Source organism: Sphingomonas sp. SORGH_AS_0870 (assembly GCF_031453175.1).
GTDB lineage: Bacteria > Pseudomonadota > Alphaproteobacteria > Sphingomonadales > Sphingomonadaceae > Sphingomonas.
The window spans coordinates 3,475,047-3,531,799 of the sequence record NZ_JAVIYW010000002.1; the positions used below are offsets into that span (position 1 = coordinate 3,475,047).

Below are 56,753 nucleotides of genomic sequence, written 5' to 3' on the forward strand. Positions count from 1 at the left end.
CGACGCATTCGATGCCCAGCATCACGCCCAGCGGCCCGTCATAGGCCCCCGCATCGCGCACGCTGTCGAGATGGCTGCCGATCACCAGCGCGGGCGCGTCCGGGCGCGTGCCCTCATAGCGGCCGATCAGGTTGACGGCGGCGTCATGGCGGACCGACATGCCCGCCGCCTCCATCCATGCCCCGACGCGTTCGATCGTCGCGCGATAGGCAGGCGTCAGCCAGCCGCGAAACAGCCGGTCCGCCCGGTCGCTATAGGGTGCCCGCGACAGCTCGAGACAGCGTGCCACCGCGCGCGCGCCGGATGCGGTCGTCGTCACCATGTCGCCACCATGCCGTCGCTGCGCGGATCGGCCGCGCCCTCGATCATCCCGCCGGGATGGCGCAGGATCGCCCCGGCATGGCCCATCATCGACGACCGGCCGGGTACGCGTTCGACCGCATGGCCCGCCGCCGCCAGTCGGTCGTACAAGGCCGGGTCGAACCCCGCCTCGATCTTCAGCGTCGTGCTCTGGTCGCCCCAGGTCCGCCCGAGCAGCCAGCGCGGGGCGTCCACCGCCGCCTGCAGGGGCTGGCCGAACAGCGCATGGCGAGTGAAAATCGCCGCCTGGGTCTGCGGCTGTCCCTCGCCCCCCATCGTGCCGTACGCCATGACCCGGCCATCGTCGAACCGCGCCAGCGCCGGGTTCAGCGTGTGGAAGGGTCGCGCACCGGGTCGCAGCCGGTTGGGGCCGTCACCGTCGAGCGCGAAGGAGCATCCCCGGTTCTGCCACACGATGCCGGTCCGGGGCAGGACGATGCCCGATCCGAACTCGAAATAGGTGCTCTGGATACAGCTGACGACCTGGCCGCGCGCATCGGCCGCGCCGAACCAGGTGGTATCGCCCAGCGCCGGGGGATGCGGCCATGGCGCGGCGCGGTCGGGGTCGATCGCCCCCGCCATGCGGTCCAGCGCGGCGGCATCGCGCAGCAACGCCTGCGCATCCTGCGTCATCGTCGCCGGATCGCCGACATGCGCGTCGCGCCAGCGGAACGCCTGCTTCGTCGCCTCGACCAGCCGGTGGACATGGTCGAACCCATCGGCCTCACCTGCGCGCAGCCGGTCGAACAGCGCCAGGATCAGCAGCGACGCCACCCCCTGCGTCGGCGGCGGCAGGTTGAACAGGCGCGCCCCGGTGATCGCCACCTCCAGCGGCGCGACATTGCGCGCGTCGAAGGCGGCGAGGTCGGCCGCCGCAAGCGGACTGCCGAGCTGGGCGAGGTCGTCGGCAATTATCTGTGCCAGCGCGCCGCGATAGAAGCCGTCCAGCCCCTCCCCCGCCAATCGCTCCAGCGTCGCCGCCAGCGCGGTCTGGCGGAGCAGGTCCCCCTCGACCAGCGGACGGCCTTCGGGTTCGAAGATGGATGCATAGGCGCCGGGCAGGTCGCGTAGTGCGGGCGACGCGGCGGCTGCAACCTGCGCTCCGCCCGCCGTAACGACCACGCCGCTCCGCGCGTGATGGATGGCATCGCGCAGCAGCCGGTCGAGCGGCAGGGTCGCACCGCTCTGCGCCAGCGCCGCCTGCCACCCCGCGACGGTCCCTGCCACCGTGTTCGCCGCCAGGGCCCCGCGCCACGGAATGGTCGCATGGTCGCGGTACAGCGCGCGGTCCGCCGCCATCGCCGCCGCGCCGCAGCCGTCGATCGCCCAGGTCCGGCCGTCCGGCTCGGCCACCAGCCAGAAGCCGTCGCCGCCGATCCCGGTCATGTGTGGATAGACGACGGCGAGGCAGGCGGCCGTCGCCACCGCCGCCTCGACCGCGCTGCCGCCCTCGGCCAGCACGTCGCGCCCGGCCTGGGCCGCCAGATGGTGCGGGGCGCTGACCATGCCGCGCAGGGAACGAGGGGTCGCGCGCATCATGCCGCCTCCGCCAGACGAGGAACGGGCGGACAGGCCACCAGCCCCGCCGCGACCAGCGCCGCCGCCGTCTCGAACAACAGCGCCTCACGCCCCGGCGCGGCGATCAACTGCACGCCGATCGGCAGCACCCCCTCGGCCTGGGCCAGCGGCACCGAGAGGATCGGCACCCCCGCCAGGCTCAGCGGCTGGGTGTGCAGGCCCAGATCGGCGCGCGCGGACAGCGTCTGGCCGTCGATGACGATCGTCGTCGCATCGATCCGGGGCGCGGGCATCGGCGTCGCGGGGGCCAGCAGCAGGTCATGCCCGGCCAGCGCGTCGGCGACCTCGGTCACGAAGCGCGCCGCGACCGCCTCGGCATCGCGGACGGCGGCCACCGGCTGGAGCGCCCCCGCGATCAGCCGGTCGCGCGTCGCTGGATCGAACGCCATTGCGTCGCGGCGCAACGCGGGCAGGTGGCGATGGCCACCCTCGGCCCCGGTCAGCAGGAAACCGGCGGACCGCGCGGCGGCGGCATAGCGCAGCACGACCGGCGGCCCCGCCTCCAGATGCGCGGCGATCCGATCGATCCCGGCAAGCACGGCGGCATCGGCCCGCCCGGCGAACCATCCGCCCAGCGCCGCGACGCGAGGACGCCCGCCCGCGAACGGCGGCAACGCCTCGCCGAGCATCACCGCATGGGCGAGCGCCATATCCTCGGGCGACCGGGCGAAGCACCCGACCGTGTCGAGCCGCTCGACAAAGGGATAGACGCCCTCGACCGACAGCGCGCCGAAGCTCGGCCGCAACCCGAATATCCCGCACAGGCTGGCGGGCACGCGGATCGATCCGTTGGTATCCGATCCCAGCGCCAGCGGGACCAGCCCCGCACCGACCAGCGCCGCTGACCCGCCCGACGAACCGCCTGCCAGTCGATCGGGATCATGCGGGTTGCGAGTGGTGCCGTAATGGGCATTCTCGGTCGAGAAGCCATAAGCGAACTCGTCCATATTAGCCGTCGCGACCAGCACCGCCCCCGCCGCACAGAGCCGCGCGACGACCTCGGCATCACGCGCCGCCGCCGGTGCCAGCACGCGTTGCCGGGCACCGGCGGTGGTCGTCTCCCCGGCGACGTCGAACAGGTCCTTGACCGCGAAGGGCACCCCTGCGAGCGGACCGGGATCGCGTCCGGCGGCGACCGCCGCGTCGACCCGCGCCGCATCGGCCAGCGCCCTCTCCCGCAGCAATCGGGTGGCTGCGTTCAGGCCATCGTTCCGCGCGATCCGGTCGAGCGTGTCGATCGCGACCTGCCGGGCCGATAGCCTTCCCTCGCGAACCTGGGCGGCGATGGCGCAGGCGGTTTCGGGCACCGCGCTCATTCCGCGTCCTCCGCCAGAGCTTCGCGCACGACGGCATGATGCCGCGCCAGCAATTGCTGGTTGGTGACGACACCGTCCAGTGCCGCTGCCGGAAGGGCCAGCCCCAGGCGTTCGGCCTGAAGCATGGCTGCGTTGCGTTCGGCTTCCGTCGGCTGCGTCATGCTATCGTCTCCCTATCGCTCGGCGCGCGGTCAGAAGCTGTACCGCACGCGGCCGATGACGGTGCGCGGCGGAATCAGCTGATCGAAGGTGGCGTTGACGCCGAACACGTCGGTGAAGCGCGTGCTGATGCCGTCGGTGTCGAACAGGTTCTGCGCGCTCAGGCTGACATCCCAGCCGCCGCCGAACCGGACGCCGCCGGTCAAGTTGACCTGATTGTAACCGGGAATGCGGTCGATCGCGGGATTGTTGAACACGCGCGCCTGCATCGCGCCGCGCCGGATGAACAACCCGGACGCATAGCCGCGCAGCCCGTCGCCGAACTGATGGTCCCAGTTCACGCCCGCCGTGGCGCTGAATGCGGGCGTCTTGGCGAGTTGGTTGCCGTACAAATCGCCGATGACCGCCGCGCGGGCCAGCGTCACGGCGGGCGCGAAGATGCTGAGCCGCTGGTTGACGACCAGGTTGCGCTCCGCCGCCGTCGCATTCACGCTGTCCAGCGCGCGGGCATGGCCGCTGACCTTGCTGTCGAGCAGGGTCAGGCCGGTGTTGAACCGCAGGTCGCGGCTGGGCGCGAAGGTCACTTCGGCTTCCGCGCCGAGGATACGGCTGCGCGGGATATTGGCCACGCCGCTCGACCGGTTGCGCGGGTCGCTGGTCATATATTGCAGGTCGACATAGTCATAGCCGAACCCGGCCAGATTGGTGCGCAGCCGCCCGTCGAGGAAGTCGGCCTTCAACCCCAGCTCATAGGCGTCGATGCGTTCCGGGCGGAAGGTGCGGAACACCAGATCCTCAGCCACGTCGGCAATGCCATAGGTCAGGTTGTTGCCGCCCGGCTTGAACCCACGCGTATAGGAGGCATAGGCCATGCGATTGCGGCCCAGGTCGAACTCCACCGCCGCGCGCCCCGTCACCGCCGTCCCCTGCGACGTGATCAGCGCGGTCGGTCGGCCGGTCGACAGGGTGAAGAAGTTATAGTTGCGATTGGTCGCCCGGTCGTCGGTATAGCGCAGCCCGCCGGTCATCCGCAGCCGGTCGGTCGCATGCCATGTCGCCTGTCCGTAAAAGGAGAAGGAGCGGCGCTCGGGGAAGAAATCGCTCTGGAAGCCGATGTCCCCGGCGGGCGGCAGGCCGTTATTGGCGACCGCGTTGAACGGATCGAGCACCCCGTTGCGGTTGCGATCCACCCGCTCGAACGAATGCGCCTCGATCTTCTGCTGGAACCAGAAGGCGCCGAGCACCCAGTCGACGCTGCCGAACAAAGGCGTGCGCGACACGAGGTTCAGTTCGGAGGTATAGGAGCGATGCGCCTGGTCCTGCCGCTCGTAGAAGCTGCGCTCGACGGCCAGCGGCCCCACCAGCGCCACGTCGGAAAAGTCGTTGTCGCGATATTTGCGGACATCCTCGCGCTGGTGGCTGCCCAGATATTTGACGGTGAAGCCCGGCAGGTCCCAGGTCGCGACCAGGCTGTACAGTTGCGAGCGCAGGAACAGGTGCGACGGCGAGTCCTGCGCCAGTTGCCGGTGGCCGTCCGCGTCGCGGCGCGGGGTCGGATCGAGCAGACCGAAGCGCGCGGGTCCGTTGGTGTCGCTGCGGAATTGCTGCGCGGTCAGGTCGATATGGAAATTGTCGGCGGGTTTCCACAGCAGCTGGAACCGCCAGGCGGCGTCGTTGCGCTGGTCCAGCTTCTGCCCCAGCCGGATGTTCGTCGTGGTGCCGTCCTGCTTCAGCCAGCTCCCCGTCGCGCGCACCGCCATCGTCGATCCGATGGGCAGGTTCACCGCCGAGCGCAGGTTGCGATAGTCGAACGACCCATAGGCCGCATCGACATAGCCCTCGGTCCGGTCGAGCGCGGGCGCGACCGTGACCAGATTGATCGCGCCGCCGGTCGAGTTCTGGCCGAACAGCGTCCCCTGCGGCCCGCGCAGCACCTCGACCCGCCCCACATCCAGGAAGTTGCCGCCCAGCGCGAAGGGCGACACGATATAGACGCCGTCCTGGTGATAGGAGACGGACGGCGCGGCGACGTCATTCTGGTTCGCCTCCTGCCCGACGCCGCGAATGGAGAGCGTGGTGCGCTCCCCCTCGGCATTGCCGACGGTCAGGCCGGGGGCCAGCGCGCTCAGGTCCTGGAAGGTGTTGATGTTGTTCGCGACCAGCGCATCGCCGGTCAGCGCGGTGATCGCCTGCGGCACCTGCTGCAACCCCGCCTCGCGCTTTTCGGCGGTGACGACGATGTCGGGCAGATATTCCTCCTGCGCCGCATCCGCCGGCGTCGCCGGCGTGGCGACCTGCGCCGCGCACGGATCGGTCAGCAGCGTCGCGCAAGACAGCAGCAGCGACCATTTCGTCCAGTTCATCATTTGCCCCCGCACCTGATTTCGCATGGGCCGGGCGCCGTTCCTCAACCGTCCGCCGGATGATGTCGCGCGGCGCCGCCCGCTTTCGAGGGCTGTGTTAGCGCCGACAAATGGGGCGGCAGAAGCGCAATATTCCGCCTCGAGCGCGCGCATTTTTCGCTCACCCTTTGGGCTGGTCAGTCGAAGCTCTGCCGCTCGAACCTATCCAAATCGCGTTCGAGCCGTGCCTCCAGCCGCGCCTTGACATGGGTCGCGGTAAAGGCGCGGCACGCGGGGGTATCGAGGCGATCACAGGCCGCGACACGCGCCCCGCCCGCACGGTCGCGCCACAGGCTGTCCCCCGGCAGGAAGGAATAGTGCAGCGAGTCGCGCGCCATCTGCTTGAGGTCGGGGTAGCGCAGCTTCTGCTCGGTCACTCCGCGAAGATATTCGTTGGTCATGTCGCTGCGCGAGACGCCCTCGTCATCGGTCGACAGGACCACCGGCACGCCCGCCTGGCGATAGAGCGACAGCGGATGGTCGCGCCCCTTCACGCCCAGGATCACCGCGTTGCTGGTCAGGTTGATCTCCACCGCCACCCGGTCGCGCGCCATGCGGGCGAGCAAGGCGCGGGCATCGGTTTCATAGGAAATGTCGACACCATGGCCGATCCGGCGCGCGCCCGCGACCTCCACCGCGTCCCGGATATGAAAGGCCAGGTCGCGCGGGGGGACCAGCCCCAGTGTCAGTTCGCCCGCGTGCAGCGACAGCGGAACGGCGGGATAGCGCGCCTTCAGGAAGCGCAGCATCCGCATGTGCAGCGCATAGTCGCGCAGCGCGACCGGATCATGTTCGGGCGCGACGATATTGACCGCCACGAAGCGCGGGTCGCCCTGCGCCAGCGCAAATCCCAGCGCGAGTTCGGCGAAGACCTGCACCGGCGGCCGGGTGCGGATGGCGGCATATTGATACCGGATTTCCGTGGCGCAGGCGGGCTTCGGGTTGGCCGTGGCGCAACCGTCGATCGATGCCATCTCCGCCTCATAGGCGTCATATTCCGCCCGCGTCGCCTGCACCGCGCGGGGCAGTTCGGGCGCGATCCTGGCATAGAGCGCGGCCAGATCGCCCACATCGCCTTCCCCGACCTTGGCCAGCAAGGGCTGCGTCGCGGCCGAGCCGGTGCTCAACTCGGCATAGGACACGCCATCGGCGGCGGCCTGCTGGCGCGCCAGGGCGAGCACCTTGCCGCCATGCCGTGCAGCGATCGGCCAGAAGGCACCGAAGGTGGCAAAGAATCGATCATAGCCGGATATGCGCGGATCGCCGGTCCCGGCTTCGAAGCCACGCGTGGAGAAGGCGTCGACAAAGGCGGCATAGCGCGGATAGTTGCGGACCAGATCCGCCGCCGCGACCCGGCCGGGCGCGTCGCAGGGTGCGGGCGCCACCCCGACGGGATCGGTCGACAGGCACAGTCCCTCCGCCGCCGCCCATTGCAGCATATCCTCGGCATAGACCGCGCCGCCCGCGTGATTGTGCAGGTCGCCGCCCTTGGGCATGACTTGCAGGAACATGCGCAGCCGTGGCGGGCTGTCCGCGATACGGTCCAGATAGGCGGCGGTCCGTGCCTCGGGCGATGTCGGTGCGGCCGCCCCGCCGAGCATCGCCGCCGCCAGCACCAGCATCGCGCAGGTCCCACCGGCGCGCCCGCGCCTGCCCCTGCGACCGTCATTGCAACGGGCGTTCATTCGCTATCCCCCTTGATGATGCCCGCCTGTCTAGGGGGCGGATTCCGCTCCGCCCATCGCAATATCCGGCACGTCGCGTTGCCTTAAACCGCGCGCGGGGCGTACCAAGGGGTGCGCTCATTTTTGCAACGATCTATCCCGTTCATTGATGTAGATCGGTCGGGCGGTGAATGGCATGACGCCCGTGAGGCGGATTTCGGGGGACACAATGACAGATAGGGCAGCGACAGAAGGACCGGCATCGACCGCGCTGGAACGCCGTTTCCTGTTGCGCGAGCGCGGCACTTCGCTGCGGACGGAGGTGCTGGCGGGAACCACCACGTTTCTGACCATGGCCTATATCGTGCTGGTGAACCCCGCGATCCTGGGACAGGCGGGGATGCCGGTCGCGGCGGTCGCCGCCGCCACCTGCTTCGCCGCCGCCTTCGCCTCGATCCTGATGGGGATGGTCGCCAATGTGCCGCTGGCGCTGGCGCCGGGCATGGGCCTGAACGCCTATTTCAGTTTCACCGTCGTCCAGCAGATGGGCATCCCCTGGCCGGTCGCGCTGGGGTGCGTGCTGATCTCGGGCGTCTGCTTCCTGATCCTGACGCTGACCGGGGTGCGACAGCTGATCGTCTCGGTCATTCCGTCGCATCTGTTCGCGGCGGTGGCGGGCGGGATCGGGCTGTTCATCGGTTTCATCGGGCTGAGGAATGCCGGGATCGTCGTCGCCAGCCCCGCGACGCTGGTGACGCTGGGCCCGTTGACCCAGCCGGGCGCGGCGCTCGCGCTGCTGGGGCTGTTGCTGATCGCGATGCTGAGCATCTGGAACGTGCGCGGCGCGATGCTGATCGGGATCGTCGTCACCACCGCCGTCGCCTGGATGACGGGCCAGGTCACGGTGAAGCCCGAGCCCTATAGCCTGACCATGCTGACCGAGACCGCGTTCCGCATCGACCTGCCCGGCGTGTTCGGGGCGGGCGGGCGGCACGGGCTGGGCCTGTTCGAGATATTGTTCGTGTTCCTGTTCGTCGACCTGTTCGACAATATCGGCACGCTGGTCGCGGTGACCAAGCGCGCCGGGCTGATCGACGCGGCGGGTCGGATTCCCGGCCTGAACCGCATCCTCCTGACCGATGCGGTGGCGACCATGGTCGGCGCGGTGGCGGGCACCAGCACCGTCACCAGCTATGTCGAAAGCGCGGCGGGGGTGCAGGCGGGCGGGCGCACCGGGCTGACCGCCATCGTCACCGGCCTGTTGTTCCTGCTGATGATGTTCGTCGCGCCCTATGCGCAGCTGGTGCCGCTGGCCGCCACCGCGCCCGCGCTGATCGTCGTCGGCGGGCTGATGCTGCTGCCGCTGGCCGAGGTGAAGTGGGACGATCCGCTGGCGGCGATCCCGGCTTTCCTGACCGTCGCGATGATCCCGCTGACCTTCTCCATCGCCAATGGCCTGGCCTTCGGCATCACCGCGCATGCCATATTGAAGGCGGCGCGCGGACAGGCGACGCGGGCCGACTGGTTCCTGTTCCTGCTCGCCGCCCTGTTCGTCGCGCGCTTCGTCTGGATGGGAGCGGCGTGAGGCGATGACGATCCGCTTCCTTCTCGACGATGCGGTGGTGGAGGTCGCCGACGCGGAGCCGACCGCGACGCTGCTCGACCATCTCCGCTATCGCCTGCGCCGCACCGGCACCAAGGAGGGTTGCGCCGAGGGGGATTGCGGTGCCTGCACCGTCTTGGTCGGCGAGCCGGACGGAGAGGGCATGGCGTGGCGCGCGGTCAATGCCTGCATCCTGTTCCTGCCGATGATCGACGGCAAGGCGGTGCTGACCGTCGAAAGCCTGTCGCGCGGCGAGACGCTGACCCCGCTCCAGTCGTGCATGGCGCGCAACGGCAGTTCGCAATGCGGCTTCTGCACGCCAGGTTTCGTCATGTCGCTCTATGGCCGCGCGGTGGGCGCGGCGGGGCATGCGCTGCCGGTCGCCGATGTGATCGCAGGAAATCTGTGCCGGTGCACCGGCTATGGCCCGATCCTCGCCGCCGCCGAGGACGCGCCCCGGATCGACCGCGACGATGCACGACTGGCCGCTACGCTGCGCGACCTTCGGACGGCCCCAGAGCCGACAGAAGCAAACTGGTTCGCACCGCGATCGGCCGACGAGCTCGCCGCGCTGCTGCTCGACCATCCCGATGCGCGGCTGATCGCCGGGGCCACCGATGTCGGGTTGTGGGTGACGAAGGGACTGCGCGACATCGACACGCCGGTCTTCATCGGCGACGTGCCCGAACTGCGCACCATCATGGAGGGTGCCGCCGGGGTCACGCTGGGCGCGGCGGTGCGCTATGCCGAGGCGCATGACGCGCTCGGGCGGCTGCATCCCGATCTGGGCGAGTTGGTGCGACGGATCGGCGGGTTGCAGGTCCGCAATGCGGGTACGATCGGCGGCAACATCGCCAATGGCTCGCCGATCGGCGACGGACCGCCCGCGCTGATCGCGCTGGGCGCGTCGCTGACGCTGCGTCGCGGCGATCGGCGGCGGACGCTGGCGCTTGAGGATTATTTCCTCGGCTATGGCCGCCAGGACCGGGCGCCCGGCGAGTTTATCGAGCGCATCCATATCCCCCGCCCCGCCCCCGATGCGATCATCCATATCGCCAAGCTGTCTCGCCGCTTCGACAGCGACATATCCGCGGTGTGCGGCGCCTTCGCGCTGACGCTGCGCGACGGCGTCATCGCCGAGGCGCGGGTCGCGTTCGGCGGAATGGCGGCGACGCCGCGCCGTGCCCCGGCCTGCGAGGCGGCGCTGACCGGCGCATCCTTTTCGCAAGCGACGATCGCCCGCGCCGTCGCCGCGCTACGCGAGGATTTCGCGCCGCTGACCGATGTGCGCGGCAGCGCGGCCTATCGCCACGAAGCGGCGGGCAATCTGCTGTGGCGGCTGTGGCACCGCGAACAGGGCGAGCCGGTTTCGGTCCGGGAGACGGTCTGATGGCCGATCCCGTTACGACCCCCGCCGCCGAGCCGATCCTCAAGCCCTCGCTACCGCATGACAGCGCGGTCCTGCATGTCACCGGCGCGGCGCGCTATGTCGATGACGAGCCCGAGCCCACCGATCTGCTCCACCTCGCCTTCGGCCAGTCGAGCGAGACGCATGCCGAAATCGTCGCGCTCGACCTATCGGCGGTGCGCGCCGCACCGGGCGTCGTGGCGGTCTTCACCGCGGCCGACATTCCGGGGCATAATGACGTCAGCCCGGTCGCGCATGACGACCGGCTGCTCGCGGACGGGGAAGTCCTGTATCGCGGCCAGCCGGTCTTCCTCGTCGCGGCGACCAGTCGGGGTGCGGCGCGGCGGGCGGCGCGGCTGGGACGGATCGACTATGCCCCCCGCCCCGCGCTGCTGTCGATCGCGGACGCCCGCGCCGCCGCCTCGCTGATCGAGCCGACCCAGCGCATGGCGCGGGGCGATGCCGCCGCCGCGCTCGACACCGCCCCGCATCGCCGGTCCGGCGGGTTCGCGATGGGCGGGCAGGACCATTTCTATCTGGAGGGGCAGGTCGCGCTCGCGCGTCCCGGCGAGGACGGGCAGATCCATATCACCAGCTCGACCCAGCATCCCAGCGAGGTCCAGCATCTGGTCGCCGACCTGCTGGGCGTGACGTCGGCAGACGTCACGGTCGAGGTACGTCGCATGGGCGGCGCGTTCGGCGGCAAGGAGACGCAGGCGGCCCCCTTCGCCGCCGCCGCCGCTCTGGTCGCCGCCAAGACGGGTCGCCCCGCCAAATTCTGCTGCGACCGCGACGACGACATGGTGCTGACCGGCAAGCGTCACGATTTCGAGGTCGGCTATGACGTCGGTTTCGACGACGAGGGCCGGATCGTCGGACTGGTGCTGCGGCTGGCGTCGCGGTGCGGGGCGACGGTCGACCTGTCGCCCGCGATCAACGACCGCGCCATGTTCCATGCGGACAATTGCTACTGGCTGCCCGCGATCGAGATCGTCTCCGAACGGCTGAAGACCCATACCGTCTCCGCCACCGCCTTTCGCGGTTTCGGCGGGCCGCAGGGGATGCTGGCGATCGAGCGGGTGATCGATGCGGTCGCCGCCGCGCTCGGCCGCGATCCGCTCGAGGTGCGCATCGCCAATCTCTACGCGCCGGGGCGCGACGTGACGCCCTATGGCATGACGATCGCCGACAATATCGCGCCCGCGCTGATCGCCCGGTTGCGCGGCGACAGCGACTATGACGCGCGCCGCGCCGCTATCCGCGAATTTAACGCTGGCCACACGGTACTGAAGAAGGGCATCGCGCTGACCCCCGTGAAATTCGGGATCAGCTTCACCACCACCCATCTCAACCAGGCGGGCGCGCTGGTGCATGTCTATGCCGATGGCAGCATCCAGCTGAACCATGGCGGCACCGAAATGGGCCAGGGCCTGTACATCAAGGTCGCGCAGGTCGTGGCGGACGTCTTCGCCGTGCCGGTGACCAAGGTGCGCATCACCGCGACGCGCACCGACAAGGTGCCCAACACCTCCGCCACCGCCGCCTCGTCGGGGGCCGATTTGAACGGCATGGCGGCGTTCGAGGCGGCGCGCACCATCCGCGAGCGGCTGGCGGGCGTGGCGGCGTCAATCGGCGGCTGTGCGGTGGAGGCGGTGCGCTTCACCCCGGCCGGGGTGGTCGCGGGGGCGGAGACGATCCCCTTCGACACGCTGTGCCGCAAGGCGCATCTGGCGCGGGTGTCGCTGTCCTCGACCGGATTCTACGCGACGCCGGACATCGCCTATGACCGTGCGGCGCATCGCGGGCGCCCCTTTTACTATTTCGCCTATGGCGCGGCGTGCGCGGAGGTGGTGGTGGACACGCTGACCGGCGAACACCGCGTCCTGGCGGTCGATATCCTCCACGATGTCGGCCGGTCGCTCAATCCGGCGATCGACCTCGGCCAGATCGAGGGCGGGTTCCTCCAGGGCCAGGGCTGGCTGACGACCGAGGAACTGGTCTTCGCCGAGGATGGCCGGTTGCTGACCCATTCGCCCGCCACCTACAAGATCCCGACCGCCGCCGACCGCCCGCACCGGTTTCGGGTCGCGCTGTGGGACGGAGAGAATGTCGAGCCGACGATCAACCGCTCGAAGGCGGTCGGCGAGCCGCCGTTCATGCTGGCCCAGTGCGTGCTCTCTGCGCTGGGCGAGGCGGTGGCCGCCACCGCGCCCGAACGGCGCGGCTTTCCGCCGCTGAACGCGCCCGCCACGCCCGAGGCGATCCTGCGCGCGATCGCCGCCCACCGCGCATGAACGCCCTGTGGATGACCAAGCTGCGCGCCGCCACACCCGGCGAGAGCATCGCGCTGGTCACGGTGCTGGCGACCGAGGGGTCCGCACCGCGCGGAGCGGGCACGCGGATGGTGGTGACGGACGCCGCCGCTTTCGACACGATCGGCGGCGGCGCGCTGGAGCATCAGGCGATCGAACAGGCCCGCGCGATCCTGGCCCACCCACCCGGCACCTGGCGGATACAGGATTATCCGCTCGGGCCGCTGCTCGGCCAATGTTGCGGCGGGCGCGTCCGGCTGTTGATCGAGCGGATCGACCCCGATGCGCTGGGCTGGATCGAGACGGCGATCCTCGGCGCGACGCTGACCACCATGCTGCACCCGTCGGGCATCACGCGCACCGTCGACCCGACGGCGGCAATCGTCGCGCTGTCCGCACGCGGCGAACGCCCCGGCGCGGGCGCATGCTGGGCCGAGCGGCTCGGCCAGTGGCATCGGCCGCTCTATCTGTTCGGTGCGGGTCATGTCGGCCAGGCCATCGCGCGTCAGTCGGTCGGCCTGCCGCTGCGGCTCGCCTGGTTCGACAGCCGCACGGCGATGCAGGAGCTGAAGGGCGTGACGATCGTCGACGAGGATCGCCTGCCCGCCTGTCTGGCCGACGCCCCCGCCGAGGCGGCGGTGCTGATCCTGACCCATGACCATGGGCTCGATTACCGGCTGACCCGCGCCGCCTTGACGCGCCCGCCGCTGGCCTTTGTCGGGTTGATCGGATCGGCGACCAAGCGCGCCCGCTTCCTCGCCCGGCTGACCCGCGACGACGTGCCGGACGAAGCCCGCGCCCGGCTGACCTGCCCGATCGGGCTGGCGGCGATTACCGGCAAGGAACCCGACGTGATCGCGCTGTCGGTCCTGGCCCAACTTCTCGCGCTGGGCCGCGAGCCCGCCCCCCACCCTGTCATTGCCGAGTGACCATGACCCTACGCCTTTTCCGCGCCGAATTGCTGTCGATCGGTGCCGATCCCCGCGACGATCCGACCGCGATCCGGCATGAGCCTGACGGGCTGCTCGCGGTCGAGGACGGGCTGGTCGTGGCGCGCGGCGATTATGCGACGCTCGCGCCGCAGTTCGACGGCGTCGCCGTCGAGCAGCTGCCCGGCATCGTCGTCCCCGGCTTTGTCGACGCGCATGTCCATTATCCCCAGATGGACCGCATTGCCTCGCATGGCGAACAGCTGCTCGACTGGCTGGAACGCCATATCTTCCCGGCCGAAAAAGCCTTTGCCGATCCCGCCCATGCCGCCGCCGTCGCCGATGCCTTCCTGACCGAGCTGCTCCGCCACGGCACGACCAGCGCGCTGGTCTTCCCGACCGTCCACCCCGGATCGGTCGACGCGCTGTTCCAGGCCGCACTCGACCGGCGGATGCGGATCCTGTCGGGCAAGGTGCTGATGGACCTGGGGCCCGACGGCCTGCGCGACACGCCCGAGACCGCCCGTGCGGATAGCGAGGCGCTGATCAAGCGATGGCGCGGGCGCGGGCGGCTGGGCTATGCGGTGACGCCGCGTTTCGTGCTGACCTCGTCCGACGAACAACTCGTACAGGCCGCCGCGCTGCTGGACGCGAACCCCGATGTGCTGCTGCACACCCATCTGGCCGAGAACCGCCACGAATGCGCCGCCGTCACGGAGCGTTTCCCGCACGCGCACGACTATCTCGACGTCTATGACCGGTTCGGGCTGGTCGGCCCGCGATCGGTGTTCGCGCATGGCATCCACCTGACCGACCGGAGCTGCGCGCGGCTGGCCGAGGCCGGGGCGGGAATCGCGGTCTGCCCAACCTCCAATCTCTTCCTGGGGTCAGGCTTCTTCGATTTCGGGCAGGCGGACGCGGACCGGCTGCGGCTGGGCCTGGGCAGCGATATCGGCGCGGGCACGTCCTTCTCGATGCTCCACACCGCCGGGGTCGCCTATCAGGCGGCGCTCGCGCGCGAGTTGCGGCTCGATCCGTTCCGTGCGCTCTATCTCGCCACGGCGGGCAGCGCGGCGCTGCTCAACATCGGCGACCGGGTCGGGGCGCTGCTGCCCGGACAGGAGGCCGATTTCGTCGTGCTGGACGAAGCCGCCACGCCACTCCTCGCGCGGCGGACCGCAGGCGCGGACCTGGCCGCGCGGCTGTTCGCGATGCAGGTGCTGGGCGACGACCGCACCGTGCGGCGTACCTATGTGATGGGCGAATGCGCCTGGGATCGGGGGATCGGCTGATGCGCAAGCTGGGGTTGCAGCTTCTTGGATGTTTAATGGCGCTGCTCGCGGCGACAATGCCCGCGCAGGCGCAGGAGAACCGCCGCCTGGTCGTCATCGACGACGAAGGCTTCGGGCTGGGCCATGTCATGCTGCTCGACGCGTCCGATGTCGAGGTGCTGGGCATTACCACCGTGACCGGCAATGTCTGGGCCAACCGCGCCACCGCCCTGGCGCTCAAGGGCGTCGAGCGAATGGGCCGGAGCGTGCCCGTTGCACAAGGCGCGACCTATCCGCTGGTCAATTCGGAGGTGCTGACCGAACGCTGGGAGGCGCTGTACGGCAAGCTGACCTGGAAGGGCGCCTGGATGCGCCAATGGGTCGAGCCGACGAAACAGAGCACCCCGCCCTATCACCGCGCCGACGATCCGGTCGCGTTGCCCGGCGGCAATCCGACCACGCGCCCCTCGCCCGAGATCGCCGCCAATTTCCTGCTGCGCATGGTGCACGAGCATCCCGGACAGGTGACGATCATCGCGATGGGGCCGCTGACCAATCTGGCGCTGGCGCAGCGGCTCGACCCCGCCTTTGCCGGTCTGGCCAAGGAGCTGGTCTATATGGGCGGCAGCCTCAATCCCCGTCAGGTCAGGGACGGGGTGTCGGCCAGCCAGTTCGCGCGCGAATTCGTCCATTCGCCGCGCCGCGAGTTCAACGCGCGCTTCGATCCCGAGGCGGCGAGCATCGTGTCGCGCAGCCCGTGGCGGCACATCACCGTCGTCCCCGCCGACCCGTCCACCGCGACCGAGCTGACGCCCGCGCTGATCGCGCGGCTGCGCGCGGTGTCGCCGCCCGCCATGGCAGGCTGGATCGGGTCGCTCGAACCCGGCTTTCCGATGTGGGACGAGATCGCCGCCGCGGTCTGGCTCGAGCCCAAGATCGTCACCACGCGCGACACCGCCTTTGTCGATTACGATACGCAGTTCGGGCCCGGTTACGGCGATATGCTGTCGTGGAGCCCTGGCTATCAGCCGGGGATCGGCGAACAGCGCGCGGAGGTGATCCGCGCCGTCGATCCCGCCCGGCTGGAGGCGCTGATGCTGCGGCTGCTGGCCCGTCCGACCCAGCCTCAGGCCGCAGGGGGCTGATAGGCGAACTGGGTGAAGCCCGCCTCGATCTCGCGCAGCACCATCGCGGCGGCATAGGAGGGCGTGCGCGCGGTCGCGGTGCACAGGGCCAGCGTCATCGGGCGCAGCACCTTGTCCGCGATGCGCGTGAACGCCAGCGATCCGGTGCGCACCTCGGTCGATACGTCCAGCGAGGTCAGGATGCCGACGCTGTCGCCCTGCTCGATCAGCGACGCGATCATCTGGATATTGTCTGACGTCACGCGCCGGTTGAGCGTGACACCCGACGTCGCCTCCAGCACCGCGACCTGCTGGTGCACGGCCAGCGGCGCGGCCGGGAGGATCACCGATTCGCCGTCGCAATCGGAAAAGCGAATCTCCGGCTGCCCCGCCAGCCGATGCCCCGGCGGCGACACGATGCCCAGCACCACGTCGACAAAGGCGCGGACCGTGAGATCCTGATAGGATTGCGGGTCGAACAGGATGCCGAAATCGACGTCATTGGCGGCGATCGCGCGCCGCACCTGCTCGTTGCCCAGCACATGCACCCCCATGGTAATGCCGGGATGGCTTTGCTGGATCGCATGGATCGCGGCGGGCATATAGCCCTTGGCCAGCGCGTCGATGACCGCGATGTCGACATGGCCGCGCTTCAGCCCGCGCAGGTCCTCGATCTGGGCCAGCGTGTCCCCGAGCTGCTTCTGCCAGCGTCCGCCCGCCGCCATCATTACCTCGCCCGCCGCCGTCAGCCGCAGGCCGGTGGACAGCCGTTCGAACAGCTGCACCCCCAGCCGCGCCTCGGCATTCAGGATCTGTCGGTCGATCGCCGAGGCCGAGACGGCCAGCTCATCGGCGGCGCGCCGGATCGAGCCCAGCCGTCCGACCGCCATGAAATATCGGATGAAGCGCGATAGGGCGGGCATGCTCTAATTTATGCAACGGATCGTCGTCATCATTGCGTTTGAATGCAACGATCCCGGCCCGTAGGTCAACTGCTGGTTCGGTATCATGACGCGGCCACCGTGCGATTGCCGCGCAATACGGACCGGCGTGACGACGATGGCCCAGACGCCGCCGCGATCACGGGGGAGAGATCAGGGACAAACAGCGACGGACCGGCCCAGGGGAATGGGCCGGGCGTCACATGGGGGGCTGACACTGATGACGCTTGCTTGCTCGCTATCGACCATTTCGCGCGCGCCCGGGCGGGGACGCCGCACCGGGATCGCTTTGCTCCTGTCGCTGCTGTGCGGGACCGCGATGACCACGCCCGCCCTCGCCCAGCAGGCGACGACGGCCACCCCGCCCCAGCCCGCCGCGCAGGACGGCGCGGAGATCGTCGTCACCGGATCGCTCGACGCGCTGCCGGTCAAGGATGTCGGCTCGGTCTTCGGGTTCGACAAGACGCTGGTCGAAACGCCGCGCTCCGCCTCGACGATCAGCGACGAACAGATCGAGCGGTTCGGCATCACCGACATCTATGATCTGGTCGCGCAGTCGCCCGGCACCTTCACCAACTCCTTTTTCGGGGTGGGCGGCGCGCTCGACATTCGCGGCACGCCGGGCGAGACCTATTTTCGCGGCGTCCGTCGCCTCGACAATGCGGGCAATTATCCGACGCCGATCGCGGCGGCCGACCGGATCGACATCGTCCGCGGCCCCGCCTCGCCCATCTATGGCCCGTCCAAGACGGGCGGCTATCTGAACTTCGTGCCCAAATCGGCGCGGGTCGCGGGCGGCGCGCTGCTGAGCGGTCCGACCGGCGAGGTGAGCTATACGGGCGGCAGCTGGGACCGGAACAACCTGCGCGCCGAGGTGCGCGGGCCGCTGCACCTGGCGGGCGCCGATCTGGGCTATAGCCTCTATGCCGAGGTCGAGGATTCGGGCAGCTATTACCGCAACATGTCGACCCGGCAGACGATCCTGCAGGGCGCGTTCGACCATGAGCTGACCGACGGGATCAAGATCGAGTTCGGCGGCCAGTACCAGAATTTCAAGGGCCAGCAGAATGGCGGCTGGAATCGCCTGACGCAGAAGCTGGTCGACAACGGCACCTATATCACCGGCACCGCCAAGCCGCTCGACACCAATGGCGACGGCCAGATTTCGCAGGGCGAGATCAACGCATCCATCCCCGGCGGCCTGTCGATCTTCGGCAATTACACCTGTCCCAACAGCACGTTCAGCGCGTTCGCCACCGGCTTCACCAATGCCTGTTTCACCCAGACCTATCCGCAGCTGAACCTGGTCAACACCGGCACGACGACGCTCAGCCGCCGCAACGTGCTGACCGGGCCGAACGACAAGCTGGAGAACAAGCAGACCACGCTCTATTACGACATCACCTTCGATGGACCGAGCGACCTGACCATCAAGAACCAGTTGTTTTTCGACCATACCCAGAATATCAACAACAATGATTACGGCTTCTCGCAGCGCGTCAAATCCTATGTGATCGAGGACAAGATCGTCATCGCCAAGTCGATCAAGACGGACATCGGCAAATTGTCCGGTCAGTTCTCGCCGTCGGTCCGCTATGTCAATTTTGATTACGGTGATGATTTCGATTACGAGTATTTCCACCGAGTCGACCTGACGCAAAGCTATACGCCCGCGTCGAACCGGCTGCTCGCGAACGAGTGCAATTGCGGCTATACCGACCGGGTCTTCGGCCACACCACCGACTTTGGCCTGGCCGCGCTGGTCGATCTGGATTTCGACTTCGGGCTCGATCTGCTGCTGGGCGGGCGGTACGACAAGGTGGACGCCGCGTCGCGCTATGATCCGACCGTCATGGACCGGGTGCCGACCCGGACCTCGGCCAAGGGCAGCGACGATGGCTGGTCGTGGACCGCCAGCGCGTCGTACAAGCTGCCCTTCGGACTGATCCCCTATGCGACCGCGTCGCAGCAGGCGACCATCGTCGTCGGCCAGGGCGCCGAGGTGCTGCCCGAGGCGGTGGCATCGGGCTTCATGTCGACCTCCCGCCTGTACGAAGGCGGCATCAAGGGAAGCTGGCTGAACGAGCGGCTCTATGCGGCGCTCTCGGTCTACAAACAGAACCGGACCGACTTCAACATCCAGTCGATCACCGTCAACCAGGCGGTCGAGACCAAGGGGGTCGAGGCCGAAGCCCGCTGGGCGGTCGATCGGCATCTGCTCGTGACCGGCGCCTATACCCATACCGAGGTCGTCAACCTGACCGGCCTGCAAGCGGGTTCGCTCTTCAGCTTCTTCGGCATCGAGGATCTGGTCAACGTCACCAACCCGACGCTCTATCTGGGCGGCCAGCCGATCGGCCTGGTGCCGATCAACAACCGCAATCAGGCGCGGCGCGCGGGCATTCCCGCCAACCTCTATTCCGCCACCGCGACCTATGGCTTCGACAACGGCCTGTCGGTCAGCGGCAGTGTGGTGAAGGTCGACTCGGTCTTTTCGGGCCAGTCGCAGGCGGTGCGGCTGCCCGGCTATACGCTGGTCGATCTGTCGACCTCGTATCAGACCGGCCCCTGGCTGTTCCGCCTGGTCGTCAAAAACGCGACCAATGCGCGCTATTTCCGCGCCAACTTCACCGAATTGTTCGGCAGCACCATCGTCCTGCCCGAGCGTCCGCGCAGCTTCCTGGCCTCCGCCGTCTATAAATTCTGAATGAGCGGTCGGGGAGGCGAGCCGCCCGTTCGCGTCCCCGTCCCGCCGGAGTATCGATCATGAACCCTCTCGTCACCGGGCTGCTGCTCGCCGCCATGGCCCCCGCCCCGCAACCCGCCCCACAACCTGCCACGCCGCCGTCGCTTTGCACCATCGCCGCCCCCTGCCCCCGCCCCCTGCCGGTGCGGATGGTCGTCGTCACCATGTTCGAGATCGGCAAGGACGAAGGCGATGTCGCGGGCGAGTTCCAGCTGTGGAAGACGCGGCGCGATCTGCGCCAGCGCATCCCCTTCCCGCACGGCTATCACGACCTTTATTACAACCCAGACACGCAGATATTGGGGGTCGTCACCGGCGTCGGCTCGGTCCGATCCGCCGCCGCGATCACCGCGCTGGGCCTCGACACGCGGCTGGACCTGTCACGTGCCTATTGGCTGGTCGCCGGGATCGCGGGGATCGATCCCGAGGACGCCTCGATCGGCTCGGCGGCCTGGGCGCGCTACAGCGTCGACGGCGATCTGGCGCATGAGATCGACGCGCGCGAGATACCCGCCGACTGGAAGAGCGGCTATTTCCCGATCGACCGCAAGGGCCCCAACGACCCCGCCCCGCCCCGGCCCGATGGCGGAGAGGTGTTCGCGCTGAACCCCGGCCTGACCGAATGGGCCTATCGGCTGACGCGCGACGTGCCGCTGCCCGACAATCCGGGGATCGCGCGCGAACGCGCCCGCTATACCGACCATCCCAATGCGCGAAAGCCGCCCTTCGTCCTGATCGGCGACCAGTTTTCGGCGATGACCTTCTGGCACGGCGCGCTGCTCAATCGCTGGGCCAATGATCACACCCGTTACTTCACCCAGGGCAAGGGCAATTTCGTCACCAGCGCGATGGAGGAAACCGGCACGCTCCAGGCGATCGCCTATCTCTCGAAGATCGGCCGGGTCGACAAGGACCGCGTCCTCGTCCTGCGCACGGGCAGCAACTATACCATGCCGCCGCCGGGGGTGACCGCCGCCGACTATCTGCTGCGCGAGAATGAGGGCTATGCCGGGCTGAACGCGTCGGTCGAGAGCCTCTACCGGGTCGGCAATCGGGTGGTGGAGGAATTGCTGTCCCATTGGGATCGCTACGCCACGACCCCGCCGCGGTGATGCGCCGCCGCCCTCGCGCGGCGCGGTCAGGCCACCGCGTCGTCGCCGCTCGTCCGGTTGCCGAAAAAGGCGTTCAGCCCGACCGCGCTGATCGATGCCAGCACGATCCCCGAATGCAGCAGCGGGGCGAGCGCGGTCGGCATCGCCTGGAAGAAGCGGTCGGACAGGACCGGGATCAGCCCGACGGCGATCGACACCGCGATCGTCACCAGCCGCTCGAAGGTCAGCTCGACCGACCCCAGGATGCGGATGCCCGTCGCGGCGATCATCCCGAACATGACCAGCGCCGCCCCGCCGAGCACCGGCAAGGGCACCGCCGCGACCAGCGCCGCCAGCTTCGGACAGACGCCCAGCGTCAACAGGATCACCCCCGCCCCCGCGCATACGAAGCGCGAACGGACGCCGGTGATGCTCAGCAAGCCGATATTCTGCGCGAAGGAGGTATAGGGAAAGGTGTTGAAGATGCCGCCCAACAGCGTACCGGCCGCATCACCGCGCAGGCCCCGCACCATCTGGCGCCGGTCGATCGGCCGACCGACCATCTGCCCCGCCGCCATGAACATGCCGAAGGATTCGATCATCACCGTCATCATGACCAGGCACATCGCGATCGACGCGGGCAGGTCGAAGGTCGGCAAGCCGAACTGGAAGGGGCGTACCAGCGCGAACCACGGCGCCTCGCGGACCTGGGTCAGATCGACCTGGCCGGTCGCGCCCGCGATGATCGTACCGACCACCGTCCCCGCCAGCACCGCGCCGCTTCGCAACAGACCGCGACCGAAGCGCATCAGGCAGAGCACGATGGCCAGCGTCAGCAGCGCCAGCAGCAGATGCGCCGGTGCGCCATATCCGGGATCGGTCGGCTGCCCGCCCGCCGTCCAGTTGATGCCGACCCGCATCAGGCTGAGCCCGATCGACAGGATCACCGTTCCGGTCACGGCGGGCGGGAACAGCCGCGACACCCGGCCGACGAACGGCGCGATCAGGAAACCGAACAGCCCGGCGACGATCACCGCGCCGTAAATGCCTTGCAGGACCATGGCGGGCGGCGTGCCATCGGCCTTGCCGGTGGCGATCATCGCCAGCATCGGGCTGATCGAGGCGAAGGTCACGCCCATCACGATCGGCAGGCGGATCCCGACCAGCGGCAGGCCCAGCGTCTGGATCAGCGTCGCGAACCCGCAGGCGACCAGATCGGCGCTGATCAGCATGCCCAACTCCGCAGGGGGCAGGCCCAGCGCGCGGCCGACGACCAGCGGCACCGCCACCGCCCCGGCATACATGACCAGGACATGCTGACAGGCCAGCGGAACCAGCCGCCGCGCGGGCAGCACCGCGTCGACGCCGTCCCCGGCCCGGTCGATCGCGGGCGCGACGGACGGATCGGACATGTCCTGGCCTGCCAGGGGCAACTTCCGTGTCGCCGATTGCATGGGCTTGGATCTCCGTCTGTCCATGAGGTGATGACGGTCATCGTATCGACATCGAAGCGGCCGCCACCAGCGCCGATTCTGGAACGGAGCGATCGAGAAAAGGCATCGCTCCCGGCCCGCCATGCCGTTTCCTCGCGAACGGCATCGGAAATCGCGCGTCCGGGCTATCGCCTGTATGCACGATTGCGCATGATGACGCCCGCGCCCGCCAATCCCGGCCGATGGAGCCTGCCCGCATGACCGACGACGACTTCATCACCGCGCTGCCCAAGGCCGAACTGCATCTGCATATCGAGGGCAGCCTCGAACCCGAGCTGATGTTCGACCTCGCGCGCCGCAACCGGGTTTCCATCCCGTTCCGTTCGGTGGAGGAGGTTCGGGCGGCCTATGCCTTTTCCAATCTGCAGGATTTCCTCGACATCTATTATGCGGGCGCCGACGTGCTGCGGACGGCGGAGGATTTTCACGATCTGGCGGTCGCCTATTTCGACCGGGCGGCGGCCGATGGCGTGGTCCATGCCGAAATCTTCTTCGATCCGCAGACGCATACCGATCGCGGCATCCCGTTCGACGTGGTGATGGAGGGGCTGCTGGCCGGGATGGCCGCGGCGAAGCAGCGCCATGGCCTGACGTCCAAGCTGATCCTGTGCTTCCTGCGCCATCTGGACGAGGACGCCGCCTTCGCGACATTCGACCAGGCCGGAAAATGGCTCGACCGCATCGATGGCGTAGGGCTCGATTCGTCCGAGGTCGGCCATCCGCCATCCAAATTCGCCCGCGTGTTCGCCGCCGCCGGGGATGCGGGCCTCAAGCGCGTGGCGCATGCCGGGGAGGAGGGCCCGCCCGCCTATGTCCATGAGGCGCTCGATCTGCTCGGGATCGACCGGCTCGACCATGGCAATCGCGCGCTAGAGGACCCGCTATTGACCGCCCGCCTCGCGCGGGAGGCGATGACGCTGACCGTCTGCCCGCTGTCCAACCACAAGCTGTGCGTGGTCAGGGACATGGCGGACCATCCCATCGACCGGATGCTGCGCCTGGGCCTGCGGGCGACGATCAATTCGGACGATCCCGCCTATTTCGGCGGCTATGTCGGCGACAATTACAAGGCGGTCGCCCGAGCCCGGGCCCTGTCCCGCGCCGATCTGGTGACGCTGGCGCGCAACAGCTTCCTCGGATCGTTTCTGGACGATGCCGCGATCGCGGCGCATCTCGCGCGGCTCGACACTTTCGCGCAGCGTTCCGGATAAGCGGCGACGGTTGCCCTGGCGACGCCAGGGGGTAGAAGACGAGCGCCGGCTTCGGGCAGGAATAGACCCGGTCGGCCCAACAAGGATGATGGAAGTTTCGTGGTCACCAAAGTCTATCTGTCCGCCGATCGCCTGCTCGAGGACTCGTTCCGCCTGGCCAATCTGGTGTTCGACTCCGGATTTCGCCCGACCCATATCGTCGGCATCTGGCGCGGCGGCGCGCCGGTGGGCATCGCCGTCCAGGAACTGCTCGAATATCGCGGCGTCCAGAGCGATCACATCGCGATCCGCACCACCTCCTACACGGGAATCGACCAGCAGGACCCGCAGGTCCGCATCTATGGCCTCGGCTATCTGGTCGATGTGCTCAACCCCGAGGATCGGCTGCTCCTGATCGACGACGTGTTCGATTCGGGGCGCTCGATCCGCGCGGTCCTGAAGGAACTGAAGGAGCGGTGCCGGAACAACATCCCGGACGAGGTGAAGGTCGCGACCGTCTATTACAAACCCTCTCGCAACGTGACCGACCTGAAGCCCGATTTCTTCGTCCACCAGACCAATGACTGGCTGATCTTCCCGCACGAGATCAACGGGCTGACCGAGGCGGAGATTCGCGAGCACAAGCACGGCGCCGACATCATCCTGCGCTGACACGAGATTGCCCCTCCCCTCCGGGGAAGGGGCTCATGTTGGTTCAGCGCGATGTCTCCAGGGCCCGGCCGAAATGATAGACGCCGCCCGGCTCGACCGCGACGAAGCGATCGCGCGGGATACGCGCGGCGTCGAGGGCCGCCGCCAGTTCCTCGACCGGCGCATCGCGGGCTTCGTCGGTGAGCTGGAACGTGCCCCAATGGATGCCGAGCGCCCGCCCTGCGCCGACATCGGTGAAGATCCGCACCGCGTCGGCCGGGTCGACATGCTGCGCAGCCATGAACCATCGCGGCTCATAGGCGCCGATCGGGATGAGAGCGACGTCGGGCGCTCCCAGCCGCTCGCCCACCTGGCGGAAAATGGCCCCGTCGCCATAGCCGGTGTCGCCGACGAACCAGATCATGCCCGCGCGCGTCTCCAGATAATGGCCGCTCCACAATGTCATCCGCGTGTCGCTCGGCCAGCGATTTGACCAGTGGTTGGCGGGCGTCAGCGTCGTCGCAACGCCGTTGCCGAGGTCGATCCGATCCCACCAGTCGCCGGTCACGCACCGCGCGCCCGGCACCGCGGCGCGGACGACCGCATCATTGCCCAGCGGCATCGCCATCAGCGGATCGTGCACGGCGTGAAGGCGACGCAGCGTCGCGATGTCGAGATGGTCGTAATGGGCATGGCTCAGCAGCACGACATCGATCGGCGGGAGGGACTCGAACGGGATTCCCGGCGCGGTGACACGCTTGGGCCCCACGCGACGGAAGGGGCTGGCACGCTCGGACCAGACCGGATCGGTGAGGATGTTCACCCCCGCCGCCTGGACCAGCATCGCGGCATGGCCGACCATAGTGACGGACAGGCCATCGACGCGCGGCCGTGGCATCGCTGGCGTGACCGGCACCGTCACCGGCCATTTGGCGGCAGCGCCCGCCAGCTTCCAGCGCAGGATCGCGCGCAGTCCGCGATCGGTGCTCGCCTGGCCCGGATTGAAGAAGCGCGTGCCGTCGAAATGGTCGCTCGGCGGACCGTCATAATAGCGGTTGCGGGCCATGGTCAGGCGACGCGCATCAATTGCGAGGGATAGGCGGTCAGCATGGCCAGAGCCTCCTCGACCGGCGCGGTCAGCCAGCCTTCCTGATCTTCGGCCGACAGGATGACCGGCATCGCCTTGGGATGCTTGGGCGCGACCAGCGGATTGGGCTCGGTCGTGCAAAAGGCATAGACCCGGTCATGATCCCGGTCGACCTTCCACAGCCCGGCGAAGCACGGCACCGCCTGATCCTCGACGGTGAACCACCAATGGATGTCGCCTGGACCCTGGCGATCGGCGGCAGCCTTGGGCTCGGAGAAACGGGTGAAGGGCACCAGGCATCGGTGTTGGGCGTTCGTCAGCCAAGGCTTCCACATGCCGCTCTGCATGTTGCGGGCATTGGTCCACCAGTCGTAGAGGAAAGGCAATTCTCCCTCGCGCGCGGGCCGCTTGCGCGGCTTGCGGGTCGGGAAACCCCAGCGCATCGTGCTCAGCACCCGCTGGCCCTCTTCGAGACGGACGACATAAGCGGGCTTGCCGGGAGCGGCGTAATCCTTCTCCACCGCCAGCCCATTGGCCGCGTCCTCCGTCGCGCCCAGCGCGTCGAAATAGGTTCGGGGATCCACCTTGATGCTGTAAAGATTGCACATTCCGCTGTTCGATCACGGTCGGTGGCAGCAGACAAGCCTCTTCCGTGCCGACCACCCTGCGTCGCGTGCGAACGCGAGCCTTATGGCGACGCATAACGCGCTCCCCTGTCGCAAGACCGGATCGCGAGCCCCGGCTACGGACTGTTGGCTGGGACATTCTCCGTCAGGCCATCGGCCTGTTACTTCGCTGCCGGTATTCCCCGGCGAAACTCCCCTCAGGGCCATTCAGCGAAAGCGGCGATCCCGTTCGGGGATTGTGATTTGCTCTAATCATCGCCTGACTGCACCCCGGCCTCTGCCGGGGTGGGTCCCCTTAGGCAACGGGCCGCCTCTGGCGGAGGAACCCCGCCAAGGGCAGGACGACGGTGCAAATCGCCGGGATGATGGCGGACGCCGCCTATCCAGCAATATTAAGGCCAATCGACATTCAGTACTGCTTCTTCTTCCCTCTCCCCTGGACAGGGGAGAGGGTTAGCGAAGCTTGCCAGCCTGCTGGCTAGCGCAGCTTGGGTGAGGGGACGAGCGAGCCCAAAGGCTCGCGCGCTCCCAAAGCGAGCGCCCACCCCTCACCCAGCTCCGACTAAGCCTTTGCTTACGCAAAGACCAAGTCTCCGCAACCCTCTCCCCTCTGCAAGGGGCGAGGGAAGGAAAGGCATTGCTGAATGGCGATCGGCCTTCGACATCGCCGCGGGATATATCGGGGCGCGGGACAACAGAGCGCGCCAAACCCCACTATCGGAGATGCTGCCCCACTCCGTTCGGCCCGAGTGCGGTCAACGGCCGGGTTCAGGCATGGCCCTCGAACTTCCCGCGATCGTCTCACCCGGCGCGCGACACTAAGGCAGATTCGAACCCGACCTACCCCTTCTCGCTTCAGCGCGAAGCGAATGTCCGGTTCAGTTGGCGAAGGCCCGTCTCCGCGACGCGGTGCGAGGAAATCACCGCGCCCGAAGGCATGTCCATGGCAATCGGCTTTTCCTGCAAGACAGCCGCATAAAGCGATCGCGCCTCGGACGCGCGTCCGGTTTGGGCATAGACTGCGGCGAGGTTGAGCATCAGTTCCGGGCTGTCGGGGCTGGCCCGGCGCTCCTGGAGCAGGGTCCGCTCCGCTGCTACCAGCTTCCCGGCGGCGATCTCCTGATAGCCCGTCCTTTGCGGCCAGCGATCCTGGGCGATGGCTGGGGCTGCCATACCCGCCGCCGCGACGATCAGAGCCAAAGACATGCCACGCATTGCCCTTCTCCATGTTTCACTTTTATGACGGCATGTTGTCATTTTTGTGAAACCCCCGCAAGGGCCGAAGGCGTTGCCGATGGTCGGGCGACACCGGATTTCCGACGCGTCGGGGGAAATTCTTCCCGAAGACAACAGGTGATGGCCCCGTTCGCCTAAGGCCGATCATCGCAGGATAGCCAATAGTGATCATGGGGCCCCGTTGCCCCCGCCGGTCTCCGGCACCAGCGCGACGCCCTCCGTACTCGGCCGCGCTCACGCCCCGCCTCTCAACCCCTGCCCCCGGGCATAAAAAAGGCGGCCTCCGAAGAGGCCGCCCTGGTCCGTCACGAACGGGATCGCTTCGATCAGAAGTCGTTGCGATACTGCTCGTTGCCGATGAAGCCGAGCTTGCTGACCGCCGAACGCTTGATGACTGCCAGGATCTCGTCGACCTTGACATATTTGGCGTCGGGGGCCGGCTGGAAGTGCAGTTCCGGCTCGGGGTTCATGGCCGCCGTCTGGTCGAGATACTGACGCAGCGTCACCTCGTCGACCGGCGTGCCGTTCCAGGTCACCGTACCGGCGGCGTCGATGCCGACCTTGTTCTTCTCGCTGTTCACGACGGGCGTGTTGTTCTTCGAGTTGACCGGCAGGTCGACCTTCACCGCGTGAGTCTGGATCGGGATGGTGATGATGAACATGATGAGGAGCACGAGCATGACGTCGATCAACGGCGTCGTGTTCATGTCCATCATCGGCTCGCCATCATCGGATCCGGCGCTCATTGCCATGGCGTGCTAACTCCTATTCTGTCCGCCCGGCCGATCAGGCGCGGGGGTTGCCGCCGGGGGGCGGCTCGGAGATGAAGCCGACACGGGCGAAACCGGCCTGCTGCATCGTGTAGATGGTGCCGCCAATGCACCGATACGGCGTATTCACGTCGCCGCGAATATGCGCCTCGGGCAGCTGATCGGGCGTGATGTTCGGCCCAAGCCGCTCGATCTCGGCCTTCAGCTTCTGAACCGCCTTGTCACGCAGCTCGGTCGAGGTCACGGGGCTGAGGCCCCAATACACCTTGCACTGACCATTTTCGCTGGTCACCGAAAGCGAGACGTTTTCCGGCTTCGTCGTCGTCGGATCGAAGCGGACGCTCGGCAGCTTGAGCGGAACGGTCTGAATCACGACCGGAACCGCGATCAGGAAGATGATGAGGAGAACCAGCATGACGTCCACGAGGGGCGTCGTGTTGATCTCCGACATCGGTTTCTCGGCGGAGTCCCCGCCAACGCTCATCGCCATGAGAGAGCTATCCTATCCATGCATTCTTTCGCCGTCCCGGAGCCGGGTCGACGGGGGGTGGCGGGGCCGTGCCGCGAACGGCCGGTCCCCGCCCCCTTAGGCTCAGGCGCGCGTCTGAACGCCACCGGCCTGACCGGCCGTGGTCGTCGCCGGGGTCGCCTTGACGGCGGTCGGCTTGGCACCGGCAACGGCCGGACGAACCGCACCGTTCGAGGCCAGGAAGCCCAGCACGTCGTTCGAGAACGACGACAGGTCTTCCGCGATGCCCTTGTTACGACGCTGCAGCCAGTTGAAGGCGAGCACCGCCGGAACGGCGACGACGAGACCCAGCGCGGTCATGATGAGCGCTTCACCGACCGGACCGGCGACCGCGTCGATCGACGCCTGGCCCGACGAGCCGATCTTGATGAGCGCGCGGTAGATGCCGATAACCGTACCGAACAGACCGATGAACGGCGCGGTCGCACCGACGGTCGCCAGGAAGGCGAGACCGCCGCCCAGCTTCGAGTTGATCGCGGCTTCCGAACGCGCCAGCGAGCCGTGCAGCCAGTCATGCGCTTCGACCGGATCGGTCAGCTTCGAATGCTGGTCCTGAGCGGCCAGACCGTCGTCGACGATCTGCTTGTAGGCCGAGTTCTTCTCGAGCTTGGCCGAACCTTCGCGCAGCGAGTTCGACGACCAGAAGCCCTGACGAACGCGCTTCGCCTGGTTGATGATCTTCTGCTGCTCGAACAGCTTCGAGAACAGGATGTAGAACGACACGATCGACATCAGGCAGAGGATGGTGAACACCGACTGCGAGATGAGGCCGCCCTCTTTCAGAGCCTGGCCGAGGCCGTACGGATTTTCGGCACCGGCCGCAGCGCCGCCCGCGGCGAGGATGGTGGTGAGCATGATTGGTTAGGTCCTCTGACTAAAGCGTTGGGTGTGATCGGCTTTTAGCCGTTATTCCTGTGGCAGCTGCCAACGGATGTTAAGCGTGTACGACGATGCGACGGGGTTGCCGGCCGCGTCCTGGGCGGGCGTGAAACGCACGCGCGCCTTCGAGATGCGGCAGGTGGCATCGTCAAGGGCCCGGTTGCCGCTGCCCGACAGGATCGTGCAGTCGGTGACGCGCCCATCGGTGCCGATCGACAGCTTGGCCGACACGCGGCCTTCCGCGCCTTCGCGCTGGGCCGAGGGCGGATAGGCGTCGGGACCGAAATACTGGCCCGGGTTACCGCGCAGACCGGCAGCCTTCGAGACCGTCGGCGCAGGCGGCGGCGCGGGCGGAGCCGGCGGCGCAGGCGGGGCCGGCGGTGCGGTCGGCTGGCTGAGCGGGATGATGCTCGTCGTCGAGATCGTCGGCGCCGGCGAGGGCACGTTGACGATCGGCGGCGGCGTCACCACCGTGGTCGGCGGCGGAGGCAGGTTGGGCTGCTCCGGCGGCGGGGGCGGCGGTTCATCCGGCGGTGGCGGGGGCGGCGGCTCCTCCACGTTGAACGTGTCGAGCTTTTCGGTCGCCTTCTTCACGTACTGGTATGCCAGTCCCGTGACGAAGGCGTAGCCCAGGGCAGCATGGATGAGCACGACGATAACGATCGCGACCACCTTGCCCCCGGACATCTTCTGGTCAGTATAGGCCATTCAGCAACGAAACTCCTCAGTCTGCCAGTTTCGCCTCGCCGTAGCGTGGGGACGTGGGAAACTCCTGCCATGCGCTCACGCATGCGGCAGAGCCTCGGACCCTATCGTCACGGCTGGCGCGGTGCAATCAGTTTGTCGGACGTAATAAACGTACAAGCACGCCATGACAAAATTATTTCTGTACCGTTAATACACGAAGGAGTAGCGCGAAGCGATGAAACCCCTCTCCCACGCCCTCCATGCTACCACCATCGCGGCCGCGATGCTATCGTTTGCAGGCCCGGTCGGGGCGCAAGTGGCGACCGCGCCGTCGGTGCGCGCGGGCGATCCGATGGTAGCGCAAACAGGCCCCGGCTATGCCGACCTCGCCGACCTGGTCCTGTCGGCCCCGGTGATCGCCGACGTGACGATCCGCTCGGCGGCCGCGATCAAGGGGCCGGAGGCCGCCGGCGTCGCCCCCGGTCGGCAGCGTTTCTATGTCGAGGCCGATGTCGGCACGCTGATCCGCGGATCGGGCGGCCTGCCGGCGCGCGTCGGCTATCTCTACGATGCGGCGACGGACGCGCGGGGCCGCGCGCCGCGGCTGAAGAAGATGCGCGTGCTGATCTACGCACGGCGGGTGCCCAATGCCCCCGACCAGCTTCAACTGGTCGCGCCCGATGCGCAGCTGCCCTGGACGCCCGATACCGAGCAGCGCAGCCGGACCATCGCGCGCGATGCGCTGTCGCCGGACGCGCCGCCGGTCATCACCGGCGTCGGCAATGCCTTTTACGTGGCGGGCAGCCTGCCCGGCGAAGGCGAGACGCAGATATTCCTCACCACCGCCAATAATCGCCCGGTCTCATTGTCGGTCCTGCGGCGTCCGGGCGAGGAACGCCGCTATGCCGTGGCGCTGAGCGAGATCGTCGACGAATCGGCGGCCCCGCCCGCGCGCGATACGCTGCTCTGGTACCGGCTGGCCTGCGCGCTGCCCGAATCGCTGCCCGATCGCAGCACCGCCTCGCTCTCGCCGCAGGATGCCCAGGCGGCGCAGGAGGATTATCGCTTCGTCATCCAGAAGCTCGGCCCCTGCGTCCGCGAGCGTCAGCTGCCCAGCGTCAGCAACTGACCCGTGACGGCGTGCGCGGCGGCGAGATAGGCGACCGCCGCCGCGACCGCCTGATCGGACGCGGTATCGCGGCAAATCACGGCATTGATCCGCGCATCGGGAGCAGCCGCGACCGCGAGCGGCCCGATCGCCGCCTCCGCCATCGCCTGCGCCACGGGATCGCGACCGGGGCGCAGCACCAGGATCAGGTCGCAGCCGGGATTCGCCGCGACGAGCGCCGCGACATCGTCCCCCGGCGCCACGTCGATTCGCCGCGCGGTCATGCCCCGATCAGCGGCGGTGGCGGACCAGCGTGATGCCGATCGCCTCGCCATCCTCGGCGATGGCCAGCTTCACGATCTTCACCTTCACGCGCCGAACCCGCTTGTCCTGAAGGAACAGCGTGTCGCAGATATGGTCGGCAACCCCCTCGATCAGCGTGAAATGCACGCCTTCGGGCAACTGCGTCGCGGCATGTTTCAGGTCGAGATAATTCTTCGACTCGCCCAGCGGCGTGTCGGGCGCATAATGGGCGGGACAGTCGAGATCGACGGTCAGCGAGATGCGCAGCGGTTGCGGCAGATGCGTTTCCTCGGAGTAGATGCCGGTCAGCACCTGGACTTCGAGGTCGTGGACTTCGAGCTGGAGACGGTCTTCCATGCCAGGGCTCTAGCAGAGCCCACGCGCAAGGGAAGTGGCGGCGCGGAGCCGCAGGGCTTTGCATCCGCCGAGGAGCGGATTAAGGGCGCGCGCATTCTCCCCTCTCCTTCTGCCGCGATCGGACCCCACCCGTTGTGACCGAGACGACTGCCCTTGTTCCGCTCGACAGGGTCGATCCCGCCGCCGTGGAGGCGCTGCTCGACCGCGCCTTTCCGCCGGGGCGCCAGGCGCGGACCGCCTATAAGGTGCGCGGGACCGTCGCGGCGATCGCCTCGCTCTGCTTTGCCGCGCTGGACGAGGACGGCGCGCTGCTGGGTTCGATCCAGTGCTGGCCGGTCGCGCTCGCCGACGATGCGGGCGGGGTGCATCCCATGGTGATGGTCGGCCCGGTCGCGGTCGCCCCCGATCATCAGCGGGACGGACTGGGCCGCCGCCTGCTGACGCACATGCTCGCCACCGCCACCGAACAGGGGCTGGACCGCGCGATGATGCTGATCGGCGACCCGGAATATTATGGCCGCTTCTTTGGCTTCACCGCCGACCGGACGGCGGACTGGCGATTACCCGGCCCGGTCGAGCGGCACCGGCTGCTGGCGCGCGGCCCCGATGTGCCGGCCGGTCCCGGCATGCTGAGCGCCGCGGGCTGAGGCCGGGCTTTACCTGCGCCCCCTGCGTCCCTAACTCAGACCGATCATGCCCATGGCGCCGCCCCCCGACCTGTCCTCGCTCAGCCTCGCCGAGATCGTGCGCGCGATGGAGGCGCAGAAGCTGCCCCCCATCTCGCAATGGAATCCCACCCATTGCGGCGACAGCGCGATGCGGATCGCCCGCGATGGCACCTGGTATCATCAGGGCAGCCCGATTGGCCGCCCCGCCATGGTCCGGCTGTTCTCGACCATCCTGCGCCGCGAAGCCGATGGCCGCCACGTCCTGGTCACGCCGGTCGAAAAGCTCGACATCGCGGTTGAGGATGCGCCCTTCGTCGCGGTGACGCTCAAGGCGCAGGGCGAGGGCCGCGACACGCGGCTGACATTCCAGCTCAACACCGGAGACCTTGTCGCCGCGGGCCCCGCGCACGGGCTGCGCTTCGCCGAGGGCGAGGATGGCCCCCGCCCCTATCTGCATGTCCGCGACGGGCTGGAGGCGCTGATCGCGCGGCCGGTCTATTACGAACTGGCCGAACGGGCGCTGGCGGGGGGCGACAGGCCGCCGGGACTTTGGAGCGACGGCGCCTTCTTTCCCATCGTGCCCGCGACCGACGCATGACGCTGGCCGAAAGGCTGGCACAGGCGATGGCGCGGATACCCGTTGCCGACCTGTTGACCGGCGACGGGGACATCCTGCCCGAAACCGCCGCGACACCCACCGCCGCAGCGGTGCTGGTGCCCGTCACCGATCGCGCCGAGCCGGGCCTGGTCCTGACCCAGCGGACCGAGCATCTGCGCAACCATGCCGGGCAGATCGCCTTTCCGGGCGGCCGCGCCGATCCGGGTGACGTCGATCTGGTCGCCACCGCGCTGCGCGAGGCGGAGGAGGAAATCGGCCTGTCGCCCCACGCGGTGACGGTGGTCGGGCTCGCCGACCGCTATCGCACCGTCACCGGATTCGAGGTGACGCCGGTGCTGGGCGTCATCCCGCCCGACCTGACCCTGTATCCATCCGAGGCGGAGGTGGCGAACCTGTTCGAGGTGCCGCTCGCCTATGTCCTCGATCCCGCCCATCACCGCCGGGTCAGCGCACCCTGGCGCGGGCAAACCCGTCATTTTTACGAGATATTATGGAACGACCGGCGCATCTGGGGCGCGACAGCCGCGATGATCGTCAACCTGTCGCGGCGGCTGCAATGGGCGGCATGACGGCTGGGGCCGCCCCCTGGACCGACCGAGGCGACCTGATCGCGCTGGCCGAGCGGCTGGAGGCGCGGTTCGTCGGCGGCGCGGTGCGTGATTCGCTGCTGGGCCAGACGGTGGCGGACATCGACCTCGCCACGCCGCTGTCGCCCGAGACGGTCATCGCGCGCGTGCGCGAGGCGGGGTTCAAGCCGGTGCCGACCGGCATCGCGCATGGCACGATCACCGCCGTCCTGCCCGATGGTCCGGTCGAGGTCACGACGCTGCGCCGCGACGTGTCGACCGATGGCCGCCACGCCGTCGTCGCCTTCACCGACGACTGGCGCGAGGATGCGGCGCGGCGCGACTTCACGATGAACGCGCTCTATGCCGATCCGGTGACGGCCGAGCTGTTCGATTATTTCGGCGGGCTGGACGATCTGAAGGCGGGGCGGGTCCGCTTCATCGGCGATCCGTTGCAGCGCATCGCCGAGGATCATCTCCGCATCCTGCGCTTCTTCCGCTTTCACGCACGCTTCGGCCAGGCGATCGACCAGGCCGGGCTGGACGCCTGTACGCAGCGCGCCAACGACCTGATGGCGCTGTCGCGCGAGCGGATCGCGGCCGAATTGCTGAAGCTGCTGGTGGCGGTGCGCGCGGTGCCGGTGGTCGCGCTGATGGTCGAACAGGGCATCTTCCGCGCGGTCATCCCCGAGATCGATAGCGCCGGGGCCGACCGGCTGGCCCGCCTCGCCGAAGCGGAAGCGGCGGCAGGAATCGCCCCCGACCCGATCCGCCGCCTCGCCGCGCTGCTGCCCCCCGAAGCCGCCGAGCCGGTGGGCGCGCGGTTGAAGCTGTCCAACCTGGACCGCAAGCGCCTGATCGCCGCGACCGCCGGGCCGGGCGATGAGGGGCCCCATGCGCTGGCATACCGGGTGGGCACGACCGGCGCGGTCGACCGGCTATTGCTGGCGGGCGAATCGGTGGCGGCGATCCGTGATTGGACGCCCCCTGCCCTGCCGCTGACCGGCGGGGCGCTGGTCGAGCGCGGCGTGCGCAAGGGCCCCGATGTCGCGCGGCTGCTACGTCAGGTGGAAACCCGGTGGATCGCGGAGGGCTTTCCGGACGCGGACCGGGTCGCCGAGCTGGCCGACGCGGCGGTGGCTCAGGCCTGAGCCGCGATCATCGCCCAGGCCGCCTCGGGGTCGAGCGGCTTGGCATAGAGATAGCCCTGGCCATAGGTGCAGCCCAGCGCGGCCAGCGTCTGGCCGAGTTCGATCGTCTCGATCCCCTCGGCGGTGGTCTTCATGCCCAGCGCCTGCGCCAGCCCCATGATCGCGCGGACGATGGCGATCTTGTCGCGGTCGGCCAGCATGCCGTTCACGAAGCTGCGGTCGATCTTGAGAATGTCGATGGGCAGTTTCTGGAGATAGGCGAGATTGGAATAGCCGGTGCCGAAATCGTCCATCGCCACCGTCGTGCCGAGTTCCTTCAGCCCTTCCATGATCATGGTCACGCCGTCGGGATCGCCGACGATCGCGCTTTCGGTCAGCTCCAGCGTCAGCCGGTCGCCCGCGATGCCGGCCTTGCCCAGCGCGCCGTCGATCACGGCCGGGATGGCATCGCGCTGGAGCTGGATCGCCGAGACGTTGACCGACATCCGCATCCCGCACGAGCCGCCCGCGATGCGGTCCCATTCGGCCAGCTGCATCGTCGCCTGCTGCACCGCCCAGCGGCCGAGCGGCACGATCAGCCCCGATTCCTCGGCGACCGGGATGAAGTCGACCGGGGAATGGTCGCACCCCTCGGCATCGCGCCACCGCGCCAGCGCCTCGAACGAGACCATGCGGCCCGTTGAGAGATCGCAGATCGGCTGATAGGCGAGATGCAGTTCCTCACGCTCGATCGCGCGGCGCAGCGAGGTCTCCATCGCGAACTGGGCGCGCGCGATGGTGAAGGCCTGGGGGTGATAGACCTCGGTCCGGCCCGCCGCCTTGGCGCGTTTCACCGCGAACTGGGCGTGGCGGATCAGCTCCTCGGCATCGCCGTCGCCATCGTCGTCGGCGTTGAAGGCGATGCCCACCGACGCCTCGACATTCACCTCGTAATCGGTCAGCCGGAAGGGCGAGCGCAGCGCGCGGTCGATCCGGTCGGCCAGGACATGCGCCTCGTCCTCGCTCTCGTCGATCATCATCAGGATGCCGAATTCATTGCCGCCGATCCGCCCGATCGAGTCGCGCGACCGCAGCGCGCCCTTCAACCGGCGTGCGACGGTGATCAGCAGCTCGTCGCCGACCAGCGAGCCCATACAGGCGTTCAGCCGACCGAAGCGGTTGAGATCGATGACCAGCACCGCATGCGAATGGCCGGTCGCCATCATCGACTCGATCAGGTCACCGAATCCCTGACGATTGGGCAGGCCGGTCAGGCTGTCGGTCGTCATTTCGCGCCGCAGGCTGCGCTCGGTATGATGCTGGGCGGTCTGGTCGACCAGCATGAGGACATATTGGTCCGCGCGTTCCTCCGCCGAGCGGGCGAGCGTGACCTGAAAATACCGGCAGTCGATGGCCTCGCCGAGCGCCAGCGGGAATTCGATCGACTTGCCGCCCAGGCTCTGGAGATCGCCGATTCGCTTCGTCACCTCGGCCATGATCAGCGCATCGGACCGCGCCTCGGTCAGACCGGCACGGCGATAGGGGGCGTTGACCGTGACGATGCCGGGCCCATCCGCGCGCATCGCGATTTCCGCCGCCGGGATCGCCATGATCTCGACCGCGCACGACGTCAGAGTCGCGATTGGGCGCGGCAAGGGTCGCGGGATTGGATAAGCGGTCGAAGCCATCTACCGACCATTTATCGGCCGATCGTTAAAACCCCCTAAAATTTCAGCGAAATTGACGCCGTAAACGGTTCAGTCCGCCATAATCGGAAACACGCCGTCGATCGGGGACGGTCAATCGAAACGATTATCGCGGGGGAAGCCGGTCGGCGGCATCCGCCCTGCCGCCCCGCGCGCGGTCCGCCAAGCGGACAGATCGGCCTCGGTCCGCACGCGCCCCGTCTCGCCGCCCATCGGCCAGCTCAACCCGTCCTTGAAGACGAAGGTCGTCGCATCGGACAGGCCGCCGTCGCGATAGCGTTGCAGCTGGACCCCGGTGCCGCGCGATAGTTCGACGAACTCGGTCAGCGGGAAGACGAGCAATTTGCGGTTGTCGCCGATCGCCGCGACATAATCATCGTCCGCCCCCACGGGACGCACGACCTTCAGCGCCGCTCCGGCGCGCGGCGTCAGCACCGTCTTTCCTTTTCGCGTCTCGGCGATGGTGTCGGCGGTCGGCACGACGAAGCCGCGCCCGTCCGAGGCCGCGACCAGCAGCTTGGCCGCGCGCGCGGCGGGCAGGAAGCCGACGATGCCGATCGATCCGTCCAGGTCGATCATCGCGCGCACCGGCTCGCCAAAGCCGCGCCCGCCGGGCAGCTTGTCGGCGGCCAGGGTGAAGAACCGCCCATTCGCCGCCGCCAGCAACAGCTTGTCGGTGGTCTGCGCATGGAAGGCGAAAGCGGGGCCGTCGCCTTCCTTGAACTTGGCGGTATCCGCCGAGGCCAGGTCGACATGCCCCTTCATCGCGCGAATCCAGCCGCGCTGCGACAGGATGACGGTGATCGGCTCGCGCTCGATCATCGCCTCCAGCGGGATGTCGCGGGTCGGCGCGGCTTCCTCGATCAGCGTGCGGCGCGCGCCCAGCGCGGTCTCGGGACCATAGCGGTCGCGAATCCGGCCCAGATCCTTCTTCATCCGCGTCCGCTGGCGCTGTTCGGAGCCGAGCAGCAGGGTGAGCTGCTCGCGTTCCTTGTCGAGCTTGTCGCGCTCGCCGCGAATCTCGAACTCCTCCAGCCGCCGCAGCGAACGGAGGCGCATGTTGAGGATCGCCTCGGCCTGACGGTCGGTCAGGCGGAATTCGGCGATCATCACCGCCTTGGGCTCGTCCTCGGTGCGGATGATCTCGATCACCCGGTCGAGGTTGAGATAGGCGACCAGATAGCCGTCGAGCAGCTCGATCCGGTCCGCGATCTTGCCGAGCCGATGTTCGGAACGGCGCCGCAGCACCACGAACTGATGCTCGACCCAGGCCGCCAGCGCCTCGCGCAGGGACATGACGCGCGGGGTGCGGTCCTTGTCCAGCACGTTGAGGTTCAGGCTGATCCGCGTCTCCAGGTCGGAGAAGCGGAACAGCCCGTCCATCAGCACCTGCGGATCGACGGTGCGCGCGCGCGGCTCCAGCACGATACGGACCTGCGCATCCGATTCGTCGCGGACATCGGCCAGGATCGGCAGCTTCTTGTCGTTGATGAGCGTCGCAATCTGTTCGATCAGCTTGCCCTTGGCGACGCCGTAAGGGATTTCGCTGACGACGATCTGCCAGCCGCCGCCCTTCTCGCGCTCAATCTCCCAGCGCGCGCGGACGCGGAAGCCGCCCCGCCCGGTGGTGTAGCTTTCGCGCAATATGGCAGGCGCATCGACGACGATGCCGCCGGTCGGGAAGTCCGGCCCCTTGACCAGCGCCAGGATCGCATCGTCATCGGCATCGGGCCGATCGACCAGCAGGATCGCGGCATCCAGCAGCTCGGCGGCGTTGTGCGGCGGGATGCTGGTCGCCATGCCGACCGCGATCCCGCTCGCGCCATTGGCGAGCAGATTGGGGAACAGGCCGGGAAACAGCTCGGGCTCCTGCTCCTCGCCATTATAGGTCGGGCGATAGGCGACGGCATCCTCGTCCAGCCCATCCATCAGGTCGATCGCGACCTGGGTCAGCCGTGCCTCGGTATAACGATAGGCGGCGGCGTTATCGCCGTCGATATTGCCGAAATTGCCCTGCCCGTCGACCAACGGATAGCGAAGCGCGAAATCCTGGGCGAGACGGACCATCGCGTCATAGACCGACTGGTCGCCATGCGGATGATATTTACCGATCACGTCGCCGACGACGCGCGCGCATTTCTTGTAGCCCGCCGCCGGGTCGAGCTTGAGCAGCCGCATCGCCCAGAGCAACCGGCGATGCACCGGCTTCAGGCCATCGCGCACGTCGGGCAGCGAGCGCGCCGTGATCGTGGACAGCGCATAGACCAGATACCGTTCGGACAGCGCGCTGTCGAAGGGGGCATCCAGGATGCCGACGGGGGGATTGTCGCGGAGATCGATCGCCATGGGAGCGTCGCTTCTAGCAAGCGATGCGCGCAGGGGCAATCGGGCGGATCAAAAAGAGAACAAATCGCCAGAGACGGGATCGCCGGGCAAGGCGGGCACGTTGGGAGCGCCGCGCCCGCCTGCCTTGCGACCATCCGGATCAGGCGTGGTTCGCCTGCGCCTGGTTGACGTCCTGGGCGAAGTGGTTGCCCGCCGCGACCGTGCAGTTCTGGAACGCGACGGGGGTGAAGGTCTCGACCCCGGCGACTTCCTCATCGGTCACGGCCTTGCCCTTGGCATTATGGCCGGGCGCGAAGGCGATGGCCTCGGGGCGGAAGGTGGCGAGGACATCGGCGGTATCGCGACAGGCGACGGTCCGCTCCGTCCTGCCGTTCTTGACCACCGCGATGGCCTCCATGCCATTGGCCAGCGGAACACGCGCCTGTTCATAGACCAGCGGCGCCTGCGCCATGTGCATCGGCCGCGCCACGGCAACACCCGCCGTCAGCATCAGAGCCCCACCAACAACACCGATCATCAGCTTGTTCATGACTTCCTCCTTTGCAAGCATCGACAGAACCCATGACTTGGACGATCGGTTTCCTATACTTTCCATCTTACCGTTTTTTCATATACCGTGAAAATCATGTCCATCATGGCCGGGACATTACGCGACCTTCATCTTCCATACGCCTTTCGTTGCTTGCGCGTCGGAAGGAGCCTGTCCGCACCGCAAGGCCGCACGCCTCCATTGCGCCCGCCCGCACCTTCGATTATAGGCCGCGCCATCCCGCCTCGGGCCTCAGCATGTGGGGCACCGGGGCTGTACTCATTTCAGGGGACCGCCGCATGGCTCGCCGCCGCCAAATCTACGAAGGCAAGGCCAAGATCCTGTACGAGGGCCCCGAGCCCGGCACGCTGATCCAGTATTTCAAGGACGACGCCACCGCGTTCAATGCCCAGAAGAAGGGCACGATCAACGGCAAGGGCGTGCTCAACAACCGTATCTCCGAGCATGTCTTCACCATGCTCGACCATATCGGCGTGCCGACCCACTTCATCCGCCGCCTGAACATGCGCGAGCAGTTGATCCGCCAGGTCGAGATCGTGCCGATCGAGGTCGTGGTGCGCAACGTCGCGGCGGGCTCGCTGTCCAAGCGCCTGGGCATCGAAGAGGGCGTGAAGCTGCCCCGCACGATCATCGAATATTATTACAAGGACGATGCGCTGGGCGACCCGATGGTCACCGACGAGCATATCGCCTGCTTCGGCTGGGCCAGCCAGGAAGAAATGCACGACATCGCCGACCTGGCGATCCGCGTGAACGACTTCCTGTCGGGCATGTTTGCCGCGATCGGCATCCGCCTGGTCGACTTCAAGCTGGAATTCGGCCGCATCTGGGACAATGACTTCGGTCGGATCATCCTGGCCGACGAGATCAGCCCCGATGGCTGCCGCCTGTGGGACATGACCACCAACGAAAAGCTGGACAAGGATCGCTTCCGTCGCGACCTGGGCGGCGAGGTGGAAGCCTATCAGGAAGTGGCGCGCCGTCTGGGCCTGCTGCCCGAGGGGGGCGACACCGCCGTCCTCGACCTCGAAGAACACCGCAAGAGCCGGGGCAAGTAATGAAGCTGAAGATTTTCGTCACCCTGAAGCCCGGCGTGCTCGACCCGCAGGGCAAGGCGATCCACCACGCGCTGGAAAGCCTGGGCTTTGCGGGCGTGAACGACGTCCGCGCGGGCAAGCTGATCGAGCTGGAAGTCGCCGACGCGACCACCGACGCGCAGATCGACGAGATGTGCCGCCAGCTCCTCGCCAACACCGTGATCGAGAATTACCGGGTGGAGCGCGCCTGATGAAGACCGCCGTAATCGTCTTTCCGGGCTCGAACTGCGACCGCGACCTCGCCGTCGCGCTGGAGGCGGTGACGGGCGTGAAGCCGGCCATGGTCTGGCACGGCGACAGCGAACTGCCCGAGGGGCTGGGGCTGATCGGCGTGCCGGGCGGCTTCTCTTACGGCGATTACCTGCGCTGCGGCGCGATCGCGGCCCGCTCGCCGATCATGCGCGCGGTCGTGGATGCGGCCAATGGCGGTACGCCGGTGTTCGGCGTGTGCAACGGCTTCCAGGTGCTGGCCGAAACCGGGCTGCTGCCGGGCGCGCTGATGCGCAACCGCTCGCTCAACTTCGTCTGCCGCGACGTGGATCTGGAGGTGGCCAACACCGACAGCGCCTTCACCCGGCTGTACCAGCAGGGCGAGACGATCCGTATCCCGGTCGCGCATCATGACGGCAATTATTTCGCCGATGCCGACACCCTCGACCGCCTCGAAGGCGAAGGCCGCGTGGCCTTCCGCTATGCCGAGGACGTCAACGGCTCGGCACGGTCGATTGCGGGCGTGCTGAACGAGAAGCGCAACGTGCTGGGCATGATGCCCCACCCCGAGCGCCGCATCGAAGCCGCGCACGGCGGCGACCATGGCCGACGCCTGTTCGAGGGCCTGCTGGAGATGGTGGGGGCCTAAACGCCCCTCCCCCGTTCAGCCTGAGCGAAGTCGAAGGCCACGGGATGAAATCTGAAAAGGGGAAGCGGGGCGACTCGCTTCCCCCTTTTTGTTCGCGCGAAGCCGCGATGGCGCGAAGAAGGTTTTTGTTCGCGCGGAGGCGCGGAGGACGCAGAGGTGTCTGGTCTTGTGGAGGCCTTATCCCTTCCGCCTCATGCTTGCGGCAAAAGCATGCGGCTACCGCCACGTAGGGCAGCTCTGCGCCCTCTGCGCCTCTGCGCGAACCCATTCATGCCCCACTCCTTCGCGGCTTCGCGTGAACCCAATTCAAACCCGTGCCCGGAACGGCGTGAAGTCGGTCCCCTCGTCGAACACATCCACCCCCTCGGCGCGCTTCAGCCCGCCGACGATCAGATAGGTCACGGGGGTCAACAGCACCTCCCAGCCCACTTTCAGCGCCCATTGGGTGAACAGCACGACGACCACCAGATGCGTGGTCCACCCCTGCGCGCCCCAGAAGGCCAGCGGATAGAAGATCAGGCTGTCCACCCCCTGCCCCACCAACGTCGAGCCGATCGTCCGCGACCAGAGGTGCCGCCCGCCGGTCCACAGCTTCATCCGCGCCATGACATAGGCATTGACGAACTCGCCCGCCCAGAAGGCGCAGACGCTGGCGAGCACGATGCGCGGCACCTGGCCGAAGATCACCTCATAAGCGGCCTGGTTGGTCCAGCTGGGCGCCGGGGGCAGCGCGACCACGATCCAGCTCATGAACGCCATGAACAGCACCGCCGCCGTGCCCGCCCAGATCACCCGCCGCGCGCGGGCATAGCCGTAAACCTCGGTCAGCACGTCGCCGATGACATAGCTGAGCGGAAAGAACAGGATGCCCGCCCCGAACGGCCACTGCCCGACCAGCGGCAAGTCGATCACCGCGACCTTGCCCGCGCCGATGACGTTGGACAGCAGCAGGATGGTGACGAACGCCGCCATGACGAAGTCGAACCAGCGAAAGGCCGACCGCTCCAGATCGCGGCCCGCGACCATTCGTTCCCCGCTCATTACGATCCCCTCAAAGCCGTACGGACCGTTGTTTATCGCCATTCCCTTGGCGGTCAAACCACGCTAGGGACACCGCCATCCGCGCGTCCGTAGCTCAGTTGGATAGAGCAAGGAGCTTCTACCTCCTCGGTCGGGGGTTCGAATCCCTCCGGGCGCGCCACTCCCCCCTCCCCTCATCGCAGACAGCAAAACGCCCCGGCTTTCGCCGAGGCGCTGCATGACGTGTCGGTCGGTATGGCCGCGACCCTGTCCGGCAGGGTCGCGGGGCCGTGTCACTCCCACTCGATCGTGCCGGGGGGCTTGCTGGTATAGTCATAGACGACGCGGTTGATGCCCTTGACCTCGTTGATGATCCGGGTCGTCACGCGCGGCAGGAAGTCTCCGGGGAAGTCGAACGCCTGCGCGGTCATGCCGTCGACCGAAGTCACCGCCCGCAGCGCCAGCACCGAGTCGTAGGTCCGGCCGTCGCCCATCACGCCGACCGACCGCACCGGCAGCAGGACCGCAAAGGCCTGCCAGATGGCGTCGTACAGCCCGGCGTTGCGGATTTCCTCGAGATAGATCGCATCCGCCTTGCGCAGGATGTCGCAACGCTCGCGCGTCACCTCGCCGGGGATGCGGATGGCGAGGCCCGGTCCGGGGAACGGATGGCGGCCGACGAACACGTCGGGCAGCCCGAGTTCGCGACCCAGCACGCGGACCTCGTCCTTGAACAGTTCGCGAAGCGGCTCGACCAGCTTCATGTTCATGCGCTCGGGCAGGCCGCCGACATTGTGGTGGCTCTTGATCGTCACCGACGGGCCGCCGGTGAAGCTGACGCTCTCGATCACGTCGGGGTAGAGCGTGCCCTGCGCGAGGAACTCGGCGCCGCCGATCTTCTTGGCCTCCGCCTCGAACACGTCGATGAAGGTCTTGCCGATGAACTTGCGCTTGGCCTCGGGGTCGGTGACGCCCGCCAGGCCGTTCATGAACAGGTCCTGCGCATCCACATGGACGAGCGGGATGTTGTAATGGCCCCGGAACAGGCTGACGACCTGCTCGGCCTCGCCCTGGCGCAGGATGCCGCCGTCGACGAAGACGCAGGTCAGCTGGTCACCGATCGCCTCGTGGATCAGCAGCGCGGCGACCGACGAGTCGACCCCGCCCGACAGGCCGCAGATCACCCGGCCGCTGCCCACCTGCTCGCGGATCTCGGCGATCTTGGAGGCGCGGAACTCGGCCATCGTCCAGTCGCCCGAGAGACCGGCGACGTGACGGACGAAATTGCCGATCAGCTTGGCACCGTCGGGCGTGTGCACGACTTCGGGGTGGAACTGCATCGCGAAGATGCGGCGTTCGTCATTGGCGATGATCGCATAGGGCGCGCCGGGGCTGGTCGCGACGACTCGGAAGCCCGGCGCCAGCGCCGTGACCTTGTCGCCATGGCTCATCCACACCTGGTGCCGCTCGCCGGTGTTCCACACGCCGTCGAACAGCGCGCAATCGCCCTCGACAGTGATGAACGCCTCGCCGAACTCGCCGCTGTCGCCCTTCTCGACCTTGCCGCCCAGCTGCTGGGTCAGCGCCTGCTGGCCATAGCAGATGCCGAGCATCGGCAGGCCGCTGTCGAGGATCGCCTGCGGGATGCGCGGGGAGTTCTCGTCCACCACGGAGGCCGGGCCGCCGGACAGGATGACCGCGGCGGGCTTGATCCGCGCGAACGCCGCTTCGGCCGATTGGAAGGGAACGATCTCGCTATAGACCCCCGCCTCGCGCACGCGGCGCGCGATGAGCTGGGTGACCTGGCTGCCGAAATCGACGATGAGGATGCTGTCGGGGTGCTCCATGGCGGTCCGATAGCGATGTCTTTTGGAAAATGCTACCGGGTCGGGAGGGTTTGAATCCCGTCGATCGCGATCATCCGCACCGCCTGCGCATCGACGCGGCAGCGGAAGGCGCGGCTCTCGCCCGCCTCGCGGTAACTGGTGCGCAGCAGCACATCGCCCTGCACGTCATAGCCATTGCCCAGCGGATGGGCCGAGCGGACCTGGCCGACCTGCGCCAGCGCGAAGCTGCGCCGCCCCTCGCCTTCCGCCGCCTTGGCGCAGGCATGGACCGCCGCCTCGTCGTCGGTTTCCGCGCGATAGGGCGATGGCGCCTCGGCGGCACGAACCGGACGGGAGACATCGATCGCACCCGAATCGCTATGGGGCGTCAGATTCTTGCCCGCGGTCAGCGCCACCGCTGTCGTGAGCAGCGCGCCCGCGACGAAGCCCCCGGCGATGGCGTCCGCCTGCTTGCGCTGTTGCGGGGTCTGCCATTGCCGTTCGCGGTCGGTGGGAATGAACGGTGCGACCGGCACGACCTGCGTCGACGTGGTGGGCGGAGACGCCCCGTTCTGCGCCGCGAGCGGCAGGGGAAGCGCCAGACCCGCCAGAAACCACCCGACCGCCATGCGACGCATTTCCAGCCTCCCTCGATTCGCACCCGTAACGTTATACGTCCCGGCTTTCGCCAGGCTGAATATGCGTGAAATGGCGGATATGAAAAAGGGCCGCGCCATCGCTGGCACGGCCCTCTCTCGAAGGTGTCTCGAAAGACGCGCGGAAATTACGCGGCTTCGTCGAAATCTTCCTCGGTCATGACCGGACCCGAATCCTGGCCCTTCGCCGAGACGTCGCGGTCGACGAACTCGATGATCGCCATCGGCGAGGCGTCCGACGCGCGGATGCCGGCCTTGATGATGCGGGTATAGCCACCGTTGCGGTCCGCATAGCGCGACGCCAGAACGTCGAACAGCTTCACCAGCTGCGCGTCGTCGAGCAGGCGGGCATGGGCCAGACGACGGTTCGAGAGACCGCCCTTCTTGGCCAGCGTCACCAGCTTTTCGACATAGGGACGCAGTTCCTTCGCCTTGGCGACGGTGGTGGTGATCTGCTCGTGCTTGATGAGCGCGGCCGACATGTTGCGGAAGAGCGCGGTACGATGAGCCGAGGTACGCTGCAGCTTACGGCCGCCGACGCGATGACGCATGGGTAGTTCCTTCGTTCGTTAAGGGGCCGTGTCACGGTACCCCAGACCTGGTGACCGTTGAGGCCGTCACCTTCGCCTATTCCAATCCTCCCCAAGCTGGCTTGGAGAGGGTACCAGCGAAGCTGGTGGAGCGGCCCGACCGGATCACGGCGAAGCCGCGATCCTGACGTCGAACGGGTCGCCCGTGGGCGACCCGCCGGCCGGGCTTTCGCCGTCTCGCGGATAGCGATGCTATCCGCGTGCGGCTCAGCCCATGATCTCCTGTTCCAGCTTCTTGGCCATTTCCTCGATATTCTCGGGCGGCCAGCCGGGGATTTCCATGCCCAGGCGCAGACCCATGGACGACAGCACTTCCTTGATTTCGTTCAGCGACTTGCGGCCGAAATTCGGGGTGCGCAGCATCTCGGCCTCGGTCTTGCCGACCAGATCGCCGATATAGATGATGTTGTCGTTCTTGAGGCAGTTGGCCGAACGCACCGACAGTTCCAGCTCGTCGACCTTCTTGAGAAGGTAACGGTTGATCTGCTGCGCGTCGCTCTGCGGCTCGCCACCGGCGACCGGGAGCGCCGCCTGGCCCACGGGGGCCGCGCGGGTGAGCGCCGAGTCGTCGAAGTGCACGAACAGCGCCAGCTGGTCCTGAAGGATGCGCGCGGCATAGGCCACGGCGTCTTCCGGGGTCACGGTGCCGTCGGTCTCGACCGAGAGCGTCAGCTTGTCATAGTCCAGGTCCTGACCGACGCGGGTCGGGTCGACCTTGTACGACACCTGGCGAACCGGCGAGTAGAGCGCATCGACCGGGATCAGGCCGATCGGCGCATCGGCCGGACGGTTGGACGCGGCGGGGACATAGCCCTTCCCGATATCGGCGGTCAGCTCCATGTTGAGCGTCGCACCTTCGTCGAGATGGCAGATCACCAGGTCCTTGTTCATGACCTCGATGTCGCCCGACACGGCGATGTCGCCGGCCTTGACGGTGGCGGGGCCGGTCGCGGACAGCTGGAGCCGCTTGGGGCCTTCGCCCTGCATGCGGATCGCGAGCTGCTTCACGTTCAGGACGATGTCGGTGACGTCTTCACGCACACCGGCCAGCGACGAGAACTCGTGCAGCACGTTTTCGATCTTGATCGAGGTGACCGCCGCGCCCTGGAGCGACGACAGGAGCACGCGGCGCAGCGCGTTGCCCAGCGTCAGGCCGAAGCCACGCTCCAGCGGTTCGGCAACGAACGTCGCCTTCCGCTTGCCATCGCCACCCTTTTTCTCGAGCGCGTTGGGCTTCTTGAGTTCCTGCCAGTTCTTTGCGTTGACAGACACGTGGTTCCCCTGAGTTATGGGCCGGAACGGGGACGGTTCCAGCCGTGGAGAGAGGCATGGCCGACTCGTCAGCCGGCCATGGGAAGCATCAGACGCGGCGACGCTTGGAAGGCCGCACGCCGTTGTGCGGGATCGAGGTGACGTCGCGGATCGAGGTGATCTGGAAACCGACCGCCTGCAGCGCGCGCAGCGCCGACTCGCGGCCCGAACCCGGGCCCTTCACTTCGACTTCCAGGGTGCGCACGCCATGCTCGGCGGCCTTCTTGCCCGCGTCTTCCGCCGCGACCTGCGCCGCATACGGGGTCGACTTGCGCGAGCCCTTGAAGCCCATCATGCCCGCCGACGACCACGAAATGGCATTGCCCTGCGCGTCGGTGATGGTGATCATGGTGTTGTTGAAGCTGGCGTTCACGTGCGCGACGCCGGCGGTGATGTTCTTGCGCTCGCGACGGCGAATGCGCTGCGGTTCACGTGCCATTGAATTCTATCCTGACCTGTATCTCTGATGCGGAGAGCGGGAAGCAATCTGCCTCGCGCCGCCCTCCGGCGGAGAAGAAGTAAATTTCGCCCCCCGGGCGAAATTCTTACTTCTTCTTGCCCGCGATCGGCTTCGCCTTGCCCTTGCGGGTGCGCGCGTTGGTGTGCGTGCGCTGGCCGCGGACCGGCAGGCCCTTGCGGTGACGCAGGCCGCGATAGCAGGCCAGGTCCATCAGGCGCTTGATGTTCATCGCGGTCTCGCGACGCAGATCGCCTTCCACCGTGTGATCGGAGTCGATCGTCTCACGGATCTGGAGCACTTCCTGGTCCGAAAGGTCCTGGACGCGACGGTCGGCGGCGATGTTCAGCTTGGCGGTGATTTCCTTCGCCTTGGCCGGACCGATGCCATGGATATAGGTCAGCGCGATCAATACGCGCTTGTTGGTCGGGAGGTTGACACCCGCAATACGTGCCATGAAATTTATTCTCCTAGCTCCACGAAGCATGGCATGGCCGCACATGCTCCATCTCATCGCGATGGTTCCGCCACGCGGAAGCGCGACGCACGCAGATCGCGCGTCGTGAAACCGGGGGTGGTGGAAGGATGGTCAGTTAGGGCCCGCGAAACCCACTGTCAAGCGATCGGTTCCCGAATCCGTCGCAATTCCAACCATCGGCGAAAGGACACGACGGCCCAGACCAGCTCGACCACGCCGAACGGCCAGGCCCCCTGCAAAAAGCCATAGGCCGACCCCGCCAGGCATCCCAACACGAAGCCCAGCGTCCACCAATGCGCGCCCGATTCTTTCGCATAGCAGACCAGGGTGAAGGAGACGGCGGCAAGGCCGAACAAGGAAAGGGAGTCCATGCCGCGGGATGTAAAGCGCTGAGCCCAGCCGGCAAGTGCCTGCAACTCCTCCCCTGCAAGGGGAGGTGGCGCGCGCAGCGCGTCGGAGGGGTGTCACCCCTATCGAGGGCGCGATACCCCTCCGTCAGGCCTTCGGCCTGCCACCTCCCCTTGCAGGGGAGGAAAGCGTCGTTACGGAATCACCAGCCGCGCGATCAATCCCGGCGCATTGTCCGCCAGCTCGAACCGCCCGCCATGCAGCCGGGCGACCGCCTCGATCAGCGCCATGCCCAGCCCCGCCCCCGGCGTGGTGCGCGCGGTATCGAGTCGCCCGAATCGCTTGAGCGCCTGCGCCCGGTCCGCCGCGGCGATGCCCGGCCCGCGATCCTCGACCTGAAAGACGATCCCCTCCACCCCGCGCGACAGGCGCAGCGTGACCTGTGCCCCCGATGCGCCATGCTTCAGCGCATTGTCGATCAGGTTGGACAGGGCCTGGCTCATCAGCTCGCGGTGGAGCGGCAGCGGCGCGGGGCGATCCTCGACCTCGATCAGGAAACGCAGTCCGGCATCCTCGGCGACCGGCGCATAGAGCTCCCCGATCTCCTCGACCAGATCGGCGGGGGCGACCAGCGTGAACCGGTCGCGCGTCACCGATTCGGACCGGCTGATCTCGATCACCATGGTCAGCATGCGCATGATGAGATCGGTTTCGACCAGCAACCCGCCCAGCGCCGCCTCGCGCTGGTGCGGATCGGCGATCAGCACCGCCTGCTCGGTCTTGGTCCGCAGCCGGGCGAGCGGCGAGCGGAGATCATGCGCCAGGCTGTCGGTGACGACGCGCAGCTCGGCCATCAGCTGCTCGATCTTGCCCAGCATCGCGTTCAACCGCTCGGCCAACCGGTCGAAGGCGTCGCCCTCATCGCTGTCGGCGCGGACCAGCGACACGCGCCGGGTCAGGTCGCCCTCGCCCGCCGCGTCGATCACCGCGACGATGGTGTTGAGCCGCCCCGCGACATAATGCGCCAGCACCAGCCCGGTGCCGACCCCCAGCATCAGCGACAGGAAGACCGCCAGCGCCAGCGCCCGCTCGATCGCGATCTGCTGCGCCTCGATCAGGTCGAGCGGACGCCCGACCAGCAGCCAGTCGCCGCCGATCGGATGCAGCGTATAGCCCGCCTCGCGCGAGGCCCAGACGCCCTCGCCGCCCAGCATGGCGATGCGGAACGGCGTATCCGCCAGCGGCACCGCCAGATGGCGCGGCGCATAGCCCGCCATCCGGTGCCCCCGGCTGTCGTAGATGGCCAGGACCAGCGTGACGTCGCCCGGCTCGCGCGCATGGGTGATCGCATCGGCCAGCGCGGGCAACGCGCCCGTCCGCCACACGGCGCGCAGCGCATCCGCCTGCTCGACGATCTCGCGATGGAGCGCGGCGACCGCATCGGCGCTGGTCTGTTTCCAGATGAAACCGACCAGCACGAGATTGGACAACAGCGCCAGGACGACCGACAGCAGCGCGATCCGCGCCGATATCGTCAGGCGCAGCTTCACCCCTCCACGGCCAGCCGATAGCCCGCGCCGCGCACCGTATGCAGGATCGGGGTGCCGAAGCCTTCCTCCAGCTTGCGCCGCAGCCGCCCGATATGGACGTCGACCACGTTGGAGCCGGGGTCGAAATGATAGTTCCAAATCTTCTCCAGCATCATCGTGCGCGTGACGACCTGCCCGGCATGGCGGGCGAGGAATTCGAGGAGGTTGAACTCGCGCGCGCCGACCGGGATGATCTTGCCCGCGCGGGTGACGGTGCGCGCCAGCAGGTCGATCTCCAGGTCGCCGACGCTCAGCTTGGTCCGCGTCGGCTCGGACGCGGTACGGTCCGACCGGCGGACAAGCGCCTCGATCCGCGCCGACAGCTCGGCGAAGGAGAAGGGCTTGCACAGATAGTCATCGGCCCCGGCCTTCAGCCCGTCGACCCGGTCGTCGACCGTGGCGAGCGCCGACAGGATCAGCACCGGCGTGGAGATCCCCGCCGCGCGGATCGCGCTAACCATCGCCAGCCCGTCCAGGCGGGGCAGCATCCGGTCGGCGATGATCAGGTCGAATATGCCCTCGCTCGCCAGGAACAGGCCGTCGCGCCCGTCCCCGCATTGTTCGACGGCATAGCCCGCCTCGGCCAGTCCCTTGGCGACATAGGCGGCGGTGGAGGCATCGTCTTCGACGATCAGGATTTTGCGACTCATCGGCTCGTCTGCTCCGGCATCGGACGACTTTCTGTCAATCAGGATCGGTGCCGCGACAAGGACGACCGTCACCGGTCGATCGCGCCGCCCGGATAAGCGATGCCAGTGAAAGGCCGGCGGAAAGCGCGCTCTCCGCCGGCCCCGACGGCACCCCCGGGAGTGTCGGGCGCCGAGCTCTTCGAACTCTGTGACCGCAGGGCTACAGGCTGACGGGATACCCCGGGGTGACCATAACGTGAAAAATACGTCATCCTGCCCCCGGCCCGCCAGCGTCCCGCCCGGCGATGCCCACGGCTTCGGAGCAAATAAAGGCTCCGCTTCCCGATCTATTTTTAAGATTTTGACAAGACTTGCTTTTATGAATGTCTGTCATGAAGGTCGATCCCCTGCCCATGCCCTCCCGCGAAGAGCGCCGCATGGCCGCCGTCCAGGCTCATGCGCTGCTCGACAGCGAGCCGGAGGCCGAGTTCGATGCGCTGGTCTCGCTGGCCGCCGATATGCTCGGCTGTCCGGTCGCGGCGCTGACCCTGGCGGATCGCGACCGTTTCTGGGTCAAGTCGGCGGTCGGCCCGCTGCCCAGCGAGATGCCGCGCAAGGTCGCCTTTTGCGACCACACGATCGAGGCCCCCGACCTGATGATGGTGCCCGACCTGACGCGCGATCCGCGCTTCGCGGCCAATCCCTTCGTCACCGGCGAGGCGGCGACCCGTTTCTATGCGGGGATGCCGATCCGCGTTCCCGACCTGGACGGCACGCCCCAGGCGATCGGCTCGCTCTGCGTCATGGACGCCAGCCCTCGGTCGCTGAGTGCGGCGGGGGAGCGGACGCTGCGCCATCTCGCCAGGCTGGCCGAGGCATTGATCGCCGCGCGCGCCATCGCCCGCCGGGCCACCGCCATGGCCGAGCTGAGCGATCGCCAGGCCGAGGACCTGCGCGCCAAGGAACATACCGTGCGCCAGGTCGAGCGGCTGGCGTTGATCGGATCGTGGCGGATCGATCTGGCGGACGGACACGCCACCTGGTCCGAGGGGGTGTACCGCATCCACGAACTGCCGCCGGGCAAGACGTTCACGGTCGAACAGGGCCTGTCCTATTACCCGCCCCAGTCGCGCGACCAGCTGCGCTCGACCATCGAGCAGACCATTAAGACCGGCGAGTCGTTCGACATCGAACTGGATTTCATCACCGCGCTGGGGCGGCGTCGCCGGGTCCGCGTGATGGGCGAGCGCGAGATGCTCGACGGGCGGCCGAGCGGGGTGGTGGGCATGTTCCAGGACGTGACCGAGCGACATGTGCTGGAGACCCAGCTTCGCCGCAACGCCGATACCGACGCGCTGACCCTGCTGGCCAACCGCGCCGCGTTCGACCGCGCGCTGGAAACCGCGATCGCCGAGGCGTCGGCGAACGACACGCCGCTCGGGCTGGTGCTGATCGATCTCGACGGGTTCAAGCTGATCAACGACACGCTCGGCCACCCCGCCGGGGACGAGGTCCTGCGCGTCGTCGGCCAGCGGCTGCGCAGCGACTGGCTGGACGGCTGTTTCGTCGCGCGGCTGGGCGGTGACGAGTTCGGCGTGATCGTCCAGGACCCCGCGCTCCTCGCCGATCCCGAGCGGATCCGGACGCGGATCGAGGCGCTGCTGATCATCGCCGTCACCGCCGAGGGCCTGACCATGCATTGTTCGGGCACGGTCTGCCTGACGACGCTGCCGCCGGGATGCGCGACGACGCGCGATTTCATGCATCACGCCGACAGCCGCCTGTACGGCGCCAAGCGCGAGCGGGTCGGCGAACGGCGGCGCGGCGACAGGCGGCAGAACGACCGGCGACAGGGGGACCGGCGGCAGGACGATCGGCGACAGGCGGGCTGACGCGCTCGGCCCTTTCCTCGGGCCCGGCCAACCCCATATAGCGGGCCCATGTCCTCGCGCGCCCGCGTCCTCGTCCTGAATTCCGCCCTCGGCCCGCTCGATTACCGCGTTCCCCAGGGCATGGCGGTCGAGCCGGGATCGATCGTCGTCGCGCCGCTCGGCCCCCGCCAGTTGCTGGGCGTGGTGTGGGAGCCCGAGCGGATGCCCTCGGATGCCGAGGTCGGCGACAATCGCCTGCGCCCGCTGCTTGGCGTGGCCGATGCCCCGCCATTGCCGACCCCCTTGCGCCGGTTGATCGAATGGACGGCGGACTATTATCTCGCCCCGCCCGCCGCAGTCGTGCGGATGGCGCTGTCCTCCACTTCCGCGCTGGAGGGGGCCCGGACCGTCACCGAATATCGCGTCACCGGCCATGTCCCCGACCGCCTGACCCCGCAGCGCGCGCAGGCGCTGGAGCGGATCGGCGATCGACAGGGCCTGATCCGGGAACTGGCGACGATGGCGGACGTGTCCGACGCGGTGATCCGGGGCCTCGTCAAGAACGGCGCGATCGAGGGGGTGGAGGTCGATATCGACAGCCCCTTCCCCCTTCCCGATCCCGATCATCACCGCCCGACCCTGTCCGACGACCAGCGTGCGGCGGCGGACATATTGGTCGCGGGCGTGGCGGCGCGGAGCTTCCAGCCGGTGCTGCTCGACGGCGTCACCGGATCGGGCAAGACCGAGGTCTATTTCGAGGCGGTGGCGCAGGCGGTGGCCGAGGGGCGGCAGGTGTTGGTCCTGCTCCCCGAAATCGCGCTGACCGAGCCGTTCCTCAAGCGTTTCCACGACCGCTTCGGCTGCGAGCCGGTGGCCTGGCACTCCGGCCTGCGCTCCTCGCAGCGTCGGCGCGCCTGGCGGGCGATCGCCAGCGGCCAGGGGATGGTAACGGTGGGCGCGCGCTCGGCGCTGTTCCTGCCCTATGCCAATCTCGGCCTGATCGTCGTCGACGAGGCGCATGAGACCAGCTTCAAGCAGGAAGACGGCGTCCATTACCATGCGCGCGACGTGGCGGTGATGCGCGGCAAGTTCGAGCCCTGCCCGGTCATCCTCGCCTCCGCCACCCCCGCGATCGAGACACGGCAACAGGTGGCGCTGGGCCGCTATACCGAGGTCAAGCTGCCCGGCCGCTTCGGCCCGGCGCAGATGCCGACGATCGAGGCGATCGACCTGATCCAGAACCCGCCCGAACGCGGCCGCTGGATCGCGCCCAAGCTGGTCGCCGCGATGAAGCAGGTGCTGGAGAAGCGCGAACAGTCGCTGCTCTATCTCAACCGGCGCGGCTATGCCCCGCTGACCCTGTGCCGGACCTGCGGGCATCGGTTCCAGTGCCCCAACTGCACCGCCTGGATGGTTGAGCACCGGCTGGTGCGGCGGCTGGCCTGCCATCATTGCGGCCATGTCCTGCCCACCCCGCGCGCCTGCCCCGAATGCGATGGCGAGGATACGCTGGTCGCCTGCGGCCCCGGCGTCGAGCGAATCGCGGACGAGGCGACCGCGCTGTTCCCCGAGGCCAAGATCGCGGTCGTCACCTCCGACACCATCTGGTCCCCCGCCAAGGCGGCGGAGTTCGTCGGGCGGATGGAGGCGGGCGATATCGACATCGTCGTCGGCACGCAGTTGATTACCAAGGGCTATCACTTCCCCAATCTGACCCTGGTGGGCGTGATCGACGCCGATCTGGGGCTGGATGGCGGCGACCTGCGCGCGGCAGAACGCACCTTCCAGCAGATCCGCCAGGTATCGGGTCGCGCGGGACGCGGCGCCAAGCCGGGCCATGTCTTCATCCAGACGCACAGCCCCAAGGCCCAGGTGATGCAGGCGCTGGTGACGGGCGATGCCGAAGCCTTCTACGCGGCGGAGACCGAGGCCAGGCGCGATGCCGATGCTCCGCCCTTCGGCCGCTATGCCGCGATCATCATCTCGTCCGAGGACCAGGGTGCGGCCCAGTCGACCGCCGCCATGATCGCCCGCGCCGCCCCCAAGGTCGAGGGCATGCACGTCTTCGGCCCCGCCCCCGCCCCGCTGGCGATGCTGCGCGGGCGGCATCGGTTCCGCTTGCTGGTCCATGCCCGGCGGGCGCTGGCGGTGCAGGATGTGATCCGCGAATGGCTGGGCGGGGTGGAATGGTCCGCCAAAGTGCGCGTCGCGGTGGATGTGGACCCGTATAGCTTCTTGTGAGCGCTGTGGGGGTGGAGCAGGTCGTCCGCCCCGGGCACGCCCCTCCCGCAGGCGGGAGGGGATGGGGGAGGGAAAGCCGCGAGCGATGGTCTCTGCGAGATTCCATGCCCTCCCCAAACCCCTCCCGCCTGCGGGAGGGGCTTACCGACTGTGGAGGTGTTTTCCCTTGGCCTTCGACTTCGCTCAGGCTGAACGGCAGTTGGGGATAGCCCCCTTACCCCCGCTCCGTTCAGCCTGAGCGAAGTCGAAGGCCACGCCCCGAACAAACGAAAACGGCCGCAGCTTCCGCCACGACCGTTTCAAAACCCCGGTAAGGAAAAACCTTACCCCGCATGCTCCGCCAGCACGGTCAGGCCCTTGGGCCCCACCTCGGCGAAGCCGCCGCGGATCTGGATCGATTCCGGCTCGCCCTTATCGGTGCGGTACACCTGGATCGCGCCGTCGCGGATGGTCGACATGAAGGGCGCATGGCCCTCCAGCACGCCGAAATCGCCCTCGGTGCCGGGAACGACCACCATATGCACCTCCTCCGAGCGGAGGAGCTTTTCGGGCGTGACGAGTTCGAAGTGCAGCATGGTCTAGTATCTCGCATCGCTCTCCCCGCCGGGGAGAGGAAAGAGGGGGACGGACCGGGCCGTCCCCCCTGTCATCAGGCTTCCTGAGCCAGCTTCTCGGCCTTGGCGACGGCTTCGTCGATGCCGCCGACCATGTAGAAGGCCGCTTCCGGCAGATGGTCGTACTCGCCGTCGACCACCGCCTTGAACGAACGGATCGTGTCTTCGATCTGGACGAACTTGCCCGAGATGCCGGTGAAGACTTCCGCGACGTGGAAGGGCTGCGACAGGAAGCGCTGGATCTTGCGGGCGCGCTGGACGGTCAGCTTGTCCTCTTCGGACAGCTCGTCCATGCCCAGGATCGCGATGATGTCCTGCAGCGCCTTGTAGCGCTGGAGCAGCGACTGGACCGCACGGGCCGTCTCATAATGCTCCTGGCCGACGATGCGCGGCTCCAGCACGCGGCTGGTCGAGTCGAGCGGGTCGACGGCCGGGTAGATGCCCAGTTCCGAGATGGCGCGGTTGAGCACGGTCGTCGCGTCCAGGTGGGCGAACGAGGTGGCCGGCGCCGGGTCGGTCAAGTCGTCAGCGGGCACGTACACGGCCTGCACCGAGGTGATCGAGCCCTTGTTGGTCGAGGTGATGCGCTCCTGCAGCGCGCCCATGTCGGTCGAAAGGGTCGGCTGATAGCCCACGGCCGAGGGAATACGGCCGAGCAGCGCCGACACTTCCGCACCCGCCTGGGTGAAGCGGAAGATGTTGTCGACGAAGAACAGCACGTCCTGGCCTTCCTGGTCGCGGAAATATTCCGCGATGGCGAGACCCGACAGCGCGACGCGGGCACGGGCGCCCGGCGGCTCGTTCATCTGGCCATAAACCAGCGCGACCTTCGAGCCCTCGCTGATCGCATTGCCCTCGGCATCCTTGGCGATGACGCCCGCGTCGAGGAATTCGTGATACAGGTCGTTGCCCTCGCGGGTCCGCTCACCGACGCCCGCGAACACCGAGGTGCCGCCATGGCCCTTGGCGATGTTGTTGATCAGTTCCTGAATCAGAACCGTCTTGCCGACGCCCGCACCACCGAACAGGCCGATCTTGCCGCCCTTCGCATAAGGCGCGAGCAGGTCGATGACCTTGATGCCGGTGACCAGGATCGCGCTCTCGGTCGACTGCTCGACGAACTCGGGCGCCTTGGCGTGGATCGGGGCGCGCAGGTCGGTGGCGACGGGCCCGCGCTCGTCGATCGGCTCGCCGACGACGTTCAGGATGCGGCCGAGCGTCGCGGGGCCGACCGGAACCTGGATCTGGTTACCGGTGTCGGTCACGCTCTGCCCGCGGGTCAGGCCCTCGGTCGTGTCCATCGCGATCGTGCGGACGGTGTTCTCGCCCAGATGCTGCGCGACTTCGAGCACCAGACGGGTGCCGTTATTGTCCGTCTCCAGCGCCGACAGGATCGCGGGCAGGTGATCGGGGAAGTGAACGTCGACGACCGCGCCGATGACCTGGGCGATCGTGCCGACATTGTTGGTGGCCGTGGTCGGCCGGATGTCCTCAGCGGCGGTTGCCATCATTGCTTCCTTGGTTCGGTAGAGCCCGACATAGCTTCGGGGCGGGTAAAGGTCACGACCAGACGGCGGCCACCGTCGATCTTGTCACGGGTAACTCGGTAATCGGCGCCGGTCAGATGGCCGGTGGTGGCGCTTTCGGTCTGGATCGCGGCCGCAACCGCATCCTTGCCGTCCAGACCCAGCTGATCCATCGGCTTGGTCACCCAGCGGATGAACTGGGTCTTGGCGAACGGGCTGGAGTCGAGATTGACGAG

53 protein-coding genes and 1 tRNA gene (2 of these 54 cut by a window edge) are annotated in these 56,753 nt (G+C 67.8%); 21 read left to right on the top strand and 33 right to left on the bottom strand.

The genetic code is table 11. From position 1 onward, the window contains the following. The 6 genes from QE363_RS16110 to QE363_RS16135 all read right to left on the bottom strand — a co-directional run. Window positions 1-322, bottom strand: the beginning of a protein-coding gene (locus tag QE363_RS16110) for an allantoate amidohydrolase (RefSeq protein WP_309696880.1). Its footprint begins 935 nt before the window's first position; only the first 322 of its 1,257 coding nucleotides appear in the window; its start codon is at window positions 320-322; its stop codon lies off the left edge, out of view. Beyond that, on the bottom strand, window positions 316-1,899 hold the full coding sequence (locus tag QE363_RS16115; RefSeq protein WP_405053193.1) for a gamma-glutamyltransferase family protein: 1,584 nt from the start codon (window positions 1,897-1,899) through the stop codon (window positions 316-318). The genes QE363_RS16110 and QE363_RS16115 overlap by 7 nt, the downstream gene beginning before the upstream one ends. After that, window positions 1,896-3,254 carry an AtzE family amidohydrolase gene (locus QE363_RS16120; RefSeq protein WP_309696882.1) on the bottom strand — a complete coding sequence of 453 codons (1,359 nt, stop codon included), beginning with the start codon at window positions 3,252-3,254 and terminating at the stop codon, window positions 1,896-1,898. Before QE363_RS16120 ends, QE363_RS16115 begins: the two co-directional genes overlap by 4 nt. Continuing rightward, window positions 3,251-3,415: a hypothetical protein gene (locus QE363_RS16125; RefSeq protein WP_309696884.1), complete on the bottom strand. Its 165-nt coding sequence runs from the start codon at window positions 3,413-3,415 to the stop codon at window positions 3,251-3,253. Before QE363_RS16125 ends, QE363_RS16120 begins: the two co-directional genes overlap by 4 nt. A gap of 30 nt (window positions 3,416-3,445) precedes the next feature. Further along, window positions 3,446-5,779, bottom strand: coding sequence for a TonB-dependent receptor (locus QE363_RS16130; RefSeq protein WP_309696885.1), 2,334 nt, complete (start codon window positions 5,777-5,779; stop codon window positions 3,446-3,448). A gap of 173 nt (window positions 5,780-5,952) precedes the next feature. Then, window positions 5,953-7,500, bottom strand: a complete 1,548-nt coding sequence (locus QE363_RS16135; RefSeq protein ID WP_309696887.1) for an adenosine deaminase — start codon at window positions 7,498-7,500, stop codon at window positions 5,953-5,955. 208 nt (window positions 7,501-7,708) lie between these two features. Here QE363_RS16135 and QE363_RS16140 point away from each other — a divergent pair, with 208 nt between their 5' ends. The 6 genes from QE363_RS16140 to QE363_RS16165 are packed head-to-tail and all read left to right on the top strand — an operon-like array spanning window position 7,709 to window position 16,147. Further along, on the top strand, window positions 7,709-9,064 hold the full coding sequence (locus tag QE363_RS16140; protein ID WP_309696889.1) for an NCS2 family permease: 1,356 nt from the start codon (window positions 7,709-7,711) through the stop codon (window positions 9,062-9,064). 4 nt (window positions 9,065-9,068) lie between these two features. Continuing rightward, window positions 9,069-10,472, top strand: coding sequence for a xanthine dehydrogenase small subunit (gene xdhA, locus QE363_RS16145; RefSeq protein ID WP_309696891.1), 1,404 nt, complete (start codon window positions 9,069-9,071; stop codon window positions 10,470-10,472). Then, entirely contained in the window at window positions 10,472-12,784 is a 2,313-nt protein-coding gene (xdhB, locus tag QE363_RS16150; protein WP_309696893.1) for a xanthine dehydrogenase molybdopterin binding subunit, read from the top strand. The genes xdhA and xdhB overlap by 1 nt, the downstream gene beginning before the upstream one ends. A gap of 11 nt (window positions 12,785-12,795) precedes the next feature. Then, a complete protein-coding gene (gene xdhC, locus QE363_RS16155) occupies window positions 12,796-13,731 on the top strand; it encodes a xanthine dehydrogenase accessory protein XdhC (protein WP_309696895.1) in 936 nt (311 codons plus the stop codon). A 2-nt stretch (window positions 13,732-13,733) separates the two neighbouring features. Then, window positions 13,734-15,023 carry a guanine deaminase gene (gene guaD / locus QE363_RS16160; protein ID WP_309696897.1) on the top strand — a complete coding sequence of 430 codons (1,290 nt, stop codon included), beginning with the start codon at window positions 13,734-13,736 and terminating at the stop codon, window positions 15,021-15,023. Further along, window positions 14,996-16,147 (top strand): nucleoside hydrolase, encoded by a 1,152-nt coding sequence (locus tag QE363_RS16165; RefSeq protein WP_309696898.1) that lies wholly within the window; start codon window positions 14,996-14,998, stop codon window positions 16,145-16,147. Before guaD ends, QE363_RS16165 begins: the two co-directional genes overlap by 28 nt. Here the strand turns inward: QE363_RS16165 and QE363_RS16170 are convergent. Then, window positions 16,129-17,049 (bottom strand): LysR family transcriptional regulator, encoded by a 921-nt coding sequence (locus QE363_RS16170; RefSeq protein ID WP_309696900.1) that lies wholly within the window; start codon window positions 17,047-17,049, stop codon window positions 16,129-16,131. The genes QE363_RS16165 and QE363_RS16170 overlap by 19 nt on opposite strands. A 238-nt stretch (window positions 17,050-17,287) precedes the next feature. Between QE363_RS16170 and QE363_RS16175 the strand changes: the two genes are divergently transcribed. Further along, on the top strand, window positions 17,288-19,774 hold the full coding sequence (locus QE363_RS16175) for a TonB-dependent receptor domain-containing protein (RefSeq protein WP_309696902.1): 2,487 nt from the start codon (window positions 17,288-17,290) through the stop codon (window positions 19,772-19,774). A gap of 59 nt (window positions 19,775-19,833) precedes the next feature. Then, window positions 19,834-20,925 carry a purine nucleoside permease gene (locus tag QE363_RS16180; RefSeq protein ID WP_309696904.1) on the top strand — a complete coding sequence of 364 codons (1,092 nt, stop codon included), beginning with the start codon at window positions 19,834-19,836 and terminating at the stop codon, window positions 20,923-20,925. A gap of 26 nt (window positions 20,926-20,951) precedes the next feature. Here QE363_RS16180 and QE363_RS16185 read toward each other — a convergent pair whose 3' ends face one another. Further along, a complete protein-coding gene (locus tag QE363_RS16185; RefSeq protein WP_309696906.1) occupies window positions 20,952-22,316 on the bottom strand; it encodes a nucleobase:cation symporter-2 family protein in 1,365 nt (454 codons plus the stop codon). 278 nt (window positions 22,317-22,594) lie between these two features. On the opposite strand from QE363_RS16185, the gene QE363_RS16190 reads away from it, so the two are divergent. Further along, window positions 22,595-23,608, top strand: a complete 1,014-nt coding sequence (locus QE363_RS16190; RefSeq protein WP_309696908.1) for an adenosine deaminase — start codon at window positions 22,595-22,597, stop codon at window positions 23,606-23,608. A 99-nt stretch (window positions 23,609-23,707) separates the two neighbouring features. Further along, complete coding sequence (locus tag QE363_RS16195; protein WP_307100324.1) at window positions 23,708-24,259, top strand: phosphoribosyltransferase; 552 nt, start codon at window positions 23,708-23,710, stop codon at window positions 24,257-24,259. Between the two features lie 43 nt (window positions 24,260-24,302). Here QE363_RS16195 and QE363_RS16200 read toward each other — a convergent pair whose 3' ends face one another. From QE363_RS16200 to QE363_RS16230, 7 genes are all read right to left on the bottom strand, one after another. Next, window positions 24,303-25,304 (bottom strand): MBL fold metallo-hydrolase, encoded by a 1,002-nt coding sequence (locus QE363_RS16200; protein WP_309696911.1) that lies wholly within the window; start codon window positions 25,302-25,304, stop codon window positions 24,303-24,305. A gap of 2 nt (window positions 25,305-25,306) precedes the next feature. Next, complete coding sequence (locus tag QE363_RS16205) at window positions 25,307-25,933, bottom strand: SOS response-associated peptidase family protein (RefSeq protein WP_309696913.1); 627 nt, start codon at window positions 25,931-25,933, stop codon at window positions 25,307-25,309. Window positions 25,934-26,806: 873 nt separating this feature from the next. Beyond that, window positions 26,807-27,157 (bottom strand): tetratricopeptide repeat protein, encoded by a 351-nt coding sequence (locus tag QE363_RS16210; RefSeq protein WP_309696915.1) that lies wholly within the window; start codon window positions 27,155-27,157, stop codon window positions 26,807-26,809. Between the two features lie 356 nt (window positions 27,158-27,513). Then, entirely contained in the window at window positions 27,514-27,939 is a 426-nt protein-coding gene (locus tag QE363_RS16215) for a biopolymer transporter ExbD (RefSeq protein WP_307100333.1), read from the bottom strand. Between the two features lie 34 nt (window positions 27,940-27,973). Continuing rightward, window positions 27,974-28,447 carry a biopolymer transporter ExbD gene (locus QE363_RS16220; RefSeq protein ID WP_307100335.1) on the bottom strand — a complete coding sequence of 158 codons (474 nt, stop codon included), beginning with the start codon at window positions 28,445-28,447 and terminating at the stop codon, window positions 27,974-27,976. Between the two features lie 102 nt (window positions 28,448-28,549). Further along, window positions 28,550-29,341, bottom strand: coding sequence for a MotA/TolQ/ExbB proton channel family protein (locus tag QE363_RS16225; RefSeq protein WP_307100337.1), 792 nt, complete (start codon window positions 29,339-29,341; stop codon window positions 28,550-28,552). A gap of 51 nt (window positions 29,342-29,392) precedes the next feature. Next, window positions 29,393-30,073, bottom strand: coding sequence for an energy transducer TonB (locus tag QE363_RS16230; RefSeq protein ID WP_307100339.1), 681 nt, complete (start codon window positions 30,071-30,073; stop codon window positions 29,393-29,395). A 262-nt stretch (window positions 30,074-30,335) separates the two neighbouring features. On the opposite strand from QE363_RS16230, the gene QE363_RS16235 reads away from it, so the two are divergent. Next, entirely contained in the window at window positions 30,336-31,181 is an 846-nt protein-coding gene (locus QE363_RS16235; protein ID WP_309696920.1) for a hypothetical protein, read from the top strand. On the opposite strand, the gene QE363_RS16240 is transcribed toward QE363_RS16235, so the two are convergent. Both QE363_RS16240 and QE363_RS16245 read right to left on the bottom strand, forming a co-directional pair. Further along, window positions 31,157-31,444 (bottom strand): Rossmann fold domain-containing protein, encoded by a 288-nt coding sequence (locus tag QE363_RS16240; RefSeq protein WP_309696922.1) that lies wholly within the window; start codon window positions 31,442-31,444, stop codon window positions 31,157-31,159. The genes QE363_RS16235 and QE363_RS16240 overlap by 25 nt on opposite strands. Window positions 31,445-31,451: 7 nt before the next feature. Then, window positions 31,452-31,820: a dihydroneopterin aldolase gene (locus tag QE363_RS16245; RefSeq protein ID WP_307100345.1), complete on the bottom strand. Its 369-nt coding sequence runs from the start codon at window positions 31,818-31,820 to the stop codon at window positions 31,452-31,454. A 134-nt stretch (window positions 31,821-31,954) separates the two neighbouring features. Between QE363_RS16245 and QE363_RS16250 the strand changes: the two genes are divergently transcribed. From QE363_RS16250 to QE363_RS16265, 4 genes are read left to right on the top strand one after another with little or no spacing between them, the layout of a single operon-like run. Then, window positions 31,955-32,467 (top strand): N-acetyltransferase, encoded by a 513-nt coding sequence (locus QE363_RS16250; RefSeq protein WP_309696924.1) that lies wholly within the window; start codon window positions 31,955-31,957, stop codon window positions 32,465-32,467. 46 nt (window positions 32,468-32,513) lie between these two features. After that, the gene (locus tag QE363_RS16255; RefSeq protein WP_309696926.1) at window positions 32,514-33,086 is read left to right on the top strand and encodes a DUF1285 domain-containing protein; all 573 of its coding nucleotides are present in this window, start codon (window positions 32,514-32,516) and stop codon (window positions 33,084-33,086) included. Continuing rightward, a complete protein-coding gene (locus QE363_RS16260) occupies window positions 33,083-33,676 on the top strand; it encodes a CoA pyrophosphatase (RefSeq protein ID WP_307100350.1) in 594 nt (197 codons plus the stop codon). Before QE363_RS16255 ends, QE363_RS16260 begins: the two co-directional genes overlap by 4 nt. Next, window positions 33,664-34,824 (top strand): CCA tRNA nucleotidyltransferase, encoded by a 1,161-nt coding sequence (locus tag QE363_RS16265; RefSeq protein WP_309698229.1) that lies wholly within the window; start codon window positions 33,664-33,666, stop codon window positions 34,822-34,824. Before QE363_RS16260 ends, QE363_RS16265 begins: the two co-directional genes overlap by 13 nt. On the opposite strand, the gene QE363_RS16270 is transcribed toward QE363_RS16265, so the two are convergent. The 3 genes from QE363_RS16270 to QE363_RS16280 all read right to left on the bottom strand — a co-directional run bounded on the left by QE363_RS16270 (window position 34,815) and on the right by QE363_RS16280 (window position 39,384). Continuing rightward, entirely contained in the window at window positions 34,815-36,413 is a 1,599-nt protein-coding gene (locus QE363_RS16270; RefSeq protein WP_309698230.1) for a bifunctional diguanylate cyclase/phosphodiesterase, read from the bottom strand. The genes QE363_RS16265 and QE363_RS16270 overlap by 10 nt on opposite strands. Before the next feature lie 189 nt (window positions 36,414-36,602). Beyond that, complete coding sequence (parC, locus tag QE363_RS16275; protein ID WP_309696928.1) at window positions 36,603-38,855, bottom strand: DNA topoisomerase IV subunit A; 2,253 nt, start codon at window positions 38,853-38,855, stop codon at window positions 36,603-36,605. 139 nt (window positions 38,856-38,994) lie between these two features. Further along, window positions 38,995-39,384, bottom strand: coding sequence for a hypothetical protein (locus tag QE363_RS16280; protein ID WP_309696930.1), 390 nt, complete (start codon window positions 39,382-39,384; stop codon window positions 38,995-38,997). Window positions 39,385-39,683: 299 nt separating this feature from the next. Between QE363_RS16280 and purC the strand changes: the two genes are divergently transcribed. The 3 genes from purC to purQ are packed head-to-tail and all read left to right on the top strand — an operon-like array spanning window position 39,684 to window position 41,361. Beyond that, window positions 39,684-40,463: a phosphoribosylaminoimidazolesuccinocarboxamide synthase gene (gene purC / locus QE363_RS16285; RefSeq protein ID WP_007405170.1), complete on the top strand. Its 780-nt coding sequence runs from the start codon at window positions 39,684-39,686 to the stop codon at window positions 40,461-40,463. Continuing rightward, entirely contained in the window at window positions 40,463-40,693 is a 231-nt protein-coding gene (purS, locus tag QE363_RS16290) for a phosphoribosylformylglycinamidine synthase subunit PurS (protein WP_042486357.1), read from the top strand. Before purC ends, purS begins: the two co-directional genes overlap by 1 nt. Beyond that, complete coding sequence (gene purQ, locus QE363_RS16295; protein WP_309696935.1) at window positions 40,693-41,361, top strand: phosphoribosylformylglycinamidine synthase subunit PurQ; 669 nt, start codon at window positions 40,693-40,695, stop codon at window positions 41,359-41,361. Before purS ends, purQ begins: the two co-directional genes overlap by 1 nt. A gap of 306 nt (window positions 41,362-41,667) precedes the next feature. Here the strand turns inward: purQ and QE363_RS16300 are convergent, their stop codons facing one another. Beyond that, the gene (locus QE363_RS16300; RefSeq protein WP_309696937.1) at window positions 41,668-42,402 is read right to left on the bottom strand and encodes a queuosine precursor transporter; all 735 of its coding nucleotides are present in this window, start codon (window positions 42,400-42,402) and stop codon (window positions 41,668-41,670) included. 83 nt (window positions 42,403-42,485) lie between these two features. Between QE363_RS16300 and QE363_RS16305 the strand changes: the two genes are divergently transcribed. After that, window positions 42,486-42,562, top strand: a tRNA-Arg gene (locus tag QE363_RS16305). Between the two features lie 112 nt (window positions 42,563-42,674). Here QE363_RS16305 and guaA read toward each other — a convergent pair. The 9 genes from guaA to QE363_RS16350 form a co-directional block, all read right to left on the bottom strand. After that, window positions 42,675-44,228 carry a glutamine-hydrolyzing GMP synthase gene (guaA, locus tag QE363_RS16310; RefSeq protein ID WP_307100363.1) on the bottom strand — a complete coding sequence of 518 codons (1,554 nt, stop codon included), beginning with the start codon at window positions 44,226-44,228 and terminating at the stop codon, window positions 42,675-42,677. Window positions 44,229-44,260: 32 nt separating this feature from the next. After that, the gene (locus tag QE363_RS16315) at window positions 44,261-44,845 is read right to left on the bottom strand and encodes a hypothetical protein (protein ID WP_309696939.1); all 585 of its coding nucleotides are present in this window, start codon (window positions 44,843-44,845) and stop codon (window positions 44,261-44,263) included. Between the two features lie 146 nt (window positions 44,846-44,991). After that, window positions 44,992-45,414, bottom strand: coding sequence for a 50S ribosomal protein L17 (rplQ, locus tag QE363_RS16320; protein WP_307100367.1), 423 nt, complete (start codon window positions 45,412-45,414; stop codon window positions 44,992-44,994). 246 nt (window positions 45,415-45,660) lie between these two features. Continuing rightward, on the bottom strand, window positions 45,661-46,725 hold the full coding sequence (locus QE363_RS16325) for a DNA-directed RNA polymerase subunit alpha (protein ID WP_307100369.1): 1,065 nt from the start codon (window positions 46,723-46,725) through the stop codon (window positions 45,661-45,663). A gap of 88 nt (window positions 46,726-46,813) precedes the next feature. Then, window positions 46,814-47,203, bottom strand: a complete 390-nt coding sequence (rpsK, locus tag QE363_RS16330; protein ID WP_007405180.1) for a 30S ribosomal protein S11 — start codon at window positions 47,201-47,203, stop codon at window positions 46,814-46,816. Between the two features lie 106 nt (window positions 47,204-47,309). Further along, on the bottom strand, window positions 47,310-47,678 hold the full coding sequence (gene rpsM / locus QE363_RS16335; RefSeq protein WP_307100371.1) for a 30S ribosomal protein S13: 369 nt from the start codon (window positions 47,676-47,678) through the stop codon (window positions 47,310-47,312). 158 nt (window positions 47,679-47,836) lie between these two features. Beyond that, window positions 47,837-48,115 carry a hypothetical protein gene (locus tag QE363_RS16340; RefSeq protein ID WP_309696948.1) on the bottom strand — a complete coding sequence of 93 codons (279 nt, stop codon included), beginning with the start codon at window positions 48,113-48,115 and terminating at the stop codon, window positions 47,837-47,839. A gap of 126 nt (window positions 48,116-48,241) precedes the next feature. Further along, a complete protein-coding gene (locus QE363_RS16345; RefSeq protein WP_309696950.1) occupies window positions 48,242-49,597 on the bottom strand; it encodes a HAMP domain-containing sensor histidine kinase in 1,356 nt (451 codons plus the stop codon). Beyond that, window positions 49,594-50,286: a response regulator transcription factor gene (locus QE363_RS16350; protein ID WP_307100376.1), complete on the bottom strand. Its 693-nt coding sequence runs from the start codon at window positions 50,284-50,286 to the stop codon at window positions 49,594-49,596. Before QE363_RS16350 ends, QE363_RS16345 begins: the two co-directional genes overlap by 4 nt. A 371-nt stretch (window positions 50,287-50,657) precedes the next feature. Here QE363_RS16350 and QE363_RS16355 point away from each other — a divergent pair, with 371 nt between their 5' ends. Beyond that, window positions 50,658-52,157: a sensor domain-containing diguanylate cyclase gene (locus tag QE363_RS16355; protein WP_309696953.1), complete on the top strand. Its 1,500-nt coding sequence runs from the start codon at window positions 50,658-50,660 to the stop codon at window positions 52,155-52,157. A gap of 48 nt (window positions 52,158-52,205) precedes the next feature. Then, window positions 52,206-54,377: a primosomal protein N' gene (locus QE363_RS16360; RefSeq protein ID WP_309696955.1), complete on the top strand. Its 2,172-nt coding sequence runs from the start codon at window positions 52,206-52,208 to the stop codon at window positions 54,375-54,377. A gap of 323 nt (window positions 54,378-54,700) precedes the next feature. Here QE363_RS16360 and QE363_RS16365 read toward each other — a convergent pair whose 3' ends face one another. The 3 genes from QE363_RS16365 to QE363_RS16375 all read right to left on the bottom strand — a co-directional run. Continuing rightward, entirely contained in the window at window positions 54,701-54,952 is a 252-nt protein-coding gene (locus QE363_RS16365; RefSeq protein WP_007405041.1) for an ATP synthase F1 subunit epsilon, read from the bottom strand. 74 nt (window positions 54,953-55,026) lie between these two features. Next, a complete protein-coding gene (atpD, locus tag QE363_RS16370; protein WP_307100383.1) occupies window positions 55,027-56,499 on the bottom strand; it encodes a F0F1 ATP synthase subunit beta in 1,473 nt (490 codons plus the stop codon). Next, window positions 56,499-56,753 carry the 3' end of a hypothetical protein gene (locus QE363_RS16375; RefSeq protein ID WP_309696960.1) on the bottom strand. 327 nt of this gene lie beyond the right edge of the window, so the window shows 255 of its 582 coding nt (coding positions 328-582); its start codon lies off the right edge, out of view — the gene reads right to left on this strand; its stop codon occupies window positions 56,499-56,501. The genes atpD and QE363_RS16375 overlap by 1 nt, the downstream gene beginning before the upstream one ends.

Coding starts and splice junctions, on each gene's coding strand:
- QE363_RS16115 (WP_405053193.1), bottom strand. CDS start 1,899: ATGATGCGCGCGACCCCTCGTTCCCTGCGCGGCATGGTCAGCGCCCCG.
- QE363_RS16120 (WP_309696882.1), bottom strand. CDS start 3,254: ATGAGCGCGGTGCCCGAAACCGCCTGCGCCATCGCCGCCCAGGTTCGC.
- QE363_RS16125 (WP_309696884.1), bottom strand. CDS start 3,415: ATGACGCAGCCGACGGAAGCCGAACGCAACGCAGCCATGCTTCAGGCC.
- QE363_RS16130 (WP_309696885.1), bottom strand. CDS start 5,779: ATGATGAACTGGACGAAATGGTCGCTGCTGCTGTCTTGCGCGACGCTG.
- QE363_RS16135 (WP_309696887.1), bottom strand. CDS start 7,500: ATGAACGCCCGTTGCAATGACGGTCGCAGGGGCAGGCGCGGGCGCGCC.
- QE363_RS16140 (WP_309696889.1), top strand. CDS start 7,709: ATGACAGATAGGGCAGCGACAGAAGGACCGGCATCGACCGCGCTGGAA.
- xdhA (WP_309696891.1), top strand. CDS start 9,069: ATGACGATCCGCTTCCTTCTCGACGATGCGGTGGTGGAGGTCGCCGAC.
- xdhB (WP_309696893.1), top strand. CDS start 10,472: ATGGCCGATCCCGTTACGACCCCCGCCGCCGAGCCGATCCTCAAGCCC.
- xdhC (WP_309696895.1), top strand. CDS start 12,796: ATGACCAAGCTGCGCGCCGCCACACCCGGCGAGAGCATCGCGCTGGTC.
- guaD (WP_309696897.1), top strand. CDS start 13,734: ATGACCCTACGCCTTTTCCGCGCCGAATTGCTGTCGATCGGTGCCGAT.
- QE363_RS16165 (WP_309696898.1), top strand. CDS start 14,996: ATGCGCCTGGGATCGGGGGATCGGCTGATGCGCAAGCTGGGGTTGCAG.
- QE363_RS16170 (WP_309696900.1), bottom strand. CDS start 17,049: ATGCCCGCCCTATCGCGCTTCATCCGATATTTCATGGCGGTCGGACGG.
- QE363_RS16175 (WP_309696902.1), top strand. CDS start 17,288: ATGACGCTTGCTTGCTCGCTATCGACCATTTCGCGCGCGCCCGGGCGG.
- QE363_RS16180 (WP_309696904.1), top strand. CDS start 19,834: ATGAACCCTCTCGTCACCGGGCTGCTGCTCGCCGCCATGGCCCCCGCC.
- QE363_RS16185 (WP_309696906.1), bottom strand. CDS start 22,316: ATGTCCGATCCGTCCGTCGCGCCCGCGATCGACCGGGCCGGGGACGGC.
- QE363_RS16190 (WP_309696908.1), top strand. CDS start 22,595: ATGACCGACGACGACTTCATCACCGCGCTGCCCAAGGCCGAACTGCAT.
- QE363_RS16200 (WP_309696911.1), bottom strand. CDS start 25,304: ATGGCCCGCAACCGCTATTATGACGGTCCGCCGAGCGACCATTTCGAC.
- QE363_RS16205 (WP_309696913.1), bottom strand. CDS start 25,933: ATGTGCAATCTTTACAGCATCAAGGTGGATCCCCGAACCTATTTCGAC.
- QE363_RS16210 (WP_309696915.1), bottom strand. CDS start 27,157: ATGTCTTTGGCTCTGATCGTCGCGGCGGCGGGTATGGCAGCCCCAGCC.
- QE363_RS16215 (WP_307100333.1), bottom strand. CDS start 27,939: ATGGCAATGAGCGCCGGATCCGATGATGGCGAGCCGATGATGGACATG.
- QE363_RS16220 (WP_307100335.1), bottom strand. CDS start 28,447: ATGGCGATGAGCGTTGGCGGGGACTCCGCCGAGAAACCGATGTCGGAG.
- QE363_RS16225 (WP_307100337.1), bottom strand. CDS start 29,341: ATGCTCACCACCATCCTCGCCGCGGGCGGCGCTGCGGCCGGTGCCGAA.
- QE363_RS16230 (WP_307100339.1), bottom strand. CDS start 30,073: ATGGCCTATACTGACCAGAAGATGTCCGGGGGCAAGGTGGTCGCGATC.
- QE363_RS16235 (WP_309696920.1), top strand. CDS start 30,336: ATGCTATCGTTTGCAGGCCCGGTCGGGGCGCAAGTGGCGACCGCGCCG.
- QE363_RS16240 (WP_309696922.1), bottom strand. CDS start 31,444: ATGACCGCGCGGCGAATCGACGTGGCGCCGGGGGACGATGTCGCGGCG.
- QE363_RS16245 (WP_307100345.1), bottom strand. CDS start 31,820: ATGGAAGACCGTCTCCAGCTCGAAGTCCACGACCTCGAAGTCCAGGTG.
- QE363_RS16255 (WP_309696926.1), top strand. CDS start 32,514: ATGCCCATGGCGCCGCCCCCCGACCTGTCCTCGCTCAGCCTCGCCGAG.
- QE363_RS16260 (WP_307100350.1), top strand. CDS start 33,083: ATGACGCTGGCCGAAAGGCTGGCACAGGCGATGGCGCGGATACCCGTT.
- QE363_RS16265 (WP_309698229.1), top strand. CDS start 33,664: ATGGGCGGCATGACGGCTGGGGCCGCCCCCTGGACCGACCGAGGCGAC.
- QE363_RS16270 (WP_309698230.1), bottom strand. CDS start 36,413: ATGGCGATCCCGGCGGCGGAAATCGCGATGCGCGCGGATGGGCCCGGC.
- parC (WP_309696928.1), bottom strand. CDS start 38,855: ATGGCGATCGATCTCCGCGACAATCCCCCCGTCGGCATCCTGGATGCC.
- QE363_RS16280 (WP_309696930.1), bottom strand. CDS start 39,384: ATGAACAAGCTGATGATCGGTGTTGTTGGTGGGGCTCTGATGCTGACG.
- purC (WP_007405170.1), top strand. CDS start 39,684: ATGGCTCGCCGCCGCCAAATCTACGAAGGCAAGGCCAAGATCCTGTAC.
- purS (WP_042486357.1), top strand. CDS start 40,463: ATGAAGCTGAAGATTTTCGTCACCCTGAAGCCCGGCGTGCTCGACCCG.
- purQ (WP_309696935.1), top strand. CDS start 40,693: ATGAAGACCGCCGTAATCGTCTTTCCGGGCTCGAACTGCGACCGCGAC.
- QE363_RS16300 (WP_309696937.1), bottom strand. CDS start 42,402: ATGAGCGGGGAACGAATGGTCGCGGGCCGCGATCTGGAGCGGTCGGCC.
- guaA (WP_307100363.1), bottom strand. CDS start 44,228: ATGGAGCACCCCGACAGCATCCTCATCGTCGATTTCGGCAGCCAGGTC.
- QE363_RS16315 (WP_309696939.1), bottom strand. CDS start 44,845: ATGCGTCGCATGGCGGTCGGGTGGTTTCTGGCGGGTCTGGCGCTTCCC.
- rplQ (WP_307100367.1), bottom strand. CDS start 45,414: ATGCGTCATCGCGTCGGCGGCCGTAAGCTGCAGCGTACCTCGGCTCAT.
- rpsK (WP_007405180.1), bottom strand. CDS start 47,203: ATGGCACGTGAACCGCAGCGCATTCGCCGTCGCGAGCGCAAGAACATC.
- rpsM (WP_307100371.1), bottom strand. CDS start 47,678: ATGGCACGTATTGCGGGTGTCAACCTCCCGACCAACAAGCGCGTATTG.
- QE363_RS16350 (WP_307100376.1), bottom strand. CDS start 50,286: ATGAGTCGCAAAATCCTGATCGTCGAAGACGATGCCTCCACCGCCGCC.
- QE363_RS16355 (WP_309696953.1), top strand. CDS start 50,658: ATGAAGGTCGATCCCCTGCCCATGCCCTCCCGCGAAGAGCGCCGCATG.
- QE363_RS16360 (WP_309696955.1), top strand. CDS start 52,206: ATGTCCTCGCGCGCCCGCGTCCTCGTCCTGAATTCCGCCCTCGGCCCG.
- QE363_RS16365 (WP_007405041.1), bottom strand. CDS start 54,952: ATGCTGCACTTCGAACTCGTCACGCCCGAAAAGCTCCTCCGCTCGGAG.
- atpD (WP_307100383.1), bottom strand. CDS start 56,499: ATGGCAACCGCCGCTGAGGACATCCGGCCGACCACGGCCACCAACAAT.